This window comes from Piscibacillus salipiscarius, from assembly GCF_042685285.1.
GTDB lineage: Bacteria > Bacillota > Bacilli > Bacillales > Alkalibacillaceae > Piscibacillus > Piscibacillus salipiscarius.
In genome coordinates, this window is sequence record NZ_JBHUMZ010000021.1 from 173,015 (window position 1) to 230,685 (window position 57,671).

The 57,671-nt window shown below is 39.8% G+C and carries 61 protein-coding genes and 1 riboswitch (1 of these 62 cut by a window edge); of the genes, 27 read left to right on the plus strand and 34 right to left on the minus strand.

Annotated features, from left to right (window positions below):
* Together ACFSW4_RS09525 and uxaC are read right to left on the minus strand one after the other, a co-directional pair.
* Nucleotides 1–251: the 5' end (the start) of an SDR family oxidoreductase gene (locus ACFSW4_RS09525; protein ID WP_377328900.1), read on the minus strand. It extends 589 nt beyond the left edge of the window; only the first 251 of its 840 coding nucleotides appear in the window; it begins with the start codon at nt 249–251; its stop codon lies off the left edge, out of view.
* Nucleotides 252–268: 17 nt separating this feature from the next.
* The gene (gene uxaC / locus ACFSW4_RS09530; RefSeq protein WP_377328902.1) at nt 269–1,663 is read right to left on the minus strand and encodes a glucuronate isomerase; all 1,395 of its coding nucleotides are present in this window, start codon (nt 1,661–1,663) and stop codon (nt 269–271) included.
* 173 nt (nt 1,664–1,836) lie between these two features.
* Between uxaC and ACFSW4_RS09535 the strand changes: the two genes are divergently transcribed.
* Nucleotides 1,837–3,024: an ROK family transcriptional regulator gene (locus tag ACFSW4_RS09535; protein ID WP_054751890.1), complete on the plus strand. Its 1,188-nt coding sequence runs from the start codon at nt 1,837–1,839 to the stop codon at nt 3,022–3,024.
* A gap of 17 nt (nt 3,025–3,041) precedes the next feature.
* Here the strand turns inward: ACFSW4_RS09535 and ACFSW4_RS09540 are convergent, their stop codons facing one another.
* The 11 genes from ACFSW4_RS09540 to ACFSW4_RS09590 all read right to left on the minus strand — a co-directional run bounded on the left by ACFSW4_RS09540 (nt 3,042) and on the right by ACFSW4_RS09590 (nt 13,999).
* A complete protein-coding gene (locus ACFSW4_RS09540; RefSeq protein WP_054751892.1) occupies nt 3,042–4,517 on the minus strand; it encodes an MFS transporter in 1,476 nt (491 codons plus the stop codon).
* A gap of 483 nt (nt 4,518–5,000) precedes the next feature.
* Nucleotides 5,001–6,068 carry an NAD(P)H-dependent flavin oxidoreductase gene (locus tag ACFSW4_RS09545; protein ID WP_054751894.1) on the minus strand — a complete coding sequence of 356 codons (1,068 nt, stop codon included), beginning with the start codon at nt 6,066–6,068 and terminating at the stop codon, nt 5,001–5,003.
* 153 nt (nt 6,069–6,221) lie between these two features.
* The gene (locus tag ACFSW4_RS09550; RefSeq protein WP_377328905.1) at nt 6,222–7,034 is read right to left on the minus strand and encodes a carbohydrate ABC transporter permease; all 813 of its coding nucleotides are present in this window, start codon (nt 7,032–7,034) and stop codon (nt 6,222–6,224) included.
* Between the two features lie 12 nt (nt 7,035–7,046).
* A complete protein-coding gene (locus ACFSW4_RS09555) occupies nt 7,047–7,925 on the minus strand; it encodes a carbohydrate ABC transporter permease (protein ID WP_377328907.1) in 879 nt (292 codons plus the stop codon).
* A gap of 64 nt (nt 7,926–7,989) precedes the next feature.
* Nucleotides 7,990–9,255 (minus strand): ABC transporter substrate-binding protein, encoded by a 1,266-nt coding sequence (locus tag ACFSW4_RS09560; RefSeq protein WP_377328909.1) that lies wholly within the window; start codon nt 9,253–9,255, stop codon nt 7,990–7,992.
* Between the two features lie 82 nt (nt 9,256–9,337).
* Nucleotides 9,338–10,105 (minus strand): HAD-IIA family hydrolase, encoded by a 768-nt coding sequence (locus ACFSW4_RS09565; protein WP_377328910.1) that lies wholly within the window; start codon nt 10,103–10,105, stop codon nt 9,338–9,340.
* A gap of 276 nt (nt 10,106–10,381) precedes the next feature.
* Entirely contained in the window at nt 10,382–11,299 is a 918-nt protein-coding gene (locus ACFSW4_RS09570; RefSeq protein ID WP_377328912.1) for a DMT family transporter, read from the minus strand.
* Between the two features lie 141 nt (nt 11,300–11,440).
* Nucleotides 11,441–11,761 carry a hypothetical protein gene (locus tag ACFSW4_RS09575; protein WP_054751897.1) on the minus strand — a complete coding sequence of 107 codons (321 nt, stop codon included), beginning with the start codon at nt 11,759–11,761 and terminating at the stop codon, nt 11,441–11,443.
* 232 nt (nt 11,762–11,993) lie between these two features.
* Nucleotides 11,994–12,386: a YkvA family protein gene (locus tag ACFSW4_RS09580; protein WP_054751899.1), complete on the minus strand. Its 393-nt coding sequence runs from the start codon at nt 12,384–12,386 to the stop codon at nt 11,994–11,996.
* Nucleotides 12,387–12,455: 69 nt separating this feature from the next.
* Nucleotides 12,456–13,028: a DUF6241 domain-containing protein gene (locus tag ACFSW4_RS09585; RefSeq protein WP_377328914.1), complete on the minus strand. Its 573-nt coding sequence runs from the start codon at nt 13,026–13,028 to the stop codon at nt 12,456–12,458.
* 143 nt (nt 13,029–13,171) lie between these two features.
* Nucleotides 13,172–13,999: a hypothetical protein gene (locus tag ACFSW4_RS09590; protein ID WP_054751905.1), complete on the minus strand. Its 828-nt coding sequence runs from the start codon at nt 13,997–13,999 to the stop codon at nt 13,172–13,174.
* Nucleotides 14,000–14,180: 181 nt separating this feature from the next.
* On the opposite strand from ACFSW4_RS09590, the gene ACFSW4_RS09595 reads away from it, so the two are divergent.
* The 3 genes from ACFSW4_RS09595 to ACFSW4_RS09605 all read left to right on the plus strand — a co-directional run bounded on the left by ACFSW4_RS09595 (nt 14,181) and on the right by ACFSW4_RS09605 (nt 16,848).
* Entirely contained in the window at nt 14,181–14,765 is a 585-nt protein-coding gene (locus ACFSW4_RS09595; protein ID WP_377328916.1) for a hypothetical protein, read from the plus strand.
* 188 nt (nt 14,766–14,953) lie between these two features.
* Nucleotides 14,954–15,625: a hypothetical protein gene (locus ACFSW4_RS09600; RefSeq protein ID WP_279401274.1), complete on the plus strand. Its 672-nt coding sequence runs from the start codon at nt 14,954–14,956 to the stop codon at nt 15,623–15,625.
* Nucleotides 15,622–16,848 (plus strand): efflux RND transporter periplasmic adaptor subunit, encoded by a 1,227-nt coding sequence (locus ACFSW4_RS09605; RefSeq protein ID WP_377328918.1) that lies wholly within the window; start codon nt 15,622–15,624, stop codon nt 16,846–16,848. Before ACFSW4_RS09600 ends, ACFSW4_RS09605 begins: the two co-directional genes overlap by 4 nt.
* Before the next feature lie 29 nt (nt 16,849–16,877).
* On the opposite strand, the gene ACFSW4_RS09610 is transcribed toward ACFSW4_RS09605, so the two are convergent.
* The 3 genes from ACFSW4_RS09610 to ACFSW4_RS09620 form a co-directional block, all read right to left on the minus strand.
* Complete coding sequence (locus ACFSW4_RS09610) at nt 16,878–17,825, minus strand: hypothetical protein (protein WP_054751915.1); 948 nt, start codon at nt 17,823–17,825, stop codon at nt 16,878–16,880.
* Nucleotides 17,806–18,939: a hypothetical protein gene (locus tag ACFSW4_RS09615; RefSeq protein WP_377328920.1), complete on the minus strand. Its 1,134-nt coding sequence runs from the start codon at nt 18,937–18,939 to the stop codon at nt 17,806–17,808. The genes ACFSW4_RS09610 and ACFSW4_RS09615 overlap by 20 nt, the downstream gene beginning before the upstream one ends.
* 307 nt (nt 18,940–19,246) lie before the next feature.
* Nucleotides 19,247–21,037, minus strand: coding sequence for a M6 family metalloprotease domain-containing protein (locus ACFSW4_RS09620; protein ID WP_054751918.1), 1,791 nt, complete (start codon nt 21,035–21,037; stop codon nt 19,247–19,249).
* Nucleotides 21,038–21,498: 461 nt separating this feature from the next.
* Here ACFSW4_RS09620 and ACFSW4_RS09625 point away from each other — a divergent pair, with 461 nt between their 5' ends.
* From ACFSW4_RS09625 to ACFSW4_RS09640, 4 genes are all read left to right on the plus strand, one after another.
* Entirely contained in the window at nt 21,499–22,032 is a 534-nt protein-coding gene (locus tag ACFSW4_RS09625) for a ribonuclease H-like YkuK family protein (protein ID WP_054751922.1), read from the plus strand.
* A 383-nt stretch (nt 22,033–22,415) separates the two neighbouring features.
* Nucleotides 22,416–24,101 carry a serine hydrolase gene (locus ACFSW4_RS09630; RefSeq protein WP_377328923.1) on the plus strand — a complete coding sequence of 562 codons (1,686 nt, stop codon included), beginning with the start codon at nt 22,416–22,418 and terminating at the stop codon, nt 24,099–24,101.
* A gap of 293 nt (nt 24,102–24,394) precedes the next feature.
* A complete protein-coding gene (locus tag ACFSW4_RS09635) occupies nt 24,395–26,479 on the plus strand; it encodes a glycoside hydrolase family 3 protein (RefSeq protein WP_377328925.1) in 2,085 nt (694 codons plus the stop codon).
* Nucleotides 26,480–26,749: 270 nt separating this feature from the next.
* On the plus strand, nt 26,750–28,009 hold the full coding sequence (locus tag ACFSW4_RS09640) for an exo-beta-N-acetylmuramidase NamZ family protein (protein WP_377328927.1): 1,260 nt from the start codon (nt 26,750–26,752) through the stop codon (nt 28,007–28,009).
* Here ACFSW4_RS09640 and ACFSW4_RS09645 read toward each other — a convergent pair.
* Nucleotides 28,006–28,176, minus strand: coding sequence for a hypothetical protein (locus ACFSW4_RS09645; protein WP_279401275.1), 171 nt, complete (start codon nt 28,174–28,176; stop codon nt 28,006–28,008). The two genes, ACFSW4_RS09640 and ACFSW4_RS09645, sit on opposite strands and share 4 nt — an antisense overlap.
* 139 nt (nt 28,177–28,315) lie before the next feature.
* On the opposite strand from ACFSW4_RS09645, the gene ACFSW4_RS09650 reads away from it, so the two are divergent.
* Genes ACFSW4_RS09650 through ACFSW4_RS09660 form a run of 3 tightly spaced genes read left to right on the plus strand, consistent with a single transcriptional unit; the run spans nt 28,316 to nt 29,657 of the window.
* A complete protein-coding gene (locus ACFSW4_RS09650) occupies nt 28,316–28,672 on the plus strand; it encodes a hypothetical protein (protein ID WP_054751924.1) in 357 nt (118 codons plus the stop codon).
* Between the two features lie 9 nt (nt 28,673–28,681).
* Complete coding sequence (locus tag ACFSW4_RS09655; RefSeq protein WP_377328930.1) at nt 28,682–29,239, plus strand: DUF6155 family protein; 558 nt, start codon at nt 28,682–28,684, stop codon at nt 29,237–29,239.
* Complete coding sequence (locus ACFSW4_RS09660; protein ID WP_054751929.1) at nt 29,229–29,657, plus strand: hypothetical protein; 429 nt, start codon at nt 29,229–29,231, stop codon at nt 29,655–29,657. The genes ACFSW4_RS09655 and ACFSW4_RS09660 overlap by 11 nt, the downstream gene beginning before the upstream one ends.
* 125 nt (nt 29,658–29,782) lie before the next feature.
* Here the strand turns inward: ACFSW4_RS09660 and ACFSW4_RS09665 are convergent, their stop codons facing one another.
* Entirely contained in the window at nt 29,783–29,911 is a 129-nt protein-coding gene (locus tag ACFSW4_RS09665; protein ID WP_279401840.1) for a hypothetical protein, read from the minus strand.
* A gap of 134 nt (nt 29,912–30,045) precedes the next feature.
* Between ACFSW4_RS09665 and ACFSW4_RS09670 the strand changes: the two genes are divergently transcribed.
* Nucleotides 30,046–31,380, plus strand: a complete 1,335-nt coding sequence (locus ACFSW4_RS09670; protein WP_377328933.1) for a short-chain fatty acid transporter — start codon at nt 30,046–30,048, stop codon at nt 31,378–31,380.
* A gap of 53 nt (nt 31,381–31,433) precedes the next feature.
* Here ACFSW4_RS09670 and ACFSW4_RS09675 read toward each other — a convergent pair whose 3' ends face one another.
* Nucleotides 31,434–31,661, minus strand: coding sequence for a hypothetical protein (locus ACFSW4_RS09675; protein WP_054754554.1), 228 nt, complete (start codon nt 31,659–31,661; stop codon nt 31,434–31,436).
* A 141-nt stretch (nt 31,662–31,802) separates the two neighbouring features.
* Nucleotides 31,803–32,693, minus strand: a complete 891-nt coding sequence (locus ACFSW4_RS09680; RefSeq protein ID WP_377328935.1) for a DMT family transporter — start codon at nt 32,691–32,693, stop codon at nt 31,803–31,805.
* 149 nt (nt 32,694–32,842) lie between these two features.
* On the opposite strand from ACFSW4_RS09680, the gene ACFSW4_RS09685 reads away from it, so the two are divergent.
* Entirely contained in the window at nt 32,843–33,883 is a 1,041-nt protein-coding gene (locus ACFSW4_RS09685; protein WP_377328937.1) for an SDR family NAD(P)-dependent oxidoreductase, read from the plus strand.
* A 12-nt stretch (nt 33,884–33,895) separates the two neighbouring features.
* A complete protein-coding gene (locus tag ACFSW4_RS09690; protein WP_377328939.1) occupies nt 33,896–34,684 on the plus strand; it encodes a carbon-nitrogen family hydrolase in 789 nt (262 codons plus the stop codon).
* A 33-nt stretch (nt 34,685–34,717) separates the two neighbouring features.
* On the opposite strand, the gene ACFSW4_RS09695 is transcribed toward ACFSW4_RS09690, so the two are convergent.
* Both ACFSW4_RS09695 and ACFSW4_RS09700 read right to left on the minus strand, forming a co-directional pair.
* Complete coding sequence (locus ACFSW4_RS09695) at nt 34,718–34,900, minus strand: hypothetical protein (protein WP_377328941.1); 183 nt, start codon at nt 34,898–34,900, stop codon at nt 34,718–34,720.
* A gap of 11 nt (nt 34,901–34,911) precedes the next feature.
* Nucleotides 34,912–36,168: a helix-turn-helix domain-containing protein gene (locus ACFSW4_RS09700; protein ID WP_377328943.1), complete on the minus strand. Its 1,257-nt coding sequence runs from the start codon at nt 36,166–36,168 to the stop codon at nt 34,912–34,914.
* Between the two features lie 256 nt (nt 36,169–36,424).
* Between ACFSW4_RS09700 and ACFSW4_RS09705 the strand changes: the two genes are divergently transcribed.
* The 5 genes from ACFSW4_RS09705 to ACFSW4_RS09725 all read left to right on the plus strand — a co-directional run bounded on the left by ACFSW4_RS09705 (nt 36,425) and on the right by ACFSW4_RS09725 (nt 39,159).
* Nucleotides 36,425–36,733 (plus strand): hypothetical protein, encoded by a 309-nt coding sequence (locus ACFSW4_RS09705; RefSeq protein WP_054754547.1) that lies wholly within the window; start codon nt 36,425–36,427, stop codon nt 36,731–36,733.
* A 77-nt stretch (nt 36,734–36,810) separates the two neighbouring features.
* A complete protein-coding gene (locus ACFSW4_RS09710) occupies nt 36,811–37,452 on the plus strand; it encodes a DUF5819 family protein (RefSeq protein ID WP_377328945.1) in 642 nt (213 codons plus the stop codon).
* 17 nt (nt 37,453–37,469) lie between these two features.
* Complete coding sequence (locus tag ACFSW4_RS09715) at nt 37,470–38,411, plus strand: HTTM domain-containing protein (RefSeq protein WP_377328947.1); 942 nt, start codon at nt 37,470–37,472, stop codon at nt 38,409–38,411.
* 99 nt (nt 38,412–38,510) lie between these two features.
* Nucleotides 38,511–38,681 (plus strand): hypothetical protein, encoded by a 171-nt coding sequence (locus tag ACFSW4_RS09720; protein WP_377328949.1) that lies wholly within the window; start codon nt 38,511–38,513, stop codon nt 38,679–38,681.
* 43 nt (nt 38,682–38,724) lie between these two features.
* Nucleotides 38,725–39,159, plus strand: a complete 435-nt coding sequence (locus ACFSW4_RS09725) for a thiol-disulfide oxidoreductase DCC family protein (protein ID WP_054754543.1) — start codon at nt 38,725–38,727, stop codon at nt 39,157–39,159.
* 537 nt (nt 39,160–39,696) lie between these two features.
* On the opposite strand, the gene ACFSW4_RS09730 is transcribed toward ACFSW4_RS09725, so the two are convergent.
* The 10 genes from ACFSW4_RS09730 to ACFSW4_RS09775 form a co-directional block, all read right to left on the minus strand.
* Complete coding sequence (locus tag ACFSW4_RS09730; protein ID WP_279401836.1) at nt 39,697–40,320, minus strand: NERD domain-containing protein; 624 nt, start codon at nt 40,318–40,320, stop codon at nt 39,697–39,699.
* Nucleotides 40,310–40,516: a hypothetical protein gene (locus ACFSW4_RS09735; protein WP_054754541.1), complete on the minus strand. Its 207-nt coding sequence runs from the start codon at nt 40,514–40,516 to the stop codon at nt 40,310–40,312. Before ACFSW4_RS09735 ends, ACFSW4_RS09730 begins: the two co-directional genes overlap by 11 nt.
* Nucleotides 40,517–40,635: 119 nt before the next feature.
* The gene (locus ACFSW4_RS09740; RefSeq protein ID WP_054754540.1) at nt 40,636–41,499 is read right to left on the minus strand and encodes a DUF1028 domain-containing protein; all 864 of its coding nucleotides are present in this window, start codon (nt 41,497–41,499) and stop codon (nt 40,636–40,638) included.
* A gap of 234 nt (nt 41,500–41,733) precedes the next feature.
* A complete protein-coding gene (locus tag ACFSW4_RS09745) occupies nt 41,734–42,711 on the minus strand; it encodes an ABC transporter ATP-binding protein (protein ID WP_054754539.1) in 978 nt (325 codons plus the stop codon).
* Nucleotides 42,683–43,681: an ABC transporter ATP-binding protein gene (locus ACFSW4_RS09750; RefSeq protein WP_377328952.1), complete on the minus strand. Its 999-nt coding sequence runs from the start codon at nt 43,679–43,681 to the stop codon at nt 42,683–42,685. The genes ACFSW4_RS09745 and ACFSW4_RS09750 overlap by 29 nt, the downstream gene beginning before the upstream one ends.
* Nucleotides 43,682–43,688: 7 nt before the next feature.
* Nucleotides 43,689–45,248, minus strand: coding sequence for a glutathione ABC transporter substrate-binding protein (locus ACFSW4_RS09755; protein WP_377328954.1), 1,560 nt, complete (start codon nt 45,246–45,248; stop codon nt 43,689–43,691).
* Nucleotides 45,249–45,263: 15 nt separating this feature from the next.
* The gene (locus ACFSW4_RS09760) at nt 45,264–46,154 is read right to left on the minus strand and encodes an ABC transporter permease (RefSeq protein WP_054754537.1); all 891 of its coding nucleotides are present in this window, start codon (nt 46,152–46,154) and stop codon (nt 45,264–45,266) included.
* A 15-nt stretch (nt 46,155–46,169) separates the two neighbouring features.
* On the minus strand, nt 46,170–47,111 hold the full coding sequence (locus ACFSW4_RS09765) for an ABC transporter permease (RefSeq protein WP_377328956.1): 942 nt from the start codon (nt 47,109–47,111) through the stop codon (nt 46,170–46,172).
* Between the two features lie 175 nt (nt 47,112–47,286).
* Nucleotides 47,287–47,820 carry a chromate transporter gene (locus ACFSW4_RS09770; RefSeq protein WP_377328958.1) on the minus strand — a complete coding sequence of 178 codons (534 nt, stop codon included), beginning with the start codon at nt 47,818–47,820 and terminating at the stop codon, nt 47,287–47,289.
* Nucleotides 47,821–47,833: 13 nt separating this feature from the next.
* Nucleotides 47,834–48,385, minus strand: coding sequence for a chromate transporter (locus ACFSW4_RS09775; RefSeq protein WP_377328960.1), 552 nt, complete (start codon nt 48,383–48,385; stop codon nt 47,834–47,836).
* A 121-nt stretch (nt 48,386–48,506) separates the two neighbouring features.
* Between ACFSW4_RS09775 and ACFSW4_RS09780 the strand changes: the two genes are divergently transcribed.
* Nucleotides 48,507–48,956, plus strand: a complete 450-nt coding sequence (locus tag ACFSW4_RS09780) for an Lrp/AsnC family transcriptional regulator (protein WP_054754536.1) — start codon at nt 48,507–48,509, stop codon at nt 48,954–48,956.
* Nucleotides 48,957–49,188: 232 nt separating this feature from the next.
* Here the strand turns inward: ACFSW4_RS09780 and ACFSW4_RS09785 are convergent, their stop codons facing one another.
* The gene (locus tag ACFSW4_RS09785; RefSeq protein WP_054754535.1) at nt 49,189–50,805 is read right to left on the minus strand and encodes a gamma-glutamyltransferase family protein; all 1,617 of its coding nucleotides are present in this window, start codon (nt 50,803–50,805) and stop codon (nt 49,189–49,191) included.
* A 366-nt stretch (nt 50,806–51,171) separates the two neighbouring features.
* Between ACFSW4_RS09785 and ACFSW4_RS09790 the strand changes: the two genes are divergently transcribed.
* From ACFSW4_RS09790 to ACFSW4_RS09820, 7 genes are all read left to right on the plus strand, one after another.
* A complete protein-coding gene (locus tag ACFSW4_RS09790; RefSeq protein ID WP_054754534.1) occupies nt 51,172–52,137 on the plus strand; it encodes a Bug family tripartite tricarboxylate transporter substrate binding protein in 966 nt (321 codons plus the stop codon).
* Nucleotides 52,138–52,188: 51 nt separating this feature from the next.
* Nucleotides 52,189–52,656, plus strand: coding sequence for a tripartite tricarboxylate transporter TctB family protein (locus ACFSW4_RS09795; protein ID WP_377328962.1), 468 nt, complete (start codon nt 52,189–52,191; stop codon nt 52,654–52,656).
* Between the two features lie 15 nt (nt 52,657–52,671).
* The gene (locus tag ACFSW4_RS09800; RefSeq protein WP_377328964.1) at nt 52,672–54,189 is read left to right on the plus strand and encodes a tripartite tricarboxylate transporter permease; all 1,518 of its coding nucleotides are present in this window, start codon (nt 52,672–52,674) and stop codon (nt 54,187–54,189) included.
* 166 nt (nt 54,190–54,355) lie between these two features.
* On the plus strand, nt 54,356–54,856 hold the full coding sequence (locus ACFSW4_RS09805) for a sigma-70 family RNA polymerase sigma factor (protein ID WP_054754532.1): 501 nt from the start codon (nt 54,356–54,358) through the stop codon (nt 54,854–54,856).
* Nucleotides 54,857–55,001: 145 nt separating this feature from the next.
* Entirely contained in the window at nt 55,002–55,742 is a 741-nt protein-coding gene (locus tag ACFSW4_RS09810; RefSeq protein WP_054754531.1) for a YveK family protein, read from the plus strand.
* Nucleotides 55,732–56,424 carry a CpsD/CapB family tyrosine-protein kinase gene (locus ACFSW4_RS09815; protein ID WP_054754530.1) on the plus strand — a complete coding sequence of 231 codons (693 nt, stop codon included), beginning with the start codon at nt 55,732–55,734 and terminating at the stop codon, nt 56,422–56,424. Before ACFSW4_RS09810 ends, ACFSW4_RS09815 begins: the two co-directional genes overlap by 11 nt.
* An 85-nt stretch (nt 56,425–56,509) precedes the next feature.
* A complete protein-coding gene (locus ACFSW4_RS09820) occupies nt 56,510–57,286 on the plus strand; it encodes a tyrosine-protein phosphatase (RefSeq protein WP_054754529.1) in 777 nt (258 codons plus the stop codon).
* 79 nt (nt 57,287–57,365) lie between these two features.
* Nucleotides 57,366–57,447: riboswitch (cyclic di-GMP riboswitch) on the plus strand.
* Between the two features lie 39 nt (nt 57,448–57,486).
* Here the strand turns inward: ACFSW4_RS09820 and ACFSW4_RS09825 are convergent.
* On the minus strand, nt 57,487–57,651 hold the full coding sequence (locus ACFSW4_RS09825) for a hypothetical protein (protein WP_377328967.1): 165 nt from the start codon (nt 57,649–57,651) through the stop codon (nt 57,487–57,489).
* Nucleotides 57,652–57,671 lie beyond the last annotated feature (20 nt).

Genomic DNA, 57,671 nt, shown 5'->3' on the forward strand with positions numbered 1-57,671 from the left:
TCCTTTAGGTCCTCACGCACACGTTTTAGATCATCTTTGTTTAAAACATCAACACTGTAGCCAATGGCCTCGTGTCCTTTACTTTTAATACTCTCGACTACACGGTCAATCTTTGATTGCGTACGTGCTAGAACCGCTACCTTTGCGCCTGCTTCAGCTAATGCTTCACTTAGAACAGAACCTAACACGCCGCTCCCGCCAGTCACAACAGCAACTTTACCTGATAAATCTGTATTAAATGGTATCGTCATTTAATCACCTCCGAAGATTATAAACTAAAATACTCTTTTGCATTGTAATAACAAATGTTCTGTATATATTGCTTTAATAACTGACGATCATTTGGAACCAGTCCTTGTTCGACCCAGCTACCAAATAACCGGCAAAGAATGCGTCTGAAATACTCATGTCTTGAAAAGGATAGAAAGCTTCTCGAATCAGTCAGCATACCGACGAAATTACTGATTAAGCCAATATTAGCAAGCGTCTTCATCTGGTTCTCCATCCCATCGATCGTATCGTTAAACCACCAAGCTGTGCCAAATTGAATTTTTCCGCGGATTCCATCGCCTTGGAAGTTACCTGCCATCGACGCTAAGATCGGATAATCATTCGGATTCAAGCTATATAATACCGTTTTAGGTAGCTTTTGTTTTCGCTCAAGAGAGTCCATCAGGCTTCCAAGTGGTTTAGCAAGCTTCGTGTCATTAATCGAATCAAATCCCGAATCAGGACCTAATTGTTCAAACATTCGCGAATTGTTATTACGCTTTGGCCCCATGTGAAGCTGCATAATCCAGCCTTTTTCATGATACATCTTGCCTAACTGAATGAGCGTGTATGTTTTATACTGCTCTACTTCATGGTCTGAAAGTTTCTCATTGTTTAAACGCTTTTTAAAAATATTCTCGACTTCTTGTTCAGTTGCCTCTGCAAAAAACATTTCGTTAATACCGTGATCAGAGCTTCGGCAGCCTAATTCATCAAAAAAATCAACTCGCTCTTGTAGGGCTTTTATAAACTGCGAGTAATCATTAATAGAATACCCAACGGCGTCTTCTAACTTTTTGAGCCAATCCATAAAACCATCTTGCTGAATATTAAGGCCTGTATCTGGTCTAAACGACGGTGACACCTGCAGGCCTTCAATTCCTTGTAACGCTTGATGTGAAGACAGCGAATCAACTGGATCATCCGTTGTCCCTACAAATTCAACACGATCTTTTTTTAATAACTGGCGAACCGACCATTTAGGAGATTGAAGCTTCGCATTCGCTTCCTCCCAAATATCCTTCGCTGTTTCTTCACTTAATAACTGATCAATATCGAAATAACGTTTTAACTCTAAATGAGTCCAGTGATATAAAGGATTACCGAGTGTCTGGGGAACGGTCTTCGCCCACGCTAAGAACTTCTCGTAATCCGAAGCATCACCTGTAATATAATACTCATCAATTCCATTAGCTCTCATCGCTCTCCACTTATAATGGTCACCAGAAAGCCAAATTTCCGTTAAATTCTGATAATTTTTGTCATTTAAAATGTCATCTGGAACCAGATGATTGTGATAATCAATAATCGGAAGGTTTTTTGCGTATTCATGATAGAGCTCATAAGCTGTCTCATTGTTTAGCAAAAAATCATCTTGAATAAACGTATTCATACAAATCCTCGCTTTTTTGTATAATTTGTTTGTTTACTAAACAAACTATTAATTTTATAATATATGTAAGCGGTTTTAATTTCAACCCTCTTTGCTCTGAAAATTTTATTTTCATAGAATTGTCTTTTTATGTCTGCTAAGATTAAATTAGAATATTTAAAGTTGGTGAAGTCATGAGTACAGGAGACGCACAATATATAAAGAACTTAAACAGACGTATTCTAATCGAACATGTCATTAAAGAACAAACACTCTCAAGAAGTGATTTAGCAAGAGTGACAGGTTTAAATAAAGCAACGGTTTCGGCCCAAATATCAAAATTAATCGATGACGGGATCATTAGAGAAACCAAAGTCGGACATATTGATTCGCCAGGGCGCAAGCCAATTTTAATAGAAATGAATGGACAAGCTGGCTACAGTATCGGTATTGATATTGACGCCAATGAGTTTCGCTTTGTCTTCATAGATTTAAAAGGAAAACCTATAGAGCGAAAAGTTGTACCAATTGACCAAGGTGACGTAGATGAAATAATCTCTATTATCCAATACCACTTAAAACCACTGATTGAAACTTATAACGAGTCTCATAAGCCGATTGGATTAACTGGTATTGCAGTTGGTATACACGGAATCATCAATAGTTATGACCAAATCGTTTTTACACCTAATCAAAAATGGCAATATTCAAACTTTAAATCCAAATTTGAAGAGGTCTTCAATGTTCCGGTTGTTATTGACAACAACGCGAATTTAAGTGCTTACGGTGAGCAAGTCTATTACGAAAACATCCAAGATCTATTCTGTATCACGCTTTATTCAGGTATAGGACTCGGAATCATTAACAACTCTAAAATCTATCGAGGTTATGATGGATTTGCAGGTGAAATTGGCCATATGGTGGTCAACCCTGATGGGGAATTATGTTCCTGTGGAAATAAAGGATGCTGGGAATTATACGCCTCAGAACGGGCGCTTAGAAACCGGTTTAATGCTAAATTTGGCTCTATGCCGCAAAACCCAGCTGAGATTTTTGAGAAACCAAAGTATGAATCTGAATTAGATTCGTATATTCAATATTTAGCAATCGGTTTAAACAATATAATCAATATATTTAACCCACAGCGAATTGTATTAAACGGAGCTATGATTAATCAAAATCCAGAAGTCATTCAATCTATTGAGAGACATCTTAAATCAAAGATCAATAGTTATGAAACAATTCACCTTTCCCATTTAGGTGAGTTTGCCTGTGCACTTGGCGGGGCAGCATTGGTTCTCAAAAACTATTTAAACATTAACACATTAGATTTTGTGGAGTACGAATATTTTAATAGTCATGAAAAGAGCGCTTGGACCTAATCCAAGCGCTCTCTTAGTTAATTAGCTTGATTAACTTCTTCGGACTTTTTTTCTTTAACATCAGCAATTTCTTGCTGTATTTCTTTCATTGTTTCCCCATCTAACTTATAGAAATGCATGGCTAAGATGGAGATTAACCAACCAAGGACTGGAATACCGAAAGCAACAAATAACGTTGCATATAATAAAGGATTAGTTAGGGATTCTCCAATTTGCGGAAATTCTTCTGTATAGCCAATCATGGCAACGACATAACCAACAAGAGCTGGAGCTAAGGACGATACTAGCTTGTCTACAAATGAGAACATCGCTGAAATCATACCCGGTACGTAGCGTCCTGTTTTATACGTCTCATAATCAGACGTATCCGCAATCATCGGAATAACAATCGATGGTGTTAAGGTACCGACACCGCGTCCAATACTGTAAAGAACCATAAAGGCAATTGTTAACCAGCCGAACGATTCAAAGTTCGCATCTGTCGGATTATCTACGAGTAACATAATGACCGCTAATGCCGTGAAGGAAACAACTCCTAACCAAGAAGCTCTTACCAAGGCTTTTTTCATACCTACTTTTCTAGCATACACAACACCAAAATAAGTAATAAACAAGCTTGGCGCAATAATGATTAAGGAGTACGTACCACTTAGTTCAAAGTTACCTAAAGCAATTGCGAACAGCATGACCATCACGGGCTGCTGCATCATCACCGTAACCGCAAGTTTATCAGTTGATGCAGATAAGACTAGCATCTGAAGGGGTCTGTTCCCTTTTAGAACTGGCCAGTAATCTCTAAATCTCACATTTGCAGAAAGATCCGCAAGGCCATAAAACTCTTTTCGATCTTTAGGCTTGATTCCAATAATAGCTAACATAGTAAAAATAGCTGCTAAAATAATAATCTCAATATATAATTCTTGGAACAATCCGCTAGTAAACCCGCCATACTTTTGTGTTAAATAAGATGAAACAAACACTTGTCCTAGAGAGAACAATGTAATGTTATAAACCGAATCAAAAATCGAGAATAGCGGACGCTGCTTCGGATGGTTCGTTAAGACCGTTTGAGCAGCCCTTGTCACATTGGTTTGCAATGTGTAACCAATGATATAAATAGCGTGAATCACTATAAATGCAGCTAATGCCAGATTTTCAGGTAAAAGGTGAATATTAAACATTAGAATAAATGAAATGATTAAAATAATATTTCCTGTCACCATGATTGGTATAAATTTACCGAATCGTGTCTCCGTTTTATCAAGAACAAATCCAATAATCGGATCTGTCACGGCATCAAACGCACGCATCGCTGCTAAGATCGTACTGACGATCACAACCGCAAGACCAGCTACCCCTGTTGCATAGTAAGATACAAAGGCTAATGCAAACATATAAAGGTTTGTCGCCGTATTGTTTAATGCAAAGAAACCAATCTGCCATACTTTAGCCTTATGATAATTGCCTTCATTTCCAACAATTGAAGCTCCCATTGTACACTCCCCTTTTAGTCGTCCATTAAAGAAACCGTTTACATTTTAACAACAAATTAGTTAAATTTTTCAGAAAAATATTGGTAAAAATAAAATTCACACGCGCATGTGTAATTTGTTTGTTTACTAAACAAACTTATATTGTCATATTATATGTAAGCGTTTTAGATGTCAATAATGTTTTTAAAAAATCTGAATTTAGGTTGGGATATTCCGATTTTAACAGTAGCTTGAACGTGAACTTATGAGTTTTGGTCGCCGTTTGGGCTTTCTATTTTGGTTTGGCTCATTCCTTTTTACATTTGTGTGCTCCCTATTTCGGTTGAGCTCTTCCCTATTTACATTCAGGCAATCCCTATTTATGTTCGCGCGTCCCCTTTTTTGGTTGAGCTAGTCTCTATTGATGTTCAAGGCTTCCCTATCGACATTGCTCCATTTCCAAAAATAAAAAAGAAGCTTTTGCGCTCACGCAAAAGCCTCTACTTATACAATAATCTCCTTCGCTTCAAGAATCACATCATCTAACACATCACGCACCGATTCTTCTTTCTCTACTGATCTCACACCTTGCCCTGCATATAACGACAAATATTCAGCGTCGCCACGTTCCTTAGCAGAAGTTCGAACAGGTTTTGTAGCCATGTTTTGAAATGGATATGGAAAACGAGTCTTTTTATCAAACGATCGAACAAGCTCATTCTCAATTGCTCGAGCTGGCCTGCCAGAAATATTTTTCGTAATAACGGTACTCGTCTCATCACCAGCAAATAGAGCTTCTTTATAAGCATTCGGAATTCCTGATTCGCTTGTCGTTAAAAAGCGCGTCCCCATCTGAACGCCTGAAGCACCTAACACCATTGCCGCAACAAGTCCTTTCCCGTCCATAATACCACCTGCAGCAACCACCGGAACATCGACTGCCCCTGTGACTTGAGGTACTAACGAGAACGTTCCGATATTAGCGCCTCCTGGATACTTCTCAACATTAAACGTTCCACGGTGCCCGCCAGCTTCACTACCTTGCGCAACGATCACATCAACTCCCGCAGCTTCTGCCTGAACCGCTTCATCAACATTTGTCACCATTGTCATGAGCACAGCACCAGCACTTTTAGCACGCTCTGCTATTTCTTCAGGCAAGATACCAAAAGCTGTACTAATAACAGGCACCTTTTCCTCTAGCAAAACATCGACCTGCTCTGCTACACGGTTTTGCCAACTGAAATCAACCTGATCGACAGGGTTTAACTCAACTTGAGTGCGCACAGCATTTAAAGCCTCAACTTCACTCGACTGAAAAGACTGTTCACGATCACCTCTAAGCGAAAATACATTTACCGCAAACGGCTGATTAGTCTTCTTTTTAATCTCACGAATAGCCTCGCGAATCGATTCGGGTTCCATGTAGGCTGCTCCAAGTGTTCCAAGAGCCCCAAACTCAGATACTTCCGCAACTAACTCAGGCGTCGTTGAACCACCAGCCATTCCAGCCTGAATGATTGGGAATTTAATACCAAGCAACTCACACAATTCATTTTGCAATTTAATCATGCTAAAAACCCTCCCGGCGACTTACTTCTTAATGATCATTTTACATGATTAATCCTTCTGGCCATAAAAAGAAGCTTTTGGGTAAGCCCAAAAGCAACTATTTTTTGCTTCCCATTTCGATTCAAACGCCCCTTAACCTAATTCTACCTTATCTTACTTAATCCCAGAATGCATAAAGCTCGATACAAATTGTTTTTGAAAAATGAAAAAGGCAATCAACAACGGAAAGATCACCATCACTGTACCAGCTGTCACCATCCCCCACTGCGCCCCTGTCTCATACGATTGGGCAAACAAAGCAATCCCGACGGTAAGTGGACGATTTTCTACAGAGTCCGTAATGATTAGCGGCCACATGAAATTACTCCAGTGGTGACTAACGGACACCAGCGCAAACGCAATATAAGTCGGTTTCGCGGCTGGGATATAAACATGACGCAGCGTCTGATACCATTTACACCCGTCCATTTTTGAGGCCTCATCTAATTCATAAGGTACTTGTTTAAATGTTTGTCTAAGTAAAAATACCCCAAACGCTGACGCCCAGTAAGGAAGCATGACCGCGAGCTTCGAATCTACTAGCCCAAGCTGTCCCATCACCTGATAATTTGGAAAGAGTAAGATTTCAGGCTGAATCATGAGTTGCACTAAAAATAAAATAAACAAAACGTTGCGACCTTTAAACTTTAACCTTGCAAAGGCATACGCTGCGAGTGTGATTGTGATCAATTGCATAGCTAAAATGCCAAACACAATCACAAAGGTATTATAGTAATAACGCAAAAATGGAGCGGCATTCCAAGCGTCCTTGTAATTCTGAAGAGTCGGTTCGTTCACAAAAAATGGATTAGAACCATTAATGATTTCATTAGCCGGAGAGAAGGACGTCATAAAAACCCAAACGAGAGGCGTTGCAAACACTACTCCAAGTATGACAATGACTGAGTAGTTTATAAATCGACTCATCTTCTCTCCTCCTTAATAATGAATTTTCCTATCTAAATATAGATAATTAAATGCTGTAATACTTAACATGACAACAATCAAAATGACCGTCAGCACAGCTGCCTTACCTAAGTCCCAGTTCGTAAACGCCACTTCGTAAATATGATAAAGCAGAAGGTTACTCGCATTATCCGGCCCGCCCTTTGTCATAATGTATAGATGGTCGACATTCTTAAACGAATTCGTAATCGCAACAATCATGACAAATAGCGTTGTCGGCATTAATAACGGAAACGTCACATGTCTAAACATCTGCCATGGTGAAGCCCCTTCCATAACGGCCGCTTCATACACATCACGTGGCAAGTTTTGCAGGCCAGCTAAGTAAAATATCATGAAAAATCCAGCGTCTTTCCAAATAATCATGATGATCATCGCGACCATGACAAAACCAGGATCCCCTAGCCAATTCGGGCCACTTGTCCCAAACATTTGTAGAAATTTATCTAATAGACCATACTGCGGGGTATAAATAAATAGCCAAATGTTCGCAACCGCAATAAGCGGAATGACGGTCGGATAAAAGAAAGACGTCCTAAGTAGCGCACTGCCTTTCATCCTCTTGTTTAGCCAAATCGCCAAATACATTGCCAAAAAGATACTCGTCGGAACCGTCCCGATCATAAACAGCAAATTATTTACCATCACTTTTGCGAAAATTTCATCCGTAAAAACTTCTTTGTACTGATCAAGACCAGAAAACTCAAGCCTCGTCATCGGCCCGCTATAAAAACTGAGCTGAAGCGACTTTAATGTTGGGTAAAAGGTAAATAGCGTTAGAAATATAAATGACGGTAGTAATAGCGTATACGCAAAGATATTTTCCTTAAAAAATAAATTTAACTTTTTCATAAAAAGTGGCCGAAACCTCCTCTCAGCCAAAAATTTGGAGAAGCCTGGAGCCCAGGCCTCTCACTTATTCCTGAAATGGTGCTAAAACTTCTTCTGCTTTCGATTGTGCGTCATTAAACGCTTCGTCCACCGTGCTCTGCCCCGTTAACACCGACTGAATCGCGTCGTTAAAGATCTTCTGAACCTCACCGTTTTGGTACGTCGCAAGCTCACTATCGGCATACTCTAACTGATCACGTGCCACTAACGCACTTGGAAATTCCTCAACATAAGAGCTTAACTCTTCAGTTTCATAAGCTGATTCGCGCGTTGCCACATAACCCGTTTCAATCGACCACTTCGCAACCTGCTCTGGTTTTGTTAAAAACTCAATAAACTTAATGGCCGCTTCACGATTCTTTTCTGGAATATCTTTAAACAAATAAATATTTCCTCCGCCAGTTGGTGATCCGTACTGCTCGTTTGCTGGTAAGAACGACACACCGAAATCAAACTCTGCGTTCGATTTAACGTTCGTTAAATTACCAGTCGTATGGTACATCATCGCTGTTTTCCCGCTTAAAAAGTCTGAAGGAACCGTCCCCCACTCAATAACTCCTTCAGGCATCACCTCGTGATCTTGACTTAAGCTAAGCCAGTACTCCATCGCTTCTTTAGAATGAGGTGCATCAAAGTAAACCTCTTTACCATCCTCAGACATAATATTTCCTTCTGTCTGAAGCGCAAGTGCCTGGAACATCCAGTACTGATAACCGGTACTTGGAATCTCGAGGCCCCACTGGTCATCCGTTGTTAACTTCTTACTATACTCAACTAGTTCATCCCAGTTCTCAGGAGGCTGCTCAGGATCAAGACCCGCTTCCTTGAACTTATCTTTGTTGTAGTAAAGAACGATTGTGCTTCGCTGGAACGGAATACTCCATACTTGATCGCCAACCTGTGAATTTGCCATAAACGCATCATAGTAATCATCGAAATAATCTTCACCAAAAAGTGGCGTCATCTCTTCTATCACGTCATTTTCAAGTAAGGTAAACAAATCAATTGAGAATAGAACCGCAAGCTCTGGTGGATTGCCACCTTGAACCGATGCCATTACCTGAGTCATCGTTTCAGAATAGCTTCCTCCAAAGTTCGCATTGACCTTTATATCTGGATTTTCCTCTTCAAAATCCGCAACCAATTCATCAACTAAATTCGCAATATCGCCACCAACCGCAACCGGGAAGTAAAAATCAATTTCCGTCACATCATCTGCAGAATCACTATTACAAGCAGCTAATACTAAACTTAAAAACAAAATCAATAAGACACTGAGCCATCGACGCATTTTGTTTCCCTCCTCAATAAACAAGCTTCACTAAACTATATGAACAAAAGACCTATTTTATTTGCAAAAAAATAGAGCTCTGTTAATCAGAACTCTTCAAATCTGCAATACTATTTAATATATATGTAGGTTTAATCTCCGACTGAGCCACATCCGCCCTCTTCGTAATCCCCGTTAACACTAAAACACTATTAACCCCATTTTCATTTCCCATTAAAATATCCGTCTCAAGACGATCGCCAATCATATAACATTGATTAGGGGGTAATTTTAGAACTTCTTCTGTGACATACTGCATCATGAGTCTTGAGGGCTTGCCAGCAATGTAATCAATTGTCTTCCCTGTCGCGCCTTCAATGGCACCAATCATTGCCTCGCAGTCAGGAATTTCACCTTCTTTAGTTGGACAAGTCCTGTCAGGATTCGTAGCTATAATTTTCGCTCCATTCTGGTAAGCCTCGTAAGCTTGTGATAGCTTTTCATAGTTGAATTCGTGGTCCCAGCCAATGACGACGTAATATGCTTCTCGAGGATTGTTAGTGATTTGAATTCCCTCTTCGGTTAACTCTTCAAAAAGAGGCTTTTCTCCAATAACAAGTGCTTTGCCAGGCTTTCCTTGGAGAAATTTTGCCGTAATAAAATTCGAGTTGATGACATCTTCAATCGTGCACTCAATCCCCATCTTGTTTAATTTCTCTACATAATCCGAGCGACGCGCGATGGACTTATTGGTTAAGAAAACGACCTTATGCCCCTGGGCTTTTAGCTCGTTGATCGTTTTGGCCGCGCCATCAATCGGCTCGTCATCTAAATAAACCGTCCCATCAAGATCAAATATGTACCCTTTCATACAGGCCTCAACTCCTCTTAATAGATTATGAGGAATTGAGACTTACTATGAATCTCCTTTTTGCATTCGCGAGCTTTCTATTTAAGTTAGCAGCTCCCCTATTTCGATTCAAATCGTTCCTATTTGTGTTCTCGTGCTCCCTATTTACACTTAGCGCTTCCCTATTTTCGTTGATGCTATCTTTAACGACCTTTCGCTCCGCTAATGACATTCACGTATGTTCCATCCAAAACAAAAAACTGACCGCCATTGCGATCAGTTTCCCATTTTACTCATTCACTTCGCTAAAGATTCACGCCGCTTTTTCCTTTTCAACAATAAATACTCCAAAGCACCTGTCCCGAAGAATACACCTATCAGGATGAGGAGAAAACCGAAAGCGTGGCTCAAGGTGACGGCTTCATTTAGGAAAATAGCGGACCCAACGATTGCGAATAAGGTATTCAAGTTTATGAAAATAGCACTCTCAGCAGGGCCGACTTTAGTTATGGAAAAGTTATACGTCATATGTCCGAAAGCAGTGGCTAGAACAGCACTGAATAAAAAGATGAGTGCAAGCTTCCAGTCTATAAGTCTCGTGATTTCAGATACATTTGAGCCAAAGCCTTGACTGATTATAAAAATAAATACTGAACCGAAGACCATCATATAACCTGTCGCAAGGCGAGGGTCAAAGGTCGGTTTCAGCTTACTGATCATCACAAAGCTAAAGCCTTGTACTAAAATCCCAAGGAAGACGAAAAAGTCACCTAGTGAAACGCCACCGAATCCTCCAGACCCAGCAACGTTCGCAACCACAACACCTGCAAAACCGATAAAAAACCCTAATACTCGAACCTTTGAGACACGTTGTCTCAATAACAAGACAGCCATCATCATCGTCACAAGCGGTGTTAGACCTAAAATCAAGCTCGCATTAACTCCAGTTGTCATATCGAACCCGACGGCAATAAAAATATGATGCAAAATAACATTAAAAATCGAAAGACCGAATATGACTAGCCATTCATGCTTCATCGGCCACCTCAAAATTCCCATGAACCAACAAGCAATAAGCACTGCAACGCCTGCTGTCATAATACGGAATGAGGTTAATAACATTGGATCAATTGCATCGACTAGAATTTTTAACGCTGAAACATTAAGCCCCCACATGAGCATAACGAGCAATAATAATACATAAATCTTAATCATGATTACACCCGATTTCTAAGTTGATTCTATTACTTTAACAAATCATGCTTAGTCAAACAAGAATAGTTAACGCTTATATTCAACAACACAAAAAACCACTGCTGAAAATTAATTTCAGCAGTGGTTTTTCCTTAAAAATTTTTAAGCAGTCACTTCAGAAGCCTTCTTTTTACTATTAAGAGACAGAATACCATCTACTAATAAGCAAATAAACGCAGCCCAATGTAAGACCATGCCTAAACCTGGAATTACACCAAGGGTACTAGCAACAATACCTACAACTGGTCCCCATACTGGTGCGTTTCTTTTCTTAGATAATACCAATGTAACAATATGATAAATTAACATGAATAATAGCGGCGTCCATAGAAGTGTTAAAATAAGTCCTCCACCAAAACCTGGAATACCTAAGAAAAATTCTAAACCTGAACCTATTAATTTTAATACACCTGCAACTACCATTTTTATCCCCCCTAGTTAAATATTGAATCAATAAGTATATATTACCATATTAATAATAAAAAACAACATTATTTTACAAATAATATTATTTTTATACATCTTATTACTCAAAATTAGCTATATCAGAAGCTATATTTTTAGTTTTTTGGGCATTTATATCTACATCTAATGAATGCACAAACTATATCAAGTTAAGAAAAAAAGCAAAGCGATGTTCGCCTTGCTTCATTAATTATAATTTATTATCAATCTCCGACGTATCCACATCTTCTCCGAACCATTCTTCGATCTTGCCTCTTGCTTTTGATTTTACATCATCATCTATATAACCCGTTACCTGATAGATGGCAGTAATTAAAATCGTGAGGTCATCCGTATAGCCAATTCCGACGAACGCATCAGGCAAGAGGTCAACTGGTAGTATGAAATAACCTAATGCACCAAGAATGGTCGCCTTTACCTTTTTCGGTATTTCAGGTTTTTGCAAGGTATAATATAACAAAAGTACCGCATATATCGCTGATGCTCCAGCCTTTTTCGCAACGCGGCGTACTTTATTCCAAAGCTTGTCCTCTGAATAATGCTCTTGATGTTGCTGTATATTTTGCTCGTTCAAGTGAGGCACCTCCGTTAGTTATTTCCATATGTCAATAGTGTTAATTTACCCCTTAAAAGGTATAGTTAAGCATATTTATTAATACTCATCCGCACTCTCAATATAAGCCTGCTCTTCTTCATCACTTAGCACACCTGTTGCATAGCCAATCGTCCCGCCTTTAAGGTCCCAAATGGCGTTGTGGTCATCGTCTGCTTGCGTGAAATCACCTGCAGCCCAGCGGTTAAGTATTGATTGGTAAACATCATAATGGCTTAAATTGTCTTTTGAAGCTTCAATCCCCTGCTGCAACCACTTAATCCGCTCATCTGTAATAAGATAAAATCCCCACTTTTCATCCGCTTCAACTTTTTGGTGTGACATTTCATGTATATAATCCTGTACTTGGGTATCATCTAATGCTTTGGCTTCAAGATCATCACCAAACGGATTTAGGTTCTCAGCATTTTCAGCATTCTCAAACTTTTCCTCTGACAACTCAGTCACCTTTTTCTCCTCTTCTTTTTCATCAGACTGTTTATCTTCTGCCTCCGGTTCCTTAGGATCATCTGCCATTTGCTCATCAAGTACATAACCGACTCCAAAGAAAAGTCCGACTCCAAGCCCCAGTACGACTACGGTTCCGATAAGCCATTTCAAGACTGTCTTCAAGCAAAATTCCCCCTTACTTTACCTATTATTACTTTACCATAATTTTACTAGTAATGACAGATTATCACTAGTACAGGTGAGACTTTATGATTAGGTTTGTCCACAAATCCCTTAATATTAAAACTGACCCGCCAATAAGCAGGTCAGTGATTCTTCCTAATAATAAACTTCCTCTGGTAGCTTAAAAAGCACATCGTATATTCCTCAATCCTCGTTTCAGTCTGCACATCCTGATATAAATTTCTCATATGCTCATCAATCCTAAAGTTCTCAGCAATAAGAGTATCTATCATGAGCTTTAATTGTTTTTGGTTATTTAGAATTTCATTGGTAAGTGAACAAGTACGGAAGAATTTTTGAAGAAGGTTAAATTTCCAAATGGTTAATCTGTGGTGTCCCTGTTTTGGTAAGATTGCTTTTTCATATAAAATGTCTTTTACTTCAGTTGGAATGACTTGGCTAGATGCGATTCGTTCGACAAGACTTCTTGCCCCAACCATCACAGAAAGCTTTTCGATATGACTTGGGATGTTACGATGAACCAAATATTTTTTCAAATCACTTGGCCTATAGTATTTATCATCCGAAAGCTCCGCACATATGTCCTCCAGCGTATAATCAAATTTATTCATAAGTTTCTTAATAATCGTGTGTTTAAACAACCATTTAGTTGAGTACTTTTCCACAGTTAGACCTATACGAAGTAAGTAGATAAGCCTGTCACGTTCACCTTTTTCTGGGTATACCTCACACATCACTTTTCGATCCGGGTCTAACAATTGTAATGCTTTGTGATATCTAAAGTTTTCAAGTAGATGCATCTGCTTATTCGAATCCAGCTCTACCTTTAATAAAACATCGCCAAACCTTTTGTTAAAACCCTCAACCAATTGCCGGGCATCCCTCTCTCCCATTTTCTCTTGATACAGCGAACTAATTTGCTTTACCTGCAAGACAACTCTAGATGCCATTCGCTTCACCCCTAATCTAGTTTATGACACCACTAGCCTGTCTCATTATCAACTTTTACCATTTAATCAAACGTTTGTTTGAAACTGTTTTGTAAACTAATTGTAATATTTGTATTGAATTATCCAATATTAACAAGTAAAATAAAGTCAGAATAGACGCACAATTAGGGGAGAAACTAATATGAGAAAGTTAGGATTTATTCTTATTTTATCTATTGCCCTAGGCTTCGGTTACGGGATCATTCAATCTCAGGCAGACGACCACCAAGACATTATAGATCGTTTTTACAGCAATGAGGTGTCACTATCCGAACGAATGGCATATGAACTGCACGTCATTGTAGACAGTATGCTGTGTGATTGTACAAATGAACTCGGTTATGCTCTACCAACTGGAGAGGGAATTAAGCTTGCGGTGAACCGTCGCATTACATTTCTTGATGCTTCTAAAGAAGAAAAAAATCAGTTAAAGCAGCTCGTTGAAAATTACGTTTCATTACCGGAAAATAGCCTTAGCATATGGGAATCCCGTATTGATTCAATTAAAGAAGAACTCGAAAAAGAGAAGGCCAAAGATAAACGTGATCAAAACAAAATTGACGAACTAGAATCTGACCTTACTCGATATCAAGACATTTACAATAGTAATAAACAAACATTAAAAGTCGAGATTTTAGAGATACATAATTTAATAGAAAAAATCGACGACAGAATGAATGGATCTTATTTTGAAGATGAACATGACCGAAAAGGGATTGATACATAAAGCATTTGCGCTAAGGCGTAAGTGCTTTTTATTTACTCCAGCTCAAACAAACGTTTGATTGAAACGACACCCTTCATCACCCTCTCCTTCTTTTCTACCAAAATATTAAAAATAATCAATTAATTATAGTAAATTCCTTCCACTTATTCTACAATAGTAGACAAGTACATAGTTAAAGGATGAAACAGATGCAGAACTACTTCTTTCGATTTTTCACAGATCTAGACGACCATATTTTTCGAATTAAACGTGCAGAAGACATTGAAAAAGTCTGGAAAGTTAGTCTATTACTCTTTCTTTCTACCATCATAATATACGTATGGATGGCATGGCTCGGAATGGGTACGAACCCGATTTCAAGCGTATTTATGTCCGTGTCTGAAAGTAACTATAATGCATTGAAACTTTACTTCATAGCAGGTCGTGCTGTATTTGCCGTGCTCTTAGCAGCACTAATCCTCTATCTCACAAGCTATTATTTTTATTTATTTACAAAAATTCGCTACAAAAAGCTTGTGATCATGCAACAGGTCGTCCTAATCATGATGCTATTTGAGCGTTTATTATGGATTCCATTATTCGTTTATTTAGGACTTGATTGGTATGTGTCACCTTTTTCACTAGGAGTTATCGCGTCCTATATAATCGACCTGGAATGGTTCATCTATTTCTTTGGCGCTGTGTCGATCATACAGTTGTGGATTATCGGATTCCAAGCCAAGTATTTATCAAATCTAACCGACATGAAACGCTGGAAAGTTTGGTTAATGGTCATTCTTTGGCACTTTTTCGTATACTGCATCGTTGCAACCCTAAGTTTATTTGACGTCGAACTTATTGAATGGTGGTTAAGCTCATGAAGAAAAGACGGAACCTCATATTTTTAACCCTATTTATATTAGTTAACTTTTTACTTATTTATTTGGATGACGATTGGACAGTAGATCGTATTACATATGTTGATGAGTGGGCGAACACACGCGTGATGGACGTTCGTGAGAATCTCGTTCAAGATGGCATTCTTACTCATACTGATCAAAACCGCATTTATTTTGATAAACAACAAGGAAACTTTCAATCTTTTATGGTTGAAAAAGGGGATGCGGTGACTGCGGGCGATCCGCTGTATACATATTCTGTCACTGATTACAACCAAACGTATCGCACGCTAACGAATGAAATTGACCGACTTGAAGACGAAGTGGATGCAATAGAGGCAATTATCTCTGAGATTGAACGTTATAGTTTTCCGCTTCAAGATGACTCAATTGAGATTTCGATTAATGACGGTGAACACGAGCTAAACATCCCTGCCCAAGGTCAGCTAGAAACTGAGTTTCAATTACAACAGTTCGTGCTGCAAAAGGAATCTGAGCTTGCGGAGAAAGAAGCTCAGATTGATAGTTTGGAAAACCAGTTGGATGATCTCGAATCAACTGGCGATACCATTACAGTCGAAAGTCCAGCGGATGGAATAGTTAGTCAGCTATCAGCGTCACTCGATGACCCGCTCATGACAATTAGCAGCAGGGAACTTCACGCTTATGGCGAGCTAACTGAGGAGCAGCGTCAGTTTGTTGAGGAAGAAATGTCAGCTGATGTTATGACCGAAACCCCACTTGGCGACATTCCAGGAACTGTAACTGATATCAGTGATGTACCTGAGGATGGAAAACTTGAGGATAAAAGTGTTTATCCACTTGAGATTACGTTTAATGAAGAAATTGAAGGCGACATGCTGAAGCCTGGCTATCACGTTGGACTTGATATCACACTAAAAGAATCACTCGAAGCTGTCGTATTAAAGGACGATCATATTTTTGATAATATCATTTGGAAAATGACAGCGGAAGGCACCTTAAAAAAATCTGTCGTGACAACTGGTATCGAGCAGCACGGCTGGATTGAAGTCGTAGAAGGCGCAACGACTGAAGATCGCGTCGCTTATGATCCAGAAAAACGTTTCCGAGACGAAACAACATTTATTACCGCATTAGACCTTCCTGCCCTAACATGGTACGTCATGAATCCCAAGGAAGTTGAGTGGGAACGCTATCTACTCATGGGTCTTGGGGTAAGATAAAAGCTGTTCAACGCGTTGAACAGCTTTTATTAATTATATTCATCTTCGTCAAACAAACTAAGTTGACCCGCGTTTACTTGAGCTTGTTTATAAGCTTTACCTTCTCTTATTCTATTAACAAAGGCCACTCCTTTTTCTCTAAAAGAAGATAATGTATTCGGATGAGCATCTGGATGTAATCTATGAATATACCAATATTGATTAATTGAATCCCATTCCAAATAAACGCTTAATTCTGTTTTGGATAATCGGTCTAACAATTTAATAATTTTTCTTCTTACAGCCTTTTTAACATCCCCTCCAATTATTTGAAACACATTTGGAATGCTACAATACAAATCATCTATTACTTCATCAACTGTAAAATTCGATTTACCTTCTAATGAATATTTAAGTATTATTGCTATTAAATCTGGCGCTATATTTTCCAGGGGCGTATCCTTATCATATTTTATAAGCGAAATAAAAGATTTATAGATTAATGGCGACTTAAAAACATTATTAATCTCATTATCAATAATACGGATATGTTTAATTTGAATATTTGAGGTATCCACTGCTAAAACTGGAAAAGAGTAATTTTGTTCTTCTAGAAAGGAAATAACATTTTCTGAACTGTGATTGTTAATCCCTATAATTGTCTGTAATTTGTGCTCTTCTGAATTAAAACTATTTAAACCACCAAATTTTACAAGTTCACTACTACTAACGTTTTTGTATTTTTCTAATTGATCAGTTTCTAAATTACTAGCTTTATTCCCTTTTAGTTCGAACCCTAGTGAGTATTCCTTTAATTTGTTTGATATTATTAAATCATATTTTATAGTACCTACGGAAGTATCAATATTCCTATCAATGGAAATTAAATTGTAACCATGCTTTGTGAATACATTTTCTATCCCATCAAGTTCCTCTTCTAAACACATACATACTAAGATATTTATTAAATCAAGTTCATTATATTGTGAATATGTCATGATTTTTACCTCCTTTTATAGAGGATGTTGCATCTATTGATTGATGAATATTTGTGATTAATCTAGCCACTGAATTACCACAAGAACTTTTAGGGAGGATGACTTTAATGGTTGAACTAGTAATCTCAAAATGTATTTGTTTCCCAAAATTTCCTAGATGCAAGTCAACAGCAGATACATAACAATAATTTTCGGAGCGCCAGTCAGGTATCCCCCACAACTGAAAAGGTTTCTTTCCTGAGAACAATGTTTCAACTAGTTTATATATATTAATATTTTTGCGATTTAAATTAATAGTTATCGGTGCTCCAGAAATTTTATAACTATCCAAATCATAATTAAATGAGAAATTATCTTCAATTAAGTTAACGGAATTTTCGTATTCTTCTAATACATTATGTGTTAAAAATAGATGCTTACTAAACGATGTTCCTCTACCAGTAATTTTACCTGCATAAGTAATATCATCAATAATATAGTTATCAGAATCCTCATCAGAATAGTTTAAAATACTTATTTTGTTTAGACCTGCAGCCATTCTTAATTCTGAATGAGTTAAAGCTTGGAGCATTTCTTTAACATATAATCTTCTAATGTCTAGCTTTAAAGTATCTTGATTTTCAAATAAGAGTTTATCTCTTTCCTCTCTATTTAATAGCTCTGTAAATGACATTCCTATTCCATAAATTTCGCCATATTTAACAAGGTCTTTCAGAAAAGGTATCGGAAGCCAAACGCTATCCATATTTTTTTGTTTTAAAAGTATACTATGGAACAAATCACTATGTTCAGCTTTAATTGCTGTGTGAATCACCCAAAATCTCGGATTCATAACATCTATAAATAAGTGTCCATCTCTAAAATTTACACTTAAAAGATTTTCATCTTCTGTTTCAATCACTTTATAATTATATTTTTCTGGGTTAATATCTAAATTTTTCAAAAAATTAAAAACTAAATCATGGTTATTTTTTTGTTCACGAGGTATATGTCCTTCTACAATATAAGTCTTTAATTGATTAGTTGCATTTTTAAATTCTTTTTTATACCTATCATGATTCTTATATAGCAAATCATCAAAAAAGGAAATCATTTGATTTCTATTTTTTATCATTTTTGTCCTCCCTTCTAATACATATATTATTAACATCCATGAGTTAATTTTATACGAACAAAGGTTCTTCGTCCATAAAATTGCAAGAATATTTTTCCATATAATGTAGAACAGGTTCATACAACCTAAATTTTACAGTTACAACCCTATATATCCTAAAAAATCAATTTATTAAATATTTATTTTTCATATTATAAACTGAGCTACATAATGAATAGAATTTCGTAACCAAATCTTTTACAGTACTAGAACTATTCATATTAATAAAAGCACCAACCTTTATGGCTGGTGCTGTTTTATCTCGGGATTACTTCCCTTCATTCTCACTATAATAAAACTTAGCTGTAATGGTTCCATCTTCATTCTCAGTAATATCCGTTACGTGGATACCGCTATTTGCTGGCGTATCACTATTGCCTTTCCAGAAATAGTAGGAACCAGTGTGGACATTTTTAGATACTGGTGTGATTTGATCGCCTGTCTGGAAGAAGTCCGCTTCGTCACCGCGGTTTACGTATTTTTCTAAATCATATTCTCCGTCAGCTTGTAAAACCGATAAACCGTAATGTTTAACGTCTCCTTCTTGATTAGATTGGAAACGCTTGTTCATCCAGTTTTCAGCATTGTTAGGACGTCCGACATTAGCGATGATGTTTTCATCGACATGCCATGCCACAAGTCCGTGCGCATTTTCACCTAGACGGCTTAGACCTTTATTAAATCCTTCTTGCTGTAGGTTTTCAAATAAGAAATACTCAGATCCATCAGAACCTGGAACTTCCATCTTCACAACATCTTGTGAGCTGTTGGATGGCTCTAATGTCAATTCTTGAACGCCATCTTCAGGCGCGACTTCGATTGGATCTAACCAACCAAGCTTCATTTTAGAATAAGGATCAAAGTTCGTTGGCGAGTTACCAGAGTATTGTGAGGCGTTTGGATAACGCATCCAAGAACCGCCAGCCATCATTGAGAAGTTTCCTACACCTTCAGATGAATAGTCAGTATCATAGAAATCAGGTAAACCTAATGCATGGCCAAATTCGTGAGCATATACACCCGTTTGTGCAGGGTAAGGACCTTCTTCAAGCTCTTCTTTATACTCACCTGTTTCCATGTCATAACCTGCCACGTTACCGCCAATACCTGGCTGAATATTATAGTTATTCACGACTACTCCATCATAAGTCATGTCTTCTTCAATCGTTTTAGCAATCCACTCATCCATTGTTAACCCTTCGTACTCTGCAGCGGTTTGCCCTGTTTCGTAGTACTTACCATAATATAGAGCACTGAGTAAGCTCCACTTATGAGACCAGAATTGTGCAGGGTCACGGCTGAATTCAGCACCTGTACCTTCATGGATGACGAAGACGTTCGGTACTTCCCCGTTTTCAGCATAAGCTGAGAAGTCCACTTGCTCATCCGCTGCTTTTAATAAATCACGGATAAACTCTCCAGTTTTCGCATCGCCATTCACGTTACCATGTACATAATCGCCCTCTTGGTCTAAATAGTAAGAAGCTCCTTTAGGTAGCTCCACCCATTCAAACGCAGTATCTTCATTACGAACTAAGTCTACTTTTCCGTAACTCGATTCGTTGTAAACATTTTGCATTGTGCGATCAGTCGGCGCTGGTTTTCCATTATACTCAGCATACTTACTGAACACATCTAATTCATAAGGATTGTACTCAGTACCAAAAATTAAATCCTCATAGTAATCTGCAGGAACTTGTCCCTCCATGTCACCGACAGGCTCATCCCCATCTTTGTATTTTGCTAAAATAACGAGTACCGGAACATCACCTTCGACAGGCTGTTCGCCTACCTTATCACCTGCTGGTTCTTCAAATTTTGTGCCGTTGTTTTTCTTCTCGGCAATTTTCTCAGCAGGATCAGATTTTGACAAGTCTTTGCCTAATTCTTTAGCTTTCTCAGCCATATCTGGTGCTGCATTGACGTAATCAGCTAAAGTTAATTGATAGTCTTGCTGTAGATCTTGTCCCGCTAAGTCTTTTGGTGCTCCCGCTCCAGCTAGTGCCACACTACCAACTAAGGTCGCAGACAAAGCTAGATTTGTTAGACGCTTTTTCAAATAAACTCCCCCTAAAAAATAAGTTATAATTAATATATTAAAATATTTCGAAAATAAAAATAATAGGGAAAAAGGATTAATTTCGATAAACGTATCAGGACTATAGTCACATGTATGGTTGTACTGTCATAAAGACAATACCTCGATTCATGCGGACAGTTTGCGCTTTGATGCGGACAACTCGAACCAAAATATGAACAGTTCTCCCGAGAATATAAACAATTTCTCGCAGAATACGGACAGTTTTAGCAATAATGCAGACAGTTTCCGCTAGAATACAAACAGTTTTACCAAGAATGCGGACAGTTTCTCCATGAATACGAACAGTTCTCATGGAATTGCGAACAAATCTACTCACATGTTCAAGCTGCCAGCCCAACCACCCACCTTAATCGATTAATAAAATAAAACAAATCATGAATACTATATATAAGACTCTAAAAAGTTAGGTGATTCTGGTGATGCAAGACCGGGTATTATATAGTTCATTTGAAAACTCCAAAGAGAAGGATATGACGTTTGAGCAGGTGTTTGAGCGGATTTTGAGATTCATGCGGCTTAACCCTAACGGGAACTATAAGCTCATCATTGGGACGGATTCACAGGTACACTATGACTATACGTCGTTCATTACAGGCATTGTCATCCAGTGCGAAGGTAAAGGTGTGTGGGCGTGCCTTCAAAAGAATAAAATTCCCCGAAAGATCACAAACCTTCATCAAAAGATCTCCTATGAAACTTCATTCTCAGAGGCGGTTTTTGCCATGTTTACTCAAGAACGGAAAGATGCCATGTACGAAATTGTTCTGCCTTATGTCGAGCGCGGGGCAAGTTTTACAATTGAGGGGCATATCGATATTGGCTCAGGTCCCCGTAACAAGACGAGAGTGTTCATCAATGAAATGATTGCCCGTATTCAGTCGATGGGTGCAGAGCCCAAGATTAAACCAGAAGCGTTTGTTGCAAGCAGTTATGCGAATCGATATACGAAATAATAACTACATAAATTGAATCAAACGTTTGTTTGAATTCTAACCTGTTTTGAAAATCTCACTTTTTTCCTATCTTTAATCCTCCCTCCACCATATTACCGAAAAGTTCTACTCATAATGACCTAACTTTTCGTGTTATTCTCCGAAATTTTGACAAATAAAATAGCCCTAAAGCCTGTATTTGTGCGTTATTCCTCCATTTGACAACAAATTTTCCAAATGTTAAATTAATTCTGAATTTATATTTCACTTATTGCATAAAGGTGGTGAAATATTTTTTTATCTAGTTATGTAAGCGCTTCAACTTATATCCCCTATCCCCCTTTTCCAACATTATATTTTCACCAAGATACGACTAAAAATCTATTAATCTAGGAGGTTTGATAATGAACAAACGTTCCAAAACGATTTCGATTGCGATGGCGACGGTGCTTGGAACAAGTCTACTCATTCCGGCAGCTAACTACGCATCCGCCGATCCATCACCTACGATGGAAGACCGAGATCATAAGAAGAATCATGAAAATGTGCACCCGACCTTCACATGGGACGAGCCGGGGCCGACATCACCAGTTCTTCATCCTGGGTCTGCTACAGGTGCTGGAATGGTTAAGCAGCCGCTTGAAGACCTCGATCCCATTCTTGAAGGCATGATTGATGACCAAGTTATGCCAGGCGCTGTCGCGTTTGTCGCAAGGCGCGGTCATATCGTAAAGCACGATGCTTACGGATACGCTTACCAGTACACAGATGACAGTTTTACTGAAGCTGATAATCCGGTGGAAATGCAGAAGGACACGATTTTCGACCTAGCTTCCATTAGTAAAATTTTTACGACAACTGCTGCGATGAAGTTATATGAAGAAGGTTTATTTGAACTCGATGATCCAGTTGCCAAACACCTACCTAGTTTTGCGACAAATGGTAAAGAAGATGTGACGATCAAACAGTTAATGACTCATACATCAGGTTTCCCGGCATGGATTCCACTTTACACTCAAGGTGACTCGCGTGAAGAAAGGCTTCAAATCGTGCTCGAGTATCCACTTTCTAATGAGCCAGGCGAGTCTTATACGTATAGCGATTTAAACATGATTACACTAGGCGTTCTAGTTGAAGAACTATCTGGCCAGCGTTTAGATGAGTTTGTAAAGGAAAATCTAACAGAGCCACTCGACATGGAGGATACGATGTACAACCCACCAGAGTCACTTAAACATCGAATCGCTGCAACAGAGTATCAACCATACATTGATCGAGGAATCGTTTGGGGAGAAGTGCATGACGAAAATGCATGGTCACTTGATGGTGTTGCTGGACATGCTGGCGTCTTCTCAACTGCTTCCGACCTTGCAAAATTTGCGCACATGTTTGTAAACGATGGCCGTTATGGCGGTAAACAAATTTTGAAAAAAGATACGATTGAACTGTTAACCGAAAACCAAATCCCGCAGTTCCCTGGTGATGACCATGGACTTGGCTGGGAGCTTGGACAAGGTTGGTACATGGATGCTTTATCTGAAGGAAACACTTTAGGACATACTGGTTATACCGGCACGTCGATTGCGATTAACCAGAACAACGACACAATCGCGATTCTACTTACGAACCGCGTGCATCCAACTCGAAACACAGTTTCAACGAATGGAGCAAGACGAGCACTAGCTAGACAAGTTGCTGATTCAATTCCATTATCTATTCCTGACGGCGAGGCGTGGTTCTCAGGTTATGGCGATCAACTGAACCATTCATTAACGGCTGAAGTGGACGCACCAGCGACTCTTAAATTTAACACTTGGCATCGCATAGAGGCTGACTATGACTTTGGTTACGTCGAAGCCTCATCAGATGGCGAAAACTGGACTGAGCTTAAAACGTTTACTGGCAGCAGTATGGACTGGGAACAACAGTCAGTTGACCTCCCTGAAGACACACAGTACATCCGCTTCCGCTATGACACAGACAGTTACGTAAACCATCGAGGTTGGTACGTCGATCAGGTAAAAGTCGAAACGGCAGACGGTGAAGTGCTCGAGCCTGAACTAACTGGTTGGACTGAGCGCGGATATTAATCAGTGAACTACGAGGTTTTCGGTAAGTTTTATTGATTTATCGGCAGGTTTTTTCGTTTTATCGACAAGTTTTTCTATTTTATCGGCAAGTTTAGCTTCTTCACCCGCAGGTTCAGAACGATATACGGCCTGTTTATAGGAATATACGGCCCCTTTTTGAAAATTAACGGCCAGTTTTAAGAAACTTACGGCCCGTTTTTCAAATTTATCGGCCCCTTTTCAAAATTTTTCGGCCCGTTTCTGAGAATTTACGGCCTGTTTCACCAAAATCTATTTAAGGTGGTGCTTTTATAATGAAAAAAATGACGATGATGGTGCTTACGCTAATGCTCATCGTATCTCAGCTTCTCATGACAACTCCTAACCAAACAGTCTCAGCTGAGGAGTACACGCAGAAGGATCTCATCCTTCTGCAAAATGTCCCTCAAGTGGAGCCAGATACGGAGAACATTAAGCTTGATGCGCTAAACGTATACGAAGAAGGTCATTTCACGATGGCATCAGACGTGAGCTGGTCCTCTACTAATAAAAACGTTGCGACGGTAGATGATCAAGGGAATGTCGAATTGACTGGTCAGCGCGGTCGCACGTTCATCACAGCAACTGACGGTGAGTTTGAGGACCGCATCGCAGTCGATTACAAGGTCGATCCGCAAAAAGGTAAGGCAGAGTCAAAAGTCAACATTATTAAAGAAACTGGCGAACGCTATGACCTAATCGAGCACGCGCTTTCGAATTTAACGATCGAAGAAAAAGTTGGACAGATGCTCATGCCGGATTTCCGTAAATGGAACGGCGAGAACGTGACTGAAATGCTACCTGAAATTGAACACCTTGTTAAAGATTATCATCTAGGCGGCGTGATTTTATTCAGAGAAAACGTTGTGACGACTGAACAGACGACGCGCCTTGTGAATGATTATCAAGAGGCGGCTGAAAAGTTCGGATTACTCATGACGATCGACCAAGAAGGCGGTATTGTCACTCGCCTTCAATCAGGTACGGACATGCCAGGTAACATGGCACTTGGTGCGACACGCTCGACCGACATTTCCTATAACGTCGGAAAGGCAATAGGTGAAGAGCTTTCGGCACTGGGTATTAATACGAACTTCGCACCTGTACTCGATGTCAACAATAACCCAGACAACCCGGTCATCGGCGTTCGCTCATTCGGTGAAGATCCGGATCTCGTTGCCGACATGGGAATCGCCTACACGAAAGGACTTCAATCGACAGGTGTTGCCGCAACAGCTAAGCACTTCCCAGGTCACGGAGATACTGACGTGGACTCGCACCTCGGTTTACCTGAAGTGCCGCATGACAAAGAACGCCTTAAAGAAGTCGAACTTTACCCATTCCAGCAGGCAATGGATGCAGGAATCGACATGATCATGACAGCCCATGTCACGTTCCCGAAAATTGACGACACGAAAGTCATTTCGAAAAAGACAGGTGAAGAAATCGCCCTACCTGCAACGCTTTCTCATAAAGTTTTAACCGAGCTGATGCGTGAAGAAATGGGATTTGATGGCGTTATTACAACAGATGCCCTCAACATGAACGCCATCACGGATCACTTCGGTTCAGTAGATGCTGTTATCCGCGCCGTTAAGGCAGGCTCTGATATCGTGCTTATGCCGGTAGGTTTAGAAGAAGTCAGAAACGGCCTACTAACCGCGATTGAAGAAGGCGAAATCACTGAAGAACGCATCGAGGCATCCGTGGAGCGTATTTTAACGCTTAAACTAGAACGCGGCATTATTAAACAAGAAAGCCCGCAGCCATTAGATGAAAAAATTGCAAACGCTCTTGACGTAGTCGGATCAGATGAACACAAAGCTGTTGAAGCTGAGGCTGCCGCTAAATCAATCACATTAGTGAAAAACGACGAGGTCCTACCTCTTGTCTCAAATGATGATGACCAAATCGTTGTTGTCGGAAACTCGTACATCTCAGACCTTGGTGATGCCATTAAAGCGTACCACGACCAAACAACCGTCATTCAGTCGTCTGGTAACTTAACGGACGCGCAGCTCGAACAAATCCGTAACGCAGATGCGGTGATCGTCGGCTCCTACACTTACAACGTCTGGACTCGTTCGCCTGACCATCCGCAAATGCAGATGATTAATACGATTATTGATGAGACCGACAGCCCAGTTGTTGGCGTTGGAATCCGCAATCCGTACGACATTAGCGCGTATCCAGAAATTGATGCGTTCATCGCGCAGTATGGCTTTAGAGATGCTAGCTTCAAAGCGACAGCCGATACAATTTTTGGACAGAACAATCCAACTGGTGTCTTACCAGTTACCATTCCAAACGCAAGTGGCGAAAGCACGCTTTACGAATTCGGTTACGGTTTAAGTTACTAGTTAGAAAAGCACAAAAGCCCGTTTAACCACGCAGTGCGCCGACTAACTACGGCCGCGTCCTGCGGCCAACGTCGGCACTAGAACGTCCAGTTCGTCGCTGGACCGACTAAACTGAGATAAAGGAAACACGGTGAGCGAAGCGAGTCGATGTTGACTTATCGTAGGTTTAGACGGGAAATCACCCAGTGGTTGGGTGCATTGTGCTAGACATAACAAGCCAGGGTGAGCTCTGGCTTGCCTAAATAAATAAAGGTTGAGGAGGAATTTTTCATGAAAAAATGGCTCATTTCGTTAACAGCTTTAGTCTTAGTATTCACATCGTTCTCGATGGTGTTCGCTGACCATGACAACGGCAAAGGAAAAGGTCATCAGAATAAGCTCGAACTAGGGGTTGAAGTCCTTTTAAATGAACGTGCAGATTTAATCGAAGGTAAAAACGTCGGGCTAATCACCAACCCAACTGGCGTTGACAAGGAACTAAACAGCGTGGTGGATTTACTCCACAATGATCCAGACACCAACTTAACCGCGCTATATGGACCTGAGCACGGCGTACGAGGAAGCGCTCAGGCCGGGGAATACGTTGAGTTTTATATTGATGAAAAAACAGGCCTGCCTGTTTACAGCTTATATGGCAAAACACGCAAACCAACACCTGAAATGTTAGAAGGCATCGACACGCTTCTATTCGACATTCAAGATGTTGGAACGCGTTTCTACACGTATATTTACACGATGGCTTACGCAATGGAAGCCGCTGCTGAAAACGACATCGAATTTATCGTGTTAGACCGCCCGAACCCAATTAGCGGTACAAAAGTTGAAGGTCCAGTACTAGAATCTGAATACAAATCATTCGTTGGAAACTATGAAATTCCACTTCGCCACGGCATGACAGTAGGCGAACTTGCGAAACTATTTAACGAAGAATTTGACATTGGCGCAGACTTAACTGTTGTTGAAATGAACGGCTGGAAGCGCAATATGTATTACGAAGATACAGGACTTGAGTTCGTGTTACCATCACCAAACATGCCAACAACAGACACAGCACTCGTTTATCCTGGTGCAGCTCTAATTGAAGGCACTAACGTTTCGGAAGGCCGAGGCACAACGAAGCCATTCCAGTTACTCGGTGCACCATTTATTAATGCAAGCAATCTCGCAGCGCATTTGAACGAAAAAGAGATTCCAGGAGTTAAGTTCCGCGCAGCATCATTCACACCAATGTTCTCAAAACATGCTGGCGACTTATCACACGGCGTTGAAATTCACATGACGCACAAGCAATCATTCGCGCCTGTCACAACTGGACTTCACATCGTCAAAGCGATTCACGATCTGTATCCAGAAGACTTCCAGTTCCGTGCTGAGAACAGCGCAGGCATCTCGTTCTTCGATAACCTAATCGGAAACGGATGGGTTCGCGAGGCTATTGAAAACGGTGAATCCGTTGAAGACATTCAAGCCCAGTGGCAAGAAGGACTTAACGAGTTTAAAGAAGTCCGCGAACAATATTTACTATATTAATAGAATGGAGACGAATCCGCTGTTGGCGGATTCGTCTTTATGTATTCTACTAAATAAGGTATAAAAACTAGAGCAACCGAAATTGGGACGCGTCCAACAGCAATAGAAACGAGCTCAACCGACATTGGGAAGCTCCGAACCGCAATTGGGACGGCCTCAATCGACATTGGGACAATCCCAACACCAATAGAAATGAGCTCTATCTACATAAGGATGTCTCAATCAGTATGAACTACATTCATAAGACCTTTCAAAAACTCTCCAAAATTAGTATAATGAAACTCATTAATGGCAAAGGATGATCCCATGACTAGACAGAAACTAGAACAACAAGTGGAGCGACACACCATGCAACTTTTAATAGAAAAAGGGTATGCCAGCCCCATTGATTTACTTATCAAAATGGACAGGCTAAAACCTAAACAGGTTGACGATTGGCGCAGAAAAAGAACCCCTTTTCTAGAACGTGCCATGGCTGTTAATTTAAATAAGCTAAATTTTATTTTAAGCACATTAAAACGAGTCGCCAAAGCCCATAACCTTAAACCTAAACAGACAAACTATCAGTCCTGGGGTAAGGGAGCCAAACAGACACTTCAATTCTCAAAATCAGGACAAGTACAAGTTGAGAAGTTATATTCAACACATTATGTTAGATTGTAGGTGAAATCTATGGCAAACAAACTTAAAATATCTGAGTTAAAAAGTCATTTAAATGAGCTCAATCAGAAAGAATTAATTAATCTGATCACAGAACTTCAAAAATATAGCAAAGATGCTGAAACCTATCTATCCGTCAAGTTCTTAGGTGAAGCCGCTATCCAAGAACAACATAAACAGGCTAAAAAGGAGATTCTAGATGAGTTCTTTCCTCAAAAAGGTTTTGGTAAATTACGTTTAACTAACGCCAAAAAAGCCATCACTAATTTTAAGAAATTGACTCAGGACCTATATTTAACTACAGACCTCATGATTTACTACGTCGAAGTTGGAACAGAGTTTACGAATACGTATGGGGATATCGATTTACGTTTTTATAACAGTTTATTATCAATGTACGAAAAAGCGATACAAGAATGCGAAAGGGACCGTGCATTATACGAGAACTTCAAGAACCGACTCTCAACAATCGTTCACGAAGCAAGCGGAATCGGCTGGGGCTATCATGATGAATTAGAAGATTTGTTTTACTCAAATAAATATGAACTGGAGGAAGAACATGAAAATTAACTTCACGAAAAAGCAGTATAAACAATTACTAGATTTGGCCTTTTTAGGTGAGTTCTTTGGGAATGGGACAAGAATGCCTGATGAACGTGATAAGGCAATACATGACATCTATCAATATGTTCTATCTTTCGCTGATCGGTTTCAAATGGATGATTTAATAGAATACGAGGGAAAATTTGACGAATATATGCCCACGAGGGAATTTGAAGAGCAACTTGAAGAATATATTAATAAATATGATAACGATTCCTTTTGGGAAGAACTACCGGCAAAACTTGCGAAAAGAGATATCGACCGATCTGGGGAAACCTTTGAAAATGGTGATGACTATATGAGAAGACTCTTTGAAATTGAAGCAAAGTACGAGGAAGAGTTTGAAAAGCATGGTATAAATCGATTATATATTAAGGAAAAGTGACCTTTAAGTGGAAGGTCACTTTTTTTATATAAAAATTCAACCGATATTGGTGCGACCTTAACTGCAATAGAGACGTTCTCAATCGACATTGGGACGCGTCCAACAGCAATAGAAACGAGCTCTATCTACATTGGGATGACCTGAACTGCAATAGAAACGACCTCAACATACATTGGGAAGCCTCGAACCGTAATAGAAATGAGCTCAACCGCAATTGGGAAGCAATTTATATTAATAGTAATGAGTTTTAGCAAAATAGGACATCCCCTCTCAAATTATTCCGAAAAATACGAATAATCAATTGAAGACGCTCTTAAAATTAAATATAATGAGAAACAGGCTTTCCTTTGAAAGCGTTTTCTCAAATTACATCTAGGGAGGGGAATTTATGTTAAAGGGATTAACGTCTTTCTTTAATCGTATTGTCCAGCGCTATTTGCCGGACGCGTTTTTATTCGCTATTATTTTAACGTTTATTGTGTACTTGCTTGGGATCCTGTTCACGAGCAGTGGGCCATCTCAAATGGTGGAGCATTGGGGAACTGGTTTCTGGGACCTCTTAGCCTTTGCCATGCAGATGTCGCTCATTGTTGTGACGGGGTATATTCTCGCAAACAGCCCGCCTGTTAAACGGTTTCTCGAGCGCATTAGTACGCTTGCGAACACGCCGGGTCAGGCGATTCTGCTTGTAACGATTGTTGCGTCGATTGCGTGCTTAATCAACTATGGTTTCGGACTTGTTGTTGGTGCTCTTCTTGCCTTGCACGTGGCAAAACGGATTCCATCAGTGGACTACCGTCTACTCATTGCCTCTGCTTACAGCGGGTTCCTATTATGGCACGGCGGGATGTCTGGCTCGATTCCACTAACCATCGCAACAGACAACCACTTTTTAATGGACACGATTGGATCCATTCCAATTACGCAAACTTTATTTAGCGGCATGAATTTATTTATCGTGATTTTCTTACTGGTGACATTGCCGCTTATGAACTGGCTCATGAACCGTTCTAGTGATTATACAGGAACAATCGACCCAGAGTTTTTAAACGAACAAATGGTATCAACAGAGGTTGAAGAAGCAGCGACGAAAGATGAGGTCACGCCAGCTGAGCGTTTAGAAAACAGCATGATGGTCTCAATGCTAATAGGTCTACTAGGTCTCGTATTTATCTTATTCCATTTCGTAAACAACGGACTTGATATCAACATCAATATCGCGAACTTCACGATGCTATTCCTTGGCATTCTACTTCACAAAACGCCTCGCCGCTTCTTAAACGTGGTCAACGATGCGGTGAAAAACGCGGGCGGGATCATCATTCAGTTCCCATTTTATGCCGGCATTATGGGCATGATGGTCGAGTCAGGTTTATCTGAACAAATGTCGATGTGGTTCGTTAGTATTTCAAACGAAGTCACATACCCACTATTCGCTTTTATTAGCGCCGGGATCGTGAACTTCTTCGTTCCATCCGGCGGCGGGCAGTGGGCCGTTCAAGCGCCAATTATGATTCCAGCGGCACTTGACCTCGGTGTCGACACGGCTAAAACCGCGATGGCCGTTGCGTGGGGTGACGCGTGGACGAACATGATCCAGCCGTTCTGGGCACTACCACTCCTTGCGATTGCTGGTCTTAAAGTTAAAGACATCATGGGATTCTGTATGGTCATATTACTTTGGAGCTTTATCCCAATTTCAGTTGCATTGTTACTCTTTTAAATGGCAAAAGACTTCCGGCACCCCTGCTGGAAGTCTTTTTTTATTCGTAAACATTAAAGTTCAAGTTTTATATCAGCAAAATCTTCATAATTAACATCATTAGGAATTTTGTTTTCAACCATTAAATCTCGTAAAGAAGTTATTGTTAATGAAACATCTAAATCAAACAACTCTTCTTCATCATAGTCAGCCTTTAAGTAAGGAACATTTCGGATAATATACTTGGAGTCATTAATTTTCCACTGAACATCTTTAGTTAATACAGTTGGTTCATTTTCCACCGTGTGAACCTCCCTGTTTTTAATAAGCATAAGATCCACCGTAACAACAATTATTATATCACAATTTATGGTAAAATAATTTCCAGCTCCATATGAAATACACATTTTCAGCCGTTAATCCAACACAAATGTATATGATATCTAATGCTCTCTTTTTATATTCGCCAAAAACACACCCGACAAAATAAGCGCCGAACCAACCACAACGCTCACCGTCAATACTTCTCCAAGCAAAAGCCAACCGAAAAATAGCCCGAAGACTGGTACTAACAGTGATGGCATGGTCGCGCCAATCATATCAAGATGCCCGAGCAACATAAACCAGATGGTAAAACAAAACGCACTTGCGAGAACGCCGGTAAATAGAACATAATAAACACTCTCAGGCGTCCACACAACTGGCTCCCCGCCTTCAGCGATCCAAGAAACGAGCGCAATTGCTATGGTCCCGAACAACATCTGATACGCATTCACTTGAAGCTTCGGCAAATCACTCAGTTTTAACCGGTAATACACATTCGACGCACCCCAAGATACGGCAGCTAAAATAATGAGCAGCTCACCAATAATCACATCTTTTGACTGCTGACTTAGCGCATCGGCCCCCATCACGATTAAAAGACCGACGATGCCAAGTCCGACGCCTCCCCACCTGAGCTTTGAAATCCGTTCACGAAGAAAAATTGCCGCAAGCAAACCGCTCCAAAGTGGCATCGAATATAATAAAAGCGACGATTTTCCAGCATCAATAAACTTGAGCGCATACATCACTAAAATAAAAACGACACTCGTCTGCAAAATGCCAACGACAATTAAGTGAGGTAATGCCGATCTCGGTGGCCGGCCAGCCCTAAGAAGCCAAACAATCAACAGCATCGCAGCCGCTCCTGTCACAAACCGCAAAGCTGAAAACGTAAACGGCCCCATGTATTGAAGCGCGTCTTTCATGAGGATCCACGAATAGCCCCACAAAATCGTCACGAGTAAAATCAGCATCCATTGAAACCATTTTTGCTTAAACCATTGTTCCATCATTAATGTCTCCTATGAATCTAGTTACTTAAATTATCACGCAATGTTATGAGTATATCAAACATGCAGCCAGTTTTCATTTGCCCCCTTCCTCCCCTACTCGTTATAATGATAAAAGCACTTCCATCACAATCACCGGGAGAGATTTTATGCGCGTTTTAATTACAGGTTCAACTGGCTTTCTAGGGGAAAAACTCGCTAGGAAACTCCTAGAAGAAGGCCATGAGTTATATTTAATTGTTCGCAGTCAGGCAAAAGCTGATATTTTGTTAGATCAGCTTTATTCATATAAAAATCGAATTACGTTTCTATCAGGGCATTTATCCGATAAAAATCTCGGGATGTCCGATGAAACAATACAAAGTCTAACCAATCAAATCGATGCTATTTACCACACGGCGGCACTTTTAAGCTTCGATGAGTCTGAACGGGACAAACTATTTCACGTGAATGTCGATGGCACTCAAAATGTTCTTAAGTTCGCCGGGTTGATTAACATCAAGCGTTTCATCCACGTGAGCACGGCTTACACGCTAGGGACAAGAGACGTAGGAACGGAGACGCTCTACCCGGAGTGGCAATCATTCAGAAATTCTTATGAGGAAACAAAAGCCAAAGCTGAGCACCTCGTCATGTCTTATAAAGACCAATTCGACGTGCTCGTAATGAGACCGGCAATTATTATCGGCGATTCTAAAACAGGTGAAGCCAAGACGACGTTCGGACTTTACGGGATCATCCGTACGATACAGATTTTGAAGAAAAAATCTGCTCGTAAGCCTAGTGACCATCTATACAGACTCGTTCTTAACGAAAATTCGGTATCCAATCTAGTACCTGTTGACTACGTCGCGCAGGTACTTGTGCTAGGTCTCAAGCACGGAAAAACTGAGACAGTCTATAACATCACGAATCCAAATCCTCCAACGAACAAGATGACGTTCGATGCAATTGTAAAAAGCTTAAACTTTGATCAAATAAAATTGATTCCAAACGAGGAAAAGCATCTATTAACACAAGAAGAAATCAACATGCATAAGCCAATCGAGGTGTTTAAGGAGTACTTGAATACGTCGGTGAGGTTTGAGGATCGCAATACTCAAAAGTTATTAACGGATCACGGCCATGAGCCATTGCAAATGGACCAGGCAATGTTAGAACGAATTGTGGAAGGATTTATCAACCGATAAGGGGGATTCGTGATGAAATTCTCAATCTATCAAATGGATATTATTCCAGGAAGTCCTGAACAAAATAGGCAAAGAGTGGCTGACTGGATTGAGCAAGATGTGAAGAACAATCAGCCCGACACGGTCGTGTTACCAGAAATGTGGACGACTGCCTATACATTACCTGAATTAGATGTCCTGGCCGATGTAGACGGGCATCCAACGATCCCATTTTTACAAGAACAAGCGAAAAAGCATCATATTAACATTATAGGCGGTTCGATCGCGAATAAAAAAGACGGTGGGATTTATAACACAGCTGTTGTCGTGAATCGTAAAGGTGAAGTCGTCTCGAAGTATGACAAGGCTCATTTAGTTCCGATGCTGAATGAGCATAAGTTCTTAACTGGCGGTCAGGTCGCACCAGAAGTATTTGAGCTCGACGGACTAAAATTTGGCCTCATCATTTGTTATGACCTTAGGTTTCCCGAACTCATCAGACCACTCGCACTAGAAGGTGCCCAGGTCCTTAGCGTCGTCGCTGAATGGCCATCTGCTCGCGTGAACCACTGGAGAACCCTGCAAATCGCACGGGCGATCGAGAACCAAATGTATGTCGTATCTAGCAATCGAATCGGAAGCTACGACGGAACTGAATTCGCCGGTCACTCAATCGCTGTTGACCCATGGGGAGACGTCCTAGCAGAAGGCAGCCTTGACCAAGAAGAAGTGTTAAGCCTGTCCCTGGATTTAGAAAAAGTCGACCAAGTCCGAAAAGACGTGCCGATTTTTGATAGTAGGGTGCCGGATATATATAAATGACTTAGTGTTTCATAAAAAAGAGTTTATTGTCTTCTATAATAATCCTATTTTTAACCACTTAATAATATCTGCTATTCCAGAAGGGTCTGGCTCTTCGTTATTAGCTAATTTAATATCTTCCTTATCATAATTAGAGTTATTTTGTATTATGTCTGTAGATAAGGTAATCAATAAAATAGAGAAACTTAATAATACAGATAATAATATTCTTTTCATAATACATTCTCCTATTCCGTATGAATTTTATTTAAAGTACTATTTGCCAACTCATAATAGTTTGCGGCTAATTTATACTTTCTCTGTTTATAATAGTAATTTGCTAATATTTTTAAATACTGAAACGTTTCATAAAATAAATTTCTCTCGCTTAGAAAGGGAAGCACTTTTTTATTGATTAATTCCTCAAATGAACTTCCCTCTCCTATAATTAGATATTTATATACTTCAAATTCATAGACGTAAATGGAATCTTGGGGGTCTAGATTCTTACATAGTTCTATCCCCTTTTTTAACCATCTTTCAGCTTTAAAAGTATCCCCAACATTATAGTATTCTTTCATTAAGCTAGATACTGGAATGATTTTTTTAGTTATTGGGAAATTTCTTCTTGCTTTAAAACTATCTAAATAATAATAAATAGCATCTTCAGTAGCCCCTCTAATAGAATAGACTTTACCAATATTTTGTTTGCTAATAGCCATAATATTATCATCATCAATGTCATTAGCTATTTTAGCAGCTAATTGATAACTATCGATAGATTTATTTAACTCGTTAATCCTTTGATATGCTATTCCTAATAATATATGACATTCTGCACATCTTTTTAAATTATAGTTATTTTGATAATAAGTAAGTGCATTTGTTGCATTCTCTAATGAAAGGTATGATTTTCTTAATTTAGATGCATTTAAAGCAATCATATAAAAAAGGTCATATGTTTCCCTCTTAGTAACATCCCTAATATATATAGTAGCTTCTTGAAATAAGTTTAATGATTTATTATAAAATAGCTGGTCAAAGTAATAATACCCTGAGAATTTAAACCAGTAGTATATTTCTTTCCCTTCTAAATTTAATTGTTGCAGGTATTCATATTGTTTATTAGCTTCTTTTCGATTCTGAATGAGGATGAAATACCTTAGTTTATGTAATTCTACTAGGGTGATCAATGAAGTATTTGCGATGTTATCAATATTTTGAATAATTTTGTTATACGAATCTGTGGCTTTTTCTTTCATACCATAAAACAAGTGTTCAAACCAAGTATGACATAGTGTTTGTAGGTGATCAATTTCGGTTGCGTCTGGGTTAATTTTTAACTTTTGACAAAGTAGTAACACTATTTCTCTAGGTGGGGCTATTTTCCCGGTTTCTATTTTGGAAAGATAAGATTCTGAAATAATTCCTTCTGCTAGTTTTGATTGTGTTATTTTAGATTTTGTTCTAAAGTATTTTATTTTTTCCCCTATATGAACTCGCATTAATTCACCTCCAAGTAACATTATAAATAAACGAAAATCGTTTCACAATATAAATATTCCATAAAATTCCTTATTTTTCAAGTTTTCCTTCTTTAACTCATTTTTGATACTGTTTAGAGCTAATATAAGAAAAATTTCATAAAACGATATATTTATAGCAATTTTATATTACAACTTAATACCTAATTAATTTTTTAAAAAACAGACAATTCCAAATTTTATGTTACTATCTATATTGAAAAAGGAGGTGATTATTGTGAAAAAACGAAAGACTATTATTACGGTGTTTGTTTTCCTACTTGTCGTTGGTCCAGTTTTTGCTTCTGCAAGTACAGACACAGATTATCAGACCACACAAAAACCTGATTCCGTCTCACTCGAAAATGAAGTCACTCCTGATTATAGGGTAGCAGCATGGGTAGCAGGTACGGTTGCCGGATGGGCTATGGGGAAAGTTTATGATTACATGTGGGAAAACGTAAGCTACTCAGCTCCATCTCACTTATGTGTATCCCTTCCACCGGAGATAAACGGACAAGATATTGAAGAAGCTTTTAGTCGATAATTGTCAAATTCAAACACTCTTCTATACATTTTTTTAGTCATAGAAGAGTGTAATATCCTTTTTAATTTGGTGATGATATGCAAAATAAAAATAAATCTTTTATAATTTGGATTACTTTTTTGAGTTTAATATTAATAGTACATTTTTCAATCACTATTATGTACAATGCACCTGCTAACCCGATTTCATATAATTATAACCAAGTCCTTCAATCATATATGAATCCTATATTCAAACAAAATTGGAGGCTATTTGCCCCGAATCCAGTTAGTACAGATAATAAAATTTTGGTAAAGGGTTACTATCATGATAGTCGTAATGTAGAAAAAGAATCTGAATGGATTGATGTAAGTAATGCACTTATTACAAAATTGCACAATAACAGAATAACCCCATTACGTCTTGCAGTTGCACAGGCAACAACTAGCTCAGTTGAAGTAACAAACAAATACCAAAAAGATCAAGAAGAATATAAACAGTTAATTGAAGATGCTAGTAAAGGAAAAGGTGAATATCCATTGGAGATGCGATTTTTGTTAAATATTTCTTCTGAAGCTTTATATAGTAAATATAAAATGAATTTTGATGAAGTAAAAATTAGAATTCAGATTAATGAATTCCCAGATTACTTTAACTACATATCTGGAGATAATTTAAAACATAACGAATATTATATAGAGCTCCCACGATTACCTTATAATCAGGTAGAAAAACTTTAAATATTGGGGAAATTAAAATGAAAAAAATATTACGTATTTTATTTAATTTTTTCGAAAAAGAACAGCATCTTATAGGTGCAAGTATAGTTAGGGTAGGATTAGGTTCAATTGTAACCATTTTTTATTTACTTCACATTTTCCAAAAGGATTATTATTGGGGACCAAACGGGGTTTACCCACATGCAGAATTTATCTCAGATATAACACAAGCTAATTCTTTTTCTTTATATCAACTTTCAGTATCTAACGTGTATTTCAATATTTTATTCTATTCAGGAATAGTTATTGCCTTACTTTTTACATTAGGTGTTCATACTCGTATTACTGGAGTACTAAACTTTATATTTGTTTGGTCATTATATGAAAGAAATCCCTTCGTACTTGATGGTGGTAACAATATACTTATAATTTGTCTATTCTTTTTAATGTTTGCAAATGTAGGAGCTTACTTCACCTTATTTAAAACTAAAAGAAATAAAAACAGATATATAGCAGCACTACATAATACAAGTATAATAGCGTGTATTATACAGGTAGCCATTTTATACTCTTTTTCAGGTATATTTAAAGCTCAAGGAGATATGTGGTTTAACGGAGTTGCTTTGTATTATATTTTACAAGTAAGTGAGTTTACTTTACCTGGTATAGCCGAATATATTTATAGTAATCCTATTATGCTTACAATAGGAACATATTCAACTGTTATTTTTCAAATAGCTTTTCCCTTTTTAATTCTTAATAAAACAACCAAATGGGTTATGATTTCTATCCTGGTTATGTTCCATTTAGGGATAGCTATAGTCATGGGACTTGTCTCGTTTGGATTAACAATGATCTGTTTAGACTTACTATTATTTAATGACAAGTTTTACAAAAGAAATTACTTTAGATATCGTAAATTCCGAAGAAAAATTACTAACAAAAAGAACGATAAAACAATTCTCGATAAAGCTTCTTAATAAATCGAGATAATAAAATAATTTGTTTTAATATCTAATCATTACTAGTTGTAATTTCCACTATAATAATAATAATCAAAAACAATTAGGAGGGGAAAAATGGAAATTTTACTTTTATTATTATTTGCATTTTTAACGGTTGTTTTCTTTATAGGAATTGTAAATGCCAAAAAGAACAAGAAACCAGTTTGGGTCTTAGTTTTATTTGCATTAGCAGCAACAGGTTTTTTATGGTGGACAATTAAATCTCTTATTAATGTAATTAATTAAGCTTTTCAGCTTTCTAATGGTAATTTTTCGATGCTAGTTGGTAATGAGAAAAGAAAAATTAATAAGCAAAAGTGGTGATGATCCTGTGAGACAAATAGTAGTATTATATGATGGTTGGTGTCCTTTTTGTAAAGAAAGCATCAAACGTTTCAAACGATTGGATTGGTTTAAGCGCATAGAGTTTCTATCGTTTAGAGATAGTGAGTATGTTGATATATTTAATCTAGATATCCAAAAGCTTGAAAATCGTATTCACTCTATTAAAAGTCACTCTCATGAAATAGAAGATGGAATTTACTGTATTAATCGTATTTGTAAAAACACCCCTCTTCTCTGGTTAATGGTTCCTTTTTTAACACTTGCTTCATTTATTGGTTTAGGTCAGAAAACTTATGATTGGATTGCAAGAAGAAGAACTATTATTCCTACAGGACAATGCGATAGTTCTACTTGCGAAATGCCATTAGAAGATAATTAGGTGTGTACAGATAGTTAAGAACTCTAACTCATTTTTGTTCATAATTATCATAAATCAATTTAGTGTAAATTGATCGCAAGTTTAAATGATTTGTTCATATTTTCACTAAAACTGTATACCACATAAGTTTAAATGATTGCGTGCCAAAAAATTTTGTTTGTTGCTTTTGCGCACTAGCGCAAAAGCTTTATTTTTCCCTAGATTAAAAGTTCTTAAGATACGCATCTCATTCATCTTGGCCCATCAAATTACCACTCCTAAGCGCTTCACCTGTTTGGAGGAGTTTCCATTATCTCTATGACTGTTTCAATTGTCAGCATGACTTAACAAATTTTCTTCAAACCGTGATCAGAATACAATAAAATAATTACAATTCAGGATCATTTAATTATAATTTAAATGTAGCCCGATTGTTGAAAACTACTACCAATATATAAAACACTTTTAAGTACATTCTTTTTTCTACTATGTTAAAAATATAAAATATTTCCACCCTAGTCTATGAACAGATCTCTAAAATGAAGTCAAGGGCTCCCCCTACGACACCTTCCCCGTATACCGACACTTCGGATAATTACTACACCCATAAAACGAACCATACTTCCCTTTCTTTTGAGACAACTTGCCACCGCATTTTGGGCAGAGGTTTTGTTTAATCTGCTCTTTTTCCTTGAACACTTTTACTTTTTGCTTAGTTTTAATATCAGCCACATGCTTTTTCATAACTTGTCTCTTTTCTTTTCGATCATGGATGATTAAACCTTCAAGGGCATGATTAATTTCCGCTAATTCAGTTCGGCCAATTCTCGGTAATTTTCGTTCACTAATAGCTCCCACTAATTGCGGGATTTGAATGACTCTCGCAGATTTAAAATCATCCTTAAACTTTAATGTTGAATCCTGCGTAAAAACAATAATAGAGTATAGATAGTTCATATCTTCTTTACTGAGAAACTGTTTTAACGATTGGACGTGCCCGTAATTTTGCCAGATTGGATTGTACAGCTTTTCTTTTCTCTTATATATGGTTTGAGTCCAGTATCTCTGATGCTCTTTCCCAAAAATCCAGCCCTGATAATGCTTCGTTTCAATCACAAAGATCCCATAAGGCGAGGTCACCACGTGGTCAATTTGCGTCGTGCATCCCTCTTTATTCGGCACATAAAATGTGATACTGGTCGCCTAATTTAATCAGTTCCTTATTAACGTACCGCTCACCAACTGCCCCTTTAATCGCTGGAAACTTAACTTTAAGTATAATTAATCCAACAACTCCTAAAAATAGGACTAGTGCTGGTGCTAATAAAAATAGAATAGGTAAAATGATAATAATAGCTATTGCGATTCCCTTTTTCATTCGTACTTCCCCCTTAAAAAGACACTCTACTTTTATTTTCGGATAAATTTCCATTTTTTACAGAAAAAATGGCACCCGTCATGAAACAGGTGCCACTTTTCATCTATTTATAGGGGGTATTAATGGTTTCCTACTATATAATAGTAGAGTTCCAAGTCAATCTTACCTGGTTCTTGCTCGCGTTCTTCAAAATTCTCCGTGTGAATGTAATTACGGAACGCTTCATCAAAGTCTCCGCCTTCTTCTAAGTAACCTAATTCTGCTAGTTTTTTAGATAATGCGAACTTTTTCTCATCATCCAACTCAACAATATTCTCTTCCTTTGGCTTATTAAAATAAAGCTGATGTAAGCGATAGATTCGTTCAAGCTCGTCAATCGGCATTTCGTGCTCATCCACGCGTAAGTCTAGGTAACGGTCGTTGTACCCGCCATAGCCGCCTTTTTCTTTAACGATATAAATCGCAGCTGACTGCATCCCACGCTTGTCACCGCCTGCTTTTTGTGCCGCATGAAGACAAGAGAGTAACCGTTCAGCTAAGGGCTGGCCCTCTGTTGTTTCGAACGTCTCTGCCATCGCCGTCACGGTATCTTCTCCAACTAAGATGTTACCCTGAGCCGCATAGTTCTTCCCTGCTTTTCCGCCAGCCCAATCATAGCAGCCCTCGCCAGTGAACGTAGCTGAGTTACCTTTGAAGTCCACGATCCCAACTTGGCGCATCGCCGCATCTGGGTCATTTTTGGTTAACGTGTCCAGAGCTTCTTGAGCCGTCTTGCCTTCTCTAAGTAGGGCTAGACCATCAGGACCGAACGCCGTGTTCGCGAGTGACTGAGTCGCCACTGCTCCCACATTCGCCTCTGCCCACGGGACAACCGCCCCTACTCCAAGGAACTTAGACTGCGTCGCGACACCTAATTCACCAGTATTTGGATCAAATCCGACGATTGAAAACGTCGCAACGAGGTTGTTTGGAGTTTTTGCCATAGTAAAACCTCCTTTTATCTATTTATTCGTTTCAATTGTCTGTATCTCCTGGTCAATTGTTCGCATCCGTCACTTAAGTGTCCGCATTTTCATGTGAACTGTTCGTATCTACGATCAAAGTGTCCGCATTTTCACGTGATCTGTCCGTATCTGCGTTCAAAGTGTTCGTATTTCCACGAAAACTGTCCGCATATGAGCCTCATCTGTTCACATTTCGATGAATCGCCCCTCTACTCACCCTCGCTCATGGCAAGCAACATAGTGATTCGGTGTGACCTCGCGCCACTCAGGCTTGACCTCTTTACAAACCTCGGTGGCGATAGGGCAACGAGTGTGGAATGGGCAGCCTGTTGGTGGATCGCTCGGGCTAGGCAAATCGCCCTTCAGCTGGATCTTCTCGCGTTCCTTACCTGGTATAGGTCTTGGAATCGCAGACAGTAGCGCCCTTGTATATGGATGAATCGGATTACTAAACAGTTCATCAACCGGCGCCCATTCGACCATGTTTCCAAGGTACATCACCAAGACTTTATTACAGAAGTGGCGTACGACGCCCAAGTCGTGCGAGATAAATAGATAAGTTAAATCATATTCATCCTGCAGTTCTTTTAATAGTTTAATAACCTGCGCCTGCACAGACACGTCGAGGGCTGATACCGCTTCATCGCAAACGATCATCTCAGGGTTCAGCGCAATGGCCCTCGCGATTCCAATTCTCTGCCGCTGCCCGCCGCTGAACTGGTGAGGATATTTATAATAATGCGTCTCATCCAGCCCGACTTCATGCAAGAGCTTAACCACCTTCTCCATTCGCTCTTCTTTAGATAAATCGGTATGAATCACGAACGGTTCTTCAAGCGTATCGCCTACACGCTGTCTCGGGTCTAGCGATGCAAATGGATCCTGAAAAATCATCTGCATATCGTGCTTAAATTTCTTAAGCTTTCGTTCACTTAAATCCGTAATGTTTTCACCTTTAAACCAAATCTCACCACTCGTTGGTTCCTCTAGTCTTAAAATGGTTCTGCCAAGTGTCGACTTTCCGCAGCCCGACTCTCCGACAATCCCGACTGAGTCACCCTCGTTCACGTCAATCGATATATCATTAACGGCGTACACATGATTCTGCACGCGCTTAAGCAATCCGCCTCGTACAGGAAAGTGTTTATTTAGTTGGTCGAGTTTAAGAATAGTTTGCTGTTCGCTCATCATGTGATCCCTCCTGTAACCAGCATCTGACTGAATGGCCTTCTGATACGGCAAAACTTGGTGGTGATTGACTTCGGCATTTTTCGGTCGCAAATTCGCAGCGATCAAAGAATCGGCAGCCGACTATTTCTTCTTTTAAACTAGGCAGTGAACCCGCAATCGGTTCTAAGTTATGGTCGGCATCATCAACATTAGGCACGGACTTAAGCAAGCCTTTCGTATAAGGGTGTTTTGGATGGTTAAAAATCGTCTCGACGTCGCCTTCTTCGATTTTCTCACCAGCGTACATGACCATGACGCGATCAGCGACTTCGGCAACCACACCCATATCGTGAGTGATCATCACCACGCCCATGTTGAGCTCTTCTTTTAAATCATCGATTAAATCTAGAATCTGCGACTGAATCGTCACATCTAAAGCTGTCGTCGGTTCGTCCGCAATCAAAAGCTTCGGATTACAAGCGAGCGCAATCGCAATCATCACGCGCTGCCTCATCCCGCCGCTTAGTTCATGTGGAAACTGATTCATCCGCTTCTCGGGTGATGGAATGCCCACTTGTTTTAACAGCTCGATCCCCTTCTGAGTCGCCTCTTTTTTTGACAATCCTAAGTGAATCTTAAGTGGCTCACGAATCTGAAAACCTACCGTAAAAACAGGATTTAATGCCGTCATCGGTTCCTGGAAAATCATCGAGATGTCATTTCCGCGAATTTGCCTCATCTCATCCTGCGATAAACCTGTTAACTCTTTTCCGTCAAATTGAATCGAGCCATTGTCAATTTGACCATTTTTAGGTAAAAGCTGCATCACTGATAATGATGTTATACTTTTACCGCAACCAGATTCACCGACGATACATAAAGTCTCGCCTTGTTCGACTGAAAAAGATACCCCTCGAACAGCTGTTAGATTTCCATCAGCTGTTCGAAAAGAAGTTACTAGATTGTTGACGTCTAATAAGTGTTCTGTCATACGATCCCTACTCTCTAGAAACTTTGTATAGTCTCCAACTTCCTGTTGGTGATAATTCTAATCCTTTAACTGAATCAACGACGGCTGCAGTCACAACGCCGTGGTGCATGGGTACCCATGGAGCGTCTTTGATCGCTAAGGCATTGGCTTCAGCTAAATATTCTTTACGTTTTTCCTGATCAGTTGTCGTACGAGATTTTACAACTAGCTCATCGAATTCTTTGTTGGAATATCTCGTTCGATTAGAAGAACCTAAGTTGTCGGTATGAAGGTTAGGGTATAACAATTCACTACCGTCACCCGTTACGTTCGACCAACCTAAGAAGGTTAAGTCAAAGTTCCCTTCAGCTGTCATATCTAGGAATGTTCCCCACTCAATCATTTCCATCTCAACATTAATGCCAACTTCGCTTAGCTGGGCTTGAGCGATCTCCGCCATATTAATATACATGTCACGGTTTGCTACTAACATGTGATATGTTTGATCGCCAAAGCCATTTTCTTCGATAATTTGTTTCGCTTTTTCAGGGTCATAACTGTAACCAAGGTCTTCTGCGCTTTCATCATAACCAAACACTTGTGGACCAACGAAGCTGTTAGAGCGAACACCTAACCCATTCAGCGATTCCACGTATGCATCACGATCAATCGCATGAGCTAATGCTTTTCTGAACTCTGGGTTATTCATCGGTTCTTTTTCCATGTTAAAACCCATGTAGTAAACAGGTGTTCCTTCTTTTTTAATCAGATTAATCGAACCGTTACCTTCTAATCGAGACGTATGTTGTGAAGTCACGCCATCAATAAAATCAACTTCGCCTGTTTCCATCATTGAAATAGCCGTTGATACAGATGGAACAACTTTAAATGTTACTTGGTTAAGCGTTGGCTCACCCTGCCAATAATCCGCATTTTTCTCTAAAACAATTTCGTTACCTTTTTCCCAAGAAACAAATTTGAAAGGTCCTGTCCCAACAGGGTTCTCATTTAAGTTCCCACTCTTGTCTGCTTCAGGGCTCACAATCGACGCGTTTGAGTGAGATAGAGCTGCTAGCATGGCACCGTAAGGCTTATTAGTTTTAATGACAACGGTATATTCATCTTTCACTTCGATACTTTCAACGGGTGCTAGTAATGACGCACGCGGTGCTGCACGTTCAGGATCTAAAAATGTTTCAAATGTGTATTTAACCGCTTCTGCGTTAAAAGGTGTGCCGTCATGGAATTTAATATCTTCTTTTAGCTTAATCACCCACGTGTTGTCATCTGGGTTTTCATAAGATTTAGCTAGAAGTGGTTCAATTTCGCCTGTTTCGGCATTTCTCTTAAAAAGAGTTTCATAGACTTGCTCGATCACGTGTGATGATACACTGTCATTCGTATCAATCGGCGATAAACCCGGCGCATCTGATGTGGATGCATATGTAAGGGTTTGATCAGCACTTCCGCTACCTCCGCCTTCATTACCTTCTGCATTTCCTCCTTCTGGCTGGCTCTCACTTCCACCCGTACAAGCAGCTAATAGTAGAATCGGAATAGCTACTAGTAAAAACAATAATTTTTTCATACATAATTCCTCCTCTTAATCTAGTTCCATATTTGGATCTAACGCATCTCTCAAACCATCTCCGACAACGTTAAAAGCAAATACAACAAGCATAATTGCGATACCAGGAACAATCGTCATATGCGGGGATGTCCACATATAGTCCTGACCTGCTGCAATCATTGCGCCCCACTCAGGTGTTGGCGGCTGTGCCCCTAAACCTAAATAGCTTAAGGCTGAGGTTGATAGAATCGCTGTTGCCATACGCATTGTCGCAAAGACGATAATCGGCGCTGTTATATTCGGCAAAATATGTTTAAACATAATGCGCCTATCACTAGCTCCAAGTGACCTTTGGGCCAAGATATACTCTTCCTTTTTAGCCGATAAAACACTTCCGCGGACAATTCTCGCGCAGTTTGGAATCGACCAAATACTAATCGCAATCACCACGTTCACTAGGCTTGTTCCTAAGATTGCGATGATGAGCATGGCTAGTAAAATGCCTGGGAATGAGAACAGTAAGTCCATAATCCGCATAATGATCGCATCTAATTTTTTGTAGTAACCAGAAAGCAGCCCTAAGATCACGCCTCCGATTAGCCCTAAGGCGACGGACCCTAAGCCAACTAAGATGGAGATTCTCGCACCATAAACAATCCGGCTCCACATGTCGCGTCCGTAGTTATCCGTCCCTAGCCAGTGGCCTTCAGATCCAATTGGTAGTTCACGGGCTGATAACGTTTGAGTGTCAGGTGCGTAGCTCGTTAAAAACGGTGCGAATGCGGCAAGTAAAATTTGAATAGTGATAATCACAAGTCCAATAACAGCGAGCTTATTTTTAAGCATCCGCTTCATCGTATCTTTAAAGACACTGTCTTTCTCAACATTCTTAAGTCCTTTTGCAGTGACGGTTTGCGTTGACATCTTCGTTCCTCCCTTCTAGTCGTAACTAATTCTTGGGTCGATAAAGGCATACACAATATCAACAATTAAATTCACAATGACAAACAAGCTGGCAACGAGTAGGACCGACCCTTGTACCATTGGGAAGTCACGGTCCGCGATCGCATCAATCATGAGTCTTCCAACACCATTAATCGCGAAAACTTGTTCCGTAATAATCGTTCCGCCAAGTAAAAACCCGAAGTTCATACCGATTACGGTGATGACAGGAATCATCGCGTTTCTCATACAGTGGACAAACACGACGACTTTTTCTTTGACCCCTTTCGCTCTCGCTGTTCTGACGAAATCAGAGCGGATCACTTCCAGCATCGAGGATCTCGTCATTCGGGCGATTAACGCTGCCGAACCTGTTCCAAGCGTAATCGCTGGTAACGCCAGTTCTTTCATGCCTTGAAGCGTCCAGAACGGAGCGCTTAATCCACCAGCCGGAAACCACTGTAAGTTGACGGCGAAAATAAGAATTAAAATCGTCCCTAACCAGAAGTTTGGAATCGAGATTCCCGCCAGTGCTCCCGTAGTCGTAAAAACATCCCACCATGTGTTTTGTTTAAGGGCTGATACGATTCCAGCCACAACTCCGATGATCACCGCGACAATCATACTCGCGATGGCTAGATTTAATGTGTTTGGAAATCTAGTCGCAATAGCTTGGTTGACCGACTCGTTAGATTGATAGGAAAACCCTAAATCACCCTGCAACACGCCTACTAGGTAGTCCCAGTATTGAACTAAGATTGGCCGGTTCAGTCCAAGGCTTGCCCTAATATTTTCAATGTCAGACTCATTAGCTGTTGGTCCGCCAATAATTCGGGCTGGATCACCAGGGGCAAAGTGCATGCTCATAAAGACGATGAACGATATGCCCAAAAGCAAGAAGAACATTTGCACGAGCCTTGAGATGATTAAATTGATCATGAGTTTTACCCCCTTTATCGAGTTAATGTAATAGTCAGATAAAAAAGATTTTAAAGAATATTATATACAAAAATAAGTAAAAATCAATGATATTTTAACTTTTTATTATTTTTAATGAATAAACATTCACTTTTTGATTAATTTTGACTATTCAGACTATACAAAATGTTACTTTTTAACTTAGGAAAATAGCCCCGTATGTTAAAGCTCCCATAATGACAAAAGCTGGGTGAAGTTTGGCTTTTTCAAGCAGAAGAAAACTAGATATGATTAGAATCGCAGTTTGCAGTAATCCTGCCGACTGGTACGATGTATCAAAAAATTGAAACGCTAAAACGAATAATAAGATCCCAATCGTCGGCCGAATCAGCGATGTCATCTTCTTCACTTTTGGCGAATCTTTAAACTTCATGATTAGCCCGAGTAGCAAAATCATGGCCACAAGTGATGGGACAATCGTTGCGATTAGCGCGACAATTGCACCCGGAGTACCCGCAACATGATAGCCGATATAGCCTGCTAGTTTCGTTGCGATTGGTCCTGGGAGCGCATTTCCGAGCGCTAGGATTTCTCCAAATTCTGTTGTCGTTAAAAATTCATAGTTCTTAACGACTTCGTGCTCAATCAAGGGAATCGACGCCGGTCCACCGCCGTAGCCCAGAATTCCTGGAATTAAAAAGGCTAAAAACAAATACCAAAGATCTAACATAAGGTTCCTCCTCTCATGATGTTGGTTTTGGCTTGCTCACCAGTGCGTAAATCATCAGCGCTCCAATTAAAATCGCCGGGTGAACATTGAGCCAAACGTAGGCAATTAAGCTTACGACACTTAAGATAATCGCAATCGTCCATCCAAGCGCTTCCTTCGACTTTTTGACAAACGAATACGCTAGCACAAACAGCATCACCCCAACAACCGGCGCAATCGCTTGTGTCATCCCCTGGACAACCGGCGTATCACGGTAGGCAATGAGCACCCCGATCAGCGTAATCATGATTAGTACTGTCGGCAGAACCGCAGCAGCCAGCGCATTTATCATGCCAATTCGCCCGCCGACCTGATAGCCGATGTAACCAGCCATTTTCGTCATGATCGGTCCTGGGAGTGTGTTACCAATCGCAAGCACATCGCCAAACTCTTCATCATTCATCCACTCATACGTCTCCACCACTTCTTTATGTACAAGCGGAATCGTTGACGGACCACCACCGAATCCAAGCATGCTTGATCTAAAAAAACTGACGAAGATTTTCTTCTGTAACGTCCAATCCACGTGGAACACCTCGCTTTCATGTTGTAATAACTTTCAAATTTTTCAAAATACAGGTGTGACACATCTGCACTTTTCTCGTATAATGTGAAATATATTAATCTATTAAAAGTGGTGAGAACGCATGAAATTAACAGACACAGATATTAAAATTCTCAATATCTTAAGCGACGAAGGCCGAATGTCTTACGTCGATTTAGCTAAAGAACTCGATTTATCAAGAGTTGCTGTCCGCGATCGCATTAACCAAATGCAAGAAGCCGGCATCATCGAAAAGTTCAGCGTCGTCATTAACTCCGAGAAAGTCGGAAAAGGCGTATCCGCGTTTTTCAACGTTGACTGCGACCCGACCCATCTCGTTTATGTCGCTGAAAGGCTTGCTGAGAATCCAAAGGTCGCAAGCTGTTATCAAATGACAGGTCCCAGCACCTTACATACCCACGTGCTCGTTGAAGACTTCAATGAACTTGAAAAATTCATCAACGAAGAGCTGTATGCACTCGATGGCATTACGCGAGTCGAAAGTCACATCCTGCTTCGCCGCTTCAAAAGCCGGACGGGCTTAAAACTATAGTTGTTAAGGAAAAGGGTGTCCCTAAATACCGGGACGCCCTTTTTTGGGACATTAATTCAAATTTATGAGACACGAATTTTGTCGAATTAGTACATCTTTCTTCGTATATGAGACATTGAAGGCTGTTTTTGGGACATTAGAGCTCATTTATGAGACATTGAAGGCTGTTTTTGGGACATTAGAGCTCATTTATGAGACATTCACCCCTGCTTATGGGACTTTGCACTTCAATCTACCAAACCGCCACGTGGCCGTCGGTTCTCGGTTCGGTTCCGCCGCATAGCACACCAGTCTCGGGATCGCGCACAATGATTTGCCCACGCCCAAACTCATGATGGTACAGGCTGCGTTCAACCTTGTGTCCGCGGCGCTGTAATGCTTGGGCGAGATGTTCAGGAAATAGCGGGTCGACTTTCACGACCTTATCCTTCATCCACTGCCAGCGCGGAGCATCAAGGGCCGCCTGAGGGTTCAAATCAAAATCAACCATGTTCATGACGACCTGCGCATGGCCTTGTGGTTGCATGAATCCGCCCATCACGCCAAATGGACCAACCGCTTCGCTTCCTTTCGATAAAAATCCTGGAATAATCGTGTGGTACGTCTGCTTGCCTGGCTCAAGAGAGTTCACATGCTCCGAATCTAGCGAGAACGTATGCCCGCGGTTTTGCATCGCAATGCCTGTTCCTGGCACGACCACGCCTGAGCCGAATCCCATATAATTGCTCTGAATATAAGAAATCATATTACCCTCGCCGTCAGCTGCCGATAAATAAACCGTTCCGCCACGCTGAGGTTCACCTGGAGTCGGTTCAAGTGCTTCGTCACCGATTAACTTACGGCGCGCATCCGCATACTGATCTGACAACAGCTCCTCTACGCTCACGTCCATGTGCTCTTGCTGGGTGATATACTCAAGCCCATCGGTGAACGACAGCTTCATCGCTTCAATCTGTTTGTGGTATGTATCCACGCTATCTTTTTCGTTAAACTCATAGCCTTTTAGAATATTAAGAGCCATTAATGCGATGATCCCCTGACCATTCGGCGGGATCTCCCACACATCATAGCCGCGGTAATTCACCTTAATCGGGTCCACCCACTTGGCTTCATAACTAGACAAATCTTCCTTCGTTAAAAAACCTTCATGTTTAGTAAAATAAGCATCGATCTCATCTGCGAGCTCTCCACTATAAAACGACTCGGCTTTGGTTTTCGCTATCTCGCGTAATGTTCGTGCGTGCCCTGGAGATTTCCACAGCTCACCGGTTTCAGGTGCCCGACCATTCGGCGCAAACACGTTAAACCATTCATCATAAATGGCATCATCTTTAAAAATCTCTTTGAACTTCTTATAAGCACTCTTCCAGTGAAAGCCTAACGTCGGCGACAGCGGATAGCCTTCCTCCGCATAGCGAATTGCTGGCACAAACAGCTCTTCAAAAGGTAACTTCCCAAAGCGCTCTGACAACTCCGCCCAGCCTTTAGGTGTTCCAGGAACCGTCACCGGAACCTTACCGAATGTTGGGATTTCGTCATAACCAAGCTCCTTTAATTTTTCAATCGAAATTCCACTTGGTGCATAGCCACTCGCATTAAGTCCATGAATTTTGCCATCGACCCAGACGAGCGCGAATGAATCAGAACCGATTCCATTCGACGTCGGCTCAACCACGGTTAAAGCAGCAGCCGTTGCGATCGCCGCGTCAATTGCGTTTCCTCCCTTTTTCAAAACCTCAAGTCCCGCTTCAGCTGCTAACGGCTGAGAGGTCGCAACCATTCCGTTATTTCCGTAAACGGCATTTCGCCTCGATGCGTACGGGTAATACATTGGATCAAATTCTACCATCCTAATCTCCCCTTCGTTTGTTTGGTAATTTTACAACATCCTATCACATAAAGTAATAAAAATCATCAGATTATTTACAAAAAAATAAACTCACTATAAATTATATAACATTTTGTAAAACATATGACTTACACACTAACCTTATGAAAAATCGCTTACATCCTCGCCCTATCAACCACCCTACCCTCACTTTTGTTAACGCTTACATGCCAATAACTAACAAAATGTTATAAAAAATGAAAAAATATTTTCTTAAAGAAACTAAATAACCCTGTTGACTGACAAAAATGTTTGAATTATAATGTTTGAAACATCAAAATTGTTTGAAAACATTTAGTACATAAAAGAGACAAAGGAGAGGTCAATATGAACAAAGTAAAGCGTCTTTTAGCATCAGCCCTCCTCCCCGTTGCGGCAGTTTCATTAGTAGCCTGCTCAAGTGGAGAAGAGTCAGTCGAGGATTATCCATCCCAAGAAATTGAAATGACGATTCCGTGGTCACCAGGTGGAGGAAGTGACATTGAAGGTCGGTTAGTTGCCGAACATGCGTCAGAACACATCGGAACAGACATTGTTCCCGTTAACGTGCCAGGTGTCGGTGGAACGGTTGGATTAGAAGAGCTCACGAACAAAGAAGCAAACGGCTATAACATCGGCCAAATTCATGAAGGTCTGCTCGTGTCCCATCATTCAGATGTCACCGACATTAACTACGACAGCTTCAAGCCAATCGCATCAATGTCATCATCTGATCAAATCTTAGCTGTCTCAAGTGACTTAGGCGTTGAAACATTAGAAGAGTTCGTCAAGTACGGTCAAGAAAACGAAATCCAATTCGGAGGAACGGTTGCCGGAATCCCGCGTGTTTGGGTCGAACAAATCGGTAACGAGCTGGATATTAACTACAACCTCGTCGGATATGAAGGTATTTCAGAAGCCATTCAAGCCTTAGCAGGTGGCCACATTGATGCAGCCATTGTGGATTATCCATCAGGCAGTGACTTTGTTGAAGCAGGCAAAATGAACTTCATTGCGGTTGGAACAAAAGAACGTATCGATAAAGCACCAGACCTACCAACCTTTGTTGAAAAGGGCTATGACTTAACGATGGGGATTAACCGTGGTTATGTCGCACCAAAAGACACCCCGCCTGAAATCGTTGAAAAACTGGAGAAAGCATTAGAGGAAACATCAAAAGATGAAGACTACATTAAAGCTGTCGAAAACGTCGGTGCTAGCGTGAACTTCATGGGCACTGAGGAATACAAAGAATACCTAGACAAACAAGACAAAGTCATTAGTGACATCATCTCAAATCTATCTGAAGAATAAATCCATAGAGGGGATTCGCGTTCCCTCTATGTTTTGTTAGGAGGAACCATCTTGGGAGAGTTAATCTTAGCACTACTACTCGTGCTATTATCCATATTAATTTACATAAACTCAGATGATTTGCCGTCAATGAATGAATCCCAATTAGATCCAGGTTCATTCCCGCAATTTGTGGCCATCTTACTTGGTTCACTTGCGTTAATCCTGTCCATACAAAAAACAATCCAGCTAATGAAAAACAAAGAAGGCAGCCAATCATCGATCAAAGATATCATCCGCGAACACAAACTCGTGTTCATCACGTTAGGATTACTTCTATTATATATCCTGTTCATTCAAATCATCGGCTTTATCATTTCATCTATCATCTTTATGATCGTAACGGCACTCATTGTCGGTCCTAGAACGAAAAAGGACATTATCACCATCACAAGCATTGCCTTTGTGTTAACGATTGGCCTATATGTATTTTTCCAAAACGTACTACAAGTCAGATTCCCAACAGGACTATTCTTCTAAGAGGAGGGACATGCGATGTTTGATTTACTATATCTCGGTTTCGGAGAAATTTTAAACATAAAAATATTACTCGTTATATTTATCGGAGTCGTCGTTGGCGTCATCGCTGGACTCATCCCAGGGTTTACCGTAGCTATGGCGATCGTCCTTACGCTACCCTTAACATTCGGCATGGAGCCAGTCACGGGAATTGCGGCGATGATTGGGGTCTTCGTTGGCGGGATGTCAGGTGGTCTGATTAGTGCAGCCCTACTCGGTATTCCAGGCACACCATCATCTGTCGCGACCACCTTTGATGCCTACCCAATGGCGAAAAATGGTCACCCAGGTAAGGCCCTTTCGATTGGAATTTGGGCCTCATTCCTAAGCTCCATCATTAGCTTACTTATTTTAGTCACGATTGCCCCGCAGGTTTCGCAATTTGCGTTAAAATTCGGACCATGGGAAATGTTCGCCCTAATCTGTTTAGCCTTAACCATCATTGCGAGCGTGACAGGGGAATCGATGATTAAAGGACTCATTGCCGGCCTATTCGGGATCCTCATTTCAACAATTGGCGCTGATCCGATTATGGGCTTTGCAAGATTTACCTTTGATTTAAGCGTCCTAAGAGCAGGCATCCCGTTTTTAGTCGTCTTAATCGGCATGTTCGCAATCTCACGCTTAATGGAGTCGCTCGAAAAACCTCAGATGGAGAAAGACCTAAAAGAAAAACAGAAGGAAAATGCAGCTGAAGTCGCGTTCGTCCTCCGCCCGATTAAAACACTTAAAACCGTACTAAAGAAACCCGGCACACTCATTGGCTCCTCTTTTATCGGGTCCATTATCGGAGCCATCCCTGGAGCTGGGGGCAGTATTGCCAATATCGTTGCATATGATCAGGCGAAGAAATGGTCCAAGGATCCTAAAAAATTCGGTACGGGCTGCGAGGAAGGCGTTGTCGCATCAGAAGCCGGGAATAACTCAACGGTTGGTGGCGACCTCATCCCAACCGTTGCCTTAGGCATTCCAGGCTCAGCGGTCACCGCCGTCTTATTATCAGCCTTAATGGTGCATGGCATCACCCCTGGCCCGCTTCTCATCGTTGAAGAACCAGGCATTGTTGGGGGTATATTCGTTGCCTTCTTTATCGCCTCATTTGGTATGTTGATTACTCAATTCGCGGGCATGCGGTATTTTGTCAAAGTCACGCAGGTCCCAACGCATCTTCTCGTTCCAATTATCTTAATGTTATGTGTTGTCGGGACGTTCGTTTTAAACAACCGAGTCACAGACTTATACATTCTACTTGCGATGGGCATCATCGGTTACTTATTTACAAAATACAAATTCGCCCTCGCCCCAGCCATTATCGGCGTCATCTTAGGGCCGATTGCGGAGGTTAACTTAAGAAGAGCTTTTATGACCAACCCAGATTGGACGCTATTTGTATCAAGACCCATATCACTGACGTTTTTAGTTTTAACGGTCCTCTCGATCCTCTTTACGATTTGGCAGTCGAGCCGGACAAAAGCAAAGTTAAACAGACCTTAATTGTGAGGTCTGTTTTTGTCTATAAAAATTAATAAATTTTTCACCTAAATAAATACAAATTTTTCAATAAAATAGGTGACAAATTAGGACCATTTAATTATAATTTTATTGTGAATATTCATTCAGTTCCGGAGGCATGCCTACCATATTATACGGGGTAGGAAAAATGGTAACTAAGGAAATAGAATTCAATCAAATTCTAGAACAACACAAAGGGGTAATTTATCACCTAATCTATAAATTAGGTGTGAGGGATGATCATGGAGATTTCTATCAGGAAGGATTGGTTGCATTTTACGAAGCATATCAAAAATACTATGGACGAGACTCATTTACAAGAATAGCTTATATTGTCGTAAAGAGTCGTCTAATTGATCTCATTAGAAAAGAAAAACGCTACTCAGATCACTGTTTCGCTTCTCAGGACTTTCACCTTAGTCACAATGATGTTCCTTTTCAGGACACGTTAGACCCATATATCTTACTTCAGATTAAACAAGTGTTAACATCAAAACAATGGATTTACTTTAATAAAAGAATACTAGAAGGGCAGCCGGTTAGAGTGATTGCCGCACAAGAGCAAGCAACAATCGATGCTGTCAAAGGTTGGGGGAAGGAAGTTAAACGGAAATTGAGAAAACTATTAAAAGAAGATTACTGTTCATAATGTAAGGGGCACATAATTTTGTGCCCCCTATTATCAATAAAAAGCATGTTACAAACAGTTTAAAAATGGGTAACGTATCTACATACCCCCAGTGGTTCCATGTTATAATTTGTAAGTAACTATCAAAAAATTTGGAGGATATCATATGGAAGAAACGATCTCACTTCAAGAAATTTTTCAAGTATTAAAGAAAAGACTTAAATTAATTGCCCTCATAACGATTGGGGCCGCACTCATTAGCCTCATTATGACTCAATTATTTATTACTCCACAGTATGAAGCATCCACTCAGTTTATTGTGAATCAAAAAGATTCTGGTCAAGAAGCTCAATATGATGTGAACGACATTCGTTCTAATGTTGAAATGATTAATACATATAACGTTATTATTAAAAGTCCTCGTATATTAGACCAAGTCATTGAAGAGCAATCTTTAAATCTATCAGCTAGTCAGCTTTCTAATAAAATCTCAGTTAATAATGCTAATAACTCTCAAGTTGTTAGTGTGACGGTAACTGATTCTAATCCTACCAGGGCTGAAACGATTGCAAACACAACTTATGAAGTCTTCGAATCTACACTTCCTGACCTCATGAACGTTGATAATGTTAGCGTTCTATCAGAAGCAAGTGTCGGAAGTAACCCATCACCCGTCAGTCCGAACCTTAAACTGAATGTTGCAATTGCTCTTGTACTAGGAGTCATGGTAGGAGTGGGACTCGCATTCTTGCTTGAATACCTGGATAATACCATCAAGACAGAACAAGACATTGAAGATACACTCGGGCTACCGATTATGGGAGTTGTCTCTACAATTCAAGAACAAGAAATAAATCAAAGTTATAAACGAAAAAGAAGCAGAAGGAGAGATCGTATTGGCGCGTAAATCTAAATTAAGAAACCCACACTCACGTACGCTAATCGCAAGAGATCAAGTAAAATCGCCTATTACTGAACAATACCGAACCATTAGAACCAATATGGAGTTCGCCAACATTGATCAGGATTTAAAGTCTGTTCTATTAACATCTACAGGGCCATCTGAAGGTAAAAGTCTAACAGCAGCCAATCTAGCAATCGTGTTTGCTCAACAAGGTAAGAGGGTATTGTTAATTGATGCAGACTTAAGAAAACCGACCGTTCATTACACGTTCAGATTAAATAATACTTTTGGCTTGAGTAACTATTTAGTAGGAGACTATCAGCTTGAGAAAGTTGTCCAACAAACAAATGTAGAAAGTCTTGATATTATGACGTGTGGACCTATACCGCCGAATCCGTCTGAACTATTAGGTTCAAAAGCGATGAAGAGTTTATTAAAGGAAAGTAATGACGTTTACGATCTTGTTGTATTTGATACACCACCTGTTCTAGCAGTCACAGATTCTCAAATATTAGCTAACCTAGTAGATGGAGTATTACTTGTTGTACGTAGTAAACAAACAGAAAAGGAAGCTGCTAAGAAAGCAAAAGATCTATTAAATAAAGCTGAAGCTAATATTCTGGGCGCTGTACTTAACGATCGCGATATTAAAGACGGTGGCTACTACTATTATTACGGAAATTAAAAATGTTTAATTTTTCATAATTGACAGAAAATAACTATATAGTACAATAGTACTGTGGACAAAAATACGGGAGGAGGTATTTCTTATGATTGATTTCCACAGTCATATTTTATATGGTCTAGATGATGGTGCCGATTCAATGACAGAAAGTCTTGCTATGGCTAAATCAGCTGTCAAGGATGGTGTCAAAGTGATCTACGCAACACCACACCACTTACATCCTCTATTTGATTACAATCAAGAAGAGCTTTACGAACACTTTGATGACCTGAAAAAAGAACTGATCAACGAAGATATACCTGTTGAACTAAGGATTGGACAAGAAATTCGTATTAGCGGGGACCTCGTCGAACAACTTAACTCTAATCAAGCTTTAACCTTAGGTAATAGTGACAAATACGTATTAATTGAGTTTCCATCCGATCACGTACCAGAATATGCTCAGCGATTACTATTCGATGTACAAGTAGCTGGCTATCAACCAATCATTGCACATCCTGAGCGCAACAAAGAAATCATGCAAAAACCAGATGTACTATACAAACTCGTACGAGATGGGAATTTAAGTCAAGTCACCTCTGCAAGTGTCACAGGCGATTTTGGAAAAAAGATTCAAGAATTCAGCTTCGATTTACTTGAGCATAATTTAATTCATTTTGTAGCTTCAGATGCACATAATACAACGACAAGAGGCTTTACTTCGACTAGTGCCTGGGAGAGTATTAGAAGAGAATTTGGACTTGATATGGTTTATTTCTTAAGAGAAAATGCGGAGATCTTAGCAGAAGATGGCCATGTTATAAGCGATGAGCCATTTCGATTTAAGAGAAAGAAAAAGAAGAAGATATTTAACCTATTTTAAAATTATGTGACGTATTAAAAATGAGACTTCCTCATTAAGCCTCTAATTAAATCTTTTATTCATCAGAATGTCTTTTGGCAAACGACAAAGGCAAACCTATTGAAAAATAGGGACGCAAAGCTCAAGGGTCTAACGCATTGCTAAGATCGCCAGCTACCGAATGCCTACTTAACTTCATTTAAACTCAATTTAATTAAACATTATAGTAAAACAACCATCCCAACAATCAATGCAATAATGATTGATGAGAAGACTAGTTGTCTCTTTAATGCTGTTCGTCTATTTGGAATTGAGCGCGTTAACGTTTTTATTTCTTCTTCAGATAAGAAGTGTGTAGCGCTACGCTGTCTATTTTCATTCTTCATAAAAAATCACCTTGAACATC

Bases quoted from the DNA above. Each gene is read 5' to 3' on its own strand.
- ACFSW4_RS09820 (WP_054754529.1), top strand. From the start codon at position 56,510: ATGATTGATTTCCACAGTCATATTTTATATGGTCTAGATGATGGTGCC.
- ACFSW4_RS09780 (WP_054754536.1), top strand. From the start codon at position 48,507: ATGAAATTAACAGACACAGATATTAAAATTCTCAATATCTTAAGCGAC.
- ACFSW4_RS09685 (WP_377328937.1), top strand. From the start codon at position 32,843: ATGCGCGTTTTAATTACAGGTTCAACTGGCTTTCTAGGGGAAAAACTC.
- ACFSW4_RS09625 (WP_054751922.1), top strand. From the start codon at position 21,499: ATGCAAGACCGGGTATTATATAGTTCATTTGAAAACTCCAAAGAGAAG.
- ACFSW4_RS09765 (WP_377328956.1), bottom strand. From the start codon at position 47,111: ATGATCAATTTAATCATCTCAAGGCTCGTGCAAATGTTCTTCTTGCTT.
- ACFSW4_RS09740 (WP_054754540.1), bottom strand. From the start codon at position 41,499: ATGGCAAAAACTCCAAACAACCTCGTTGCGACGTTTTCAATCGTCGGA.
- ACFSW4_RS09640 (WP_377328927.1), top strand. From the start codon at position 26,750: ATGAAAAAATGGCTCATTTCGTTAACAGCTTTAGTCTTAGTATTCACA.
- ACFSW4_RS09680 (WP_377328935.1), bottom strand. From the start codon at position 32,693: ATGGAACAATGGTTTAAGCAAAAATGGTTTCAATGGATGCTGATTTTA.
- ACFSW4_RS09690 (WP_377328939.1), top strand. From the start codon at position 33,896: ATGAAATTCTCAATCTATCAAATGGATATTATTCCAGGAAGTCCTGAA.
- ACFSW4_RS09790 (WP_054754534.1), top strand. From the start codon at position 51,172: ATGAACAAAGTAAAGCGTCTTTTAGCATCAGCCCTCCTCCCCGTTGCG.
- ACFSW4_RS09540 (WP_054751892.1), bottom strand. From the start codon at position 4,517: ATGGGAGCTTCAATTGTTGGAAATGAAGGCAATTATCATAAGGCTAAA.
- ACFSW4_RS09570 (WP_377328912.1), bottom strand. From the start codon at position 11,299: ATGATTAAGATTTATGTATTATTATTGCTCGTTATGCTCATGTGGGGG.
- ACFSW4_RS09655 (WP_377328930.1), top strand. From the start codon at position 28,682: ATGGCAAACAAACTTAAAATATCTGAGTTAAAAAGTCATTTAAATGAG.
- ACFSW4_RS09600 (WP_279401274.1), top strand. From the start codon at position 14,954: ATGCAGAACTACTTCTTTCGATTTTTCACAGATCTAGACGACCATATT.
- ACFSW4_RS09810 (WP_054754531.1), top strand. From the start codon at position 55,002: ATGGAAGAAACGATCTCACTTCAAGAAATTTTTCAAGTATTAAAGAAA.
- ACFSW4_RS09615 (WP_377328920.1), bottom strand. From the start codon at position 18,939: ATGATAAAAAATAGAAATCAAATGATTTCCTTTTTTGATGATTTGCTA.
- ACFSW4_RS09720 (WP_377328949.1), top strand. From the start codon at position 38,511: ATGGAAATTTTACTTTTATTATTATTTGCATTTTTAACGGTTGTTTTC.
- ACFSW4_RS09695 (WP_377328941.1), bottom strand. From the start codon at position 34,900: ATGAAAAGAATATTATTATCTGTATTATTAAGTTTCTCTATTTTATTG.
- ACFSW4_RS09630 (WP_377328923.1), top strand. From the start codon at position 22,416: ATGAACAAACGTTCCAAAACGATTTCGATTGCGATGGCGACGGTGCTT.
- ACFSW4_RS09545 (WP_054751894.1), bottom strand. From the start codon at position 6,068: ATGATTAAATTGCAAAATGAATTGTGTGAGTTGCTTGGTATTAAATTC.
- ACFSW4_RS09660 (WP_054751929.1), top strand. From the start codon at position 29,229: ATGAAAATTAACTTCACGAAAAAGCAGTATAAACAATTACTAGATTTG.
- ACFSW4_RS09710 (WP_377328945.1), top strand. From the start codon at position 36,811: ATGCAAAATAAAAATAAATCTTTTATAATTTGGATTACTTTTTTGAGT.
- ACFSW4_RS09805 (WP_054754532.1), top strand. From the start codon at position 54,356: ATGGTAACTAAGGAAATAGAATTCAATCAAATTCTAGAACAACACAAA.
- ACFSW4_RS09735 (WP_054754541.1), bottom strand. From the start codon at position 40,516: ATGAAAAAGGGAATCGCAATAGCTATTATTATCATTTTACCTATTCTA.
- ACFSW4_RS09550 (WP_377328905.1), bottom strand. From the start codon at position 7,034: ATGAGTCGATTTATAAACTACTCAGTCATTGTCATACTTGGAGTAGTG.
- ACFSW4_RS09755 (WP_377328954.1), bottom strand. From the start codon at position 45,248: ATGAAAAAATTATTGTTTTTACTAGTAGCTATTCCGATTCTACTATTA.
- ACFSW4_RS09760 (WP_054754537.1), bottom strand. From the start codon at position 46,154: ATGTCAACGCAAACCGTCACTGCAAAAGGACTTAAGAATGTTGAGAAA.
- ACFSW4_RS09595 (WP_377328916.1), top strand. From the start codon at position 14,181: ATGAGAAAGTTAGGATTTATTCTTATTTTATCTATTGCCCTAGGCTTC.
- ACFSW4_RS09565 (WP_377328910.1), bottom strand. From the start codon at position 10,105: ATGAAAGGGTACATATTTGATCTTGATGGGACGGTTTATTTAGATGAC.
- ACFSW4_RS09745 (WP_054754539.1), bottom strand. From the start codon at position 42,711: ATGATGAGCGAACAGCAAACTATTCTTAAACTCGACCAACTAAATAAA.
- ACFSW4_RS09535 (WP_054751890.1), top strand. From the start codon at position 1,837: ATGAGTACAGGAGACGCACAATATATAAAGAACTTAAACAGACGTATT.
- ACFSW4_RS09770 (WP_377328958.1), bottom strand. From the start codon at position 47,820: ATGTTAGATCTTTGGTATTTGTTTTTAGCCTTTTTAATTCCAGGAATT.
- ACFSW4_RS09650 (WP_054751924.1), top strand. From the start codon at position 28,316: ATGACTAGACAGAAACTAGAACAACAAGTGGAGCGACACACCATGCAA.
- ACFSW4_RS09560 (WP_377328909.1), bottom strand. From the start codon at position 9,255: ATGCGTCGATGGCTCAGTGTCTTATTGATTTTGTTTTTAAGTTTAGTA.
- ACFSW4_RS09645 (WP_279401275.1), bottom strand. From the start codon at position 28,176: ATGTCGATTGAGGCCGTCCCAATTGCGGTTCGGAGCTTCCCAATGTCG.
- ACFSW4_RS09725 (WP_054754543.1), top strand. From the start codon at position 38,725: ATGAGAAAAGAAAAATTAATAAGCAAAAGTGGTGATGATCCTGTGAGA.
- ACFSW4_RS09610 (WP_054751915.1), bottom strand. From the start codon at position 17,825: ATGACATATTCACAATATAATGAACTTGATTTAATAAATATCTTAGTA.
- ACFSW4_RS09700 (WP_377328943.1), bottom strand. From the start codon at position 36,168: ATGCGAGTTCATATAGGGGAAAAAATAAAATACTTTAGAACAAAATCT.
- ACFSW4_RS09785 (WP_054754535.1), bottom strand. From the start codon at position 50,805: ATGGTAGAATTTGATCCAATGTATTACCCGTACGCATCGAGGCGAAAT.
- ACFSW4_RS09575 (WP_054751897.1), bottom strand. From the start codon at position 11,761: ATGGTAGTTGCAGGTGTATTAAAATTAATAGGTTCAGGTTTAGAATTT.
- ACFSW4_RS09590 (WP_054751905.1), bottom strand. From the start codon at position 13,999: ATGGCATCTAGAGTTGTCTTGCAGGTAAAGCAAATTAGTTCGCTGTAT.
- ACFSW4_RS09750 (WP_377328952.1), bottom strand. From the start codon at position 43,681: ATGACAGAACACTTATTAGACGTCAACAATCTAGTAACTTCTTTTCGA.
- uxaC (WP_377328902.1), bottom strand. From the start codon at position 1,663: ATGAATACGTTTATTCAAGATGATTTTTTGCTAAACAATGAGACAGCT.
- ACFSW4_RS09605 (WP_377328918.1), top strand. From the start codon at position 15,622: ATGAAGAAAAGACGGAACCTCATATTTTTAACCCTATTTATATTAGTT.
- ACFSW4_RS09670 (WP_377328933.1), top strand. From the start codon at position 30,046: ATGTTAAAGGGATTAACGTCTTTCTTTAATCGTATTGTCCAGCGCTAT.
- ACFSW4_RS09555 (WP_377328907.1), bottom strand. From the start codon at position 7,925: ATGAAAAAGTTAAATTTATTTTTTAAGGAAAATATCTTTGCGTATACG.
- ACFSW4_RS09715 (WP_377328947.1), top strand. From the start codon at position 37,470: ATGAAAAAAATATTACGTATTTTATTTAATTTTTTCGAAAAAGAACAG.
- ACFSW4_RS09825 (WP_377328967.1), bottom strand. From the start codon at position 57,651: ATGAAGAATGAAAATAGACAGCGTAGCGCTACACACTTCTTATCTGAA.
- ACFSW4_RS09635 (WP_377328925.1), top strand. From the start codon at position 24,395: ATGAAAAAAATGACGATGATGGTGCTTACGCTAATGCTCATCGTATCT.
- ACFSW4_RS09800 (WP_377328964.1), top strand. From the start codon at position 52,672: ATGTTTGATTTACTATATCTCGGTTTCGGAGAAATTTTAAACATAAAA.